The organism is Pseudomonas sp. RA_35y_Pfl2_P32, assembly GCF_963970735.1.
In the GTDB taxonomy this organism is placed as follows: domain Bacteria; phylum Pseudomonadota; class Gammaproteobacteria; order Pseudomonadales; family Pseudomonadaceae; genus Aquipseudomonas.
The window spans coordinates 1-44,730 of sequence record NZ_CAXAQF010000033.1 but is presented as its reverse complement, the minus strand read 5'-3'; the positions used below and the strand labels follow the sequence as shown (position 1 = coordinate 44,730).

General features: G+C 61.6%; 41 protein-coding genes and 2 pseudogenes. 25 read left to right on the top strand and 18 right to left on the bottom strand.

Annotation, left to right across the window (positions count from 1 at the left end):
• The coding region (locus AACY45_RS25365; RefSeq protein ID WP_339548119.1) for a DUF2931 family protein at positions 1–428 on the bottom strand (428 nt) is incomplete at its 3' end.
• A complete protein-coding gene (tssI, locus tag AACY45_RS25360) occupies positions 421–3,903 on the bottom strand; it encodes a type VI secretion system tip protein TssI/VgrG (protein WP_339548118.1) in 3,483 nt (1,160 codons plus the stop codon). The genes AACY45_RS25365 and tssI, both read right to left, overlap by 8 nt.
• Positions 3,904–4,220: 317 nt before the next feature.
• Here tssI and AACY45_RS25355 point away from each other — a divergent pair.
• From AACY45_RS25355 to AACY45_RS25330, 6 genes and pseudogenes are all read left to right on the top strand, one after another.
• Positions 4,221–4,298 (top strand): annotated as a pseudogene (locus AACY45_RS25355) (glutathione S-transferase); the annotation flags it as partial.
• A gap of 97 nt (positions 4,299–4,395) precedes the next feature.
• Positions 4,396–5,016, top strand: a complete 621-nt coding sequence (locus tag AACY45_RS25350; RefSeq protein WP_339548117.1) for a LysE family translocator — start codon at positions 4,396–4,398, stop codon at positions 5,014–5,016.
• A gap of 9 nt (positions 5,017–5,025) precedes the next feature.
• On the top strand, positions 5,026–5,760 hold the full coding sequence (locus AACY45_RS25345; RefSeq protein WP_339548115.1) for an SGNH/GDSL hydrolase family protein: 735 nt from the start codon (positions 5,026–5,028) through the stop codon (positions 5,758–5,760).
• Positions 5,753–6,181: a nuclear transport factor 2 family protein gene (locus tag AACY45_RS25340; protein WP_339548114.1), complete on the top strand. Its 429-nt coding sequence runs from the start codon at positions 5,753–5,755 to the stop codon at positions 6,179–6,181. The genes AACY45_RS25345 and AACY45_RS25340 overlap by 8 nt, the downstream gene beginning before the upstream one ends.
• Positions 6,182–6,277: 96 nt before the next feature.
• Positions 6,278–6,889 carry a DNA-3-methyladenine glycosylase family protein gene (locus AACY45_RS25335; RefSeq protein WP_339548113.1) on the top strand — a complete coding sequence of 204 codons (612 nt, stop codon included), beginning with the start codon at positions 6,278–6,280 and terminating at the stop codon, positions 6,887–6,889.
• Entirely contained in the window at positions 6,886–7,155 is a 270-nt protein-coding gene (locus AACY45_RS25330) for an Ada metal-binding domain-containing protein (RefSeq protein ID WP_339548112.1), read from the top strand. Before AACY45_RS25335 ends, AACY45_RS25330 begins: the two co-directional genes overlap by 4 nt.
• 103 nt (positions 7,156–7,258) lie before the next feature.
• Here AACY45_RS25330 and AACY45_RS25325 read toward each other — a convergent pair whose 3' ends face one another.
• The 3 genes from AACY45_RS25325 to AACY45_RS25315 form a co-directional block, all read right to left on the bottom strand.
• On the bottom strand, positions 7,259–8,503 hold the full coding sequence (locus tag AACY45_RS25325; protein ID WP_339548111.1) for a saccharopine dehydrogenase family protein: 1,245 nt from the start codon (positions 8,501–8,503) through the stop codon (positions 7,259–7,261).
• Between the two features lie 27 nt (positions 8,504–8,530).
• The gene (locus AACY45_RS25320) at positions 8,531–9,628 is read right to left on the bottom strand and encodes a carboxynorspermidine decarboxylase (protein WP_095170755.1); all 1,098 of its coding nucleotides are present in this window, start codon (positions 9,626–9,628) and stop codon (positions 8,531–8,533) included.
• Between the two features lie 367 nt (positions 9,629–9,995).
• A complete protein-coding gene (locus tag AACY45_RS25315) occupies positions 9,996–11,033 on the bottom strand; it encodes an Ldh family oxidoreductase (RefSeq protein WP_339548110.1) in 1,038 nt (345 codons plus the stop codon).
• Positions 11,034–11,163: 130 nt separating this feature from the next.
• On the opposite strand from AACY45_RS25315, the gene AACY45_RS25310 reads away from it, so the two are divergent.
• From AACY45_RS25310 to AACY45_RS25280, 7 genes are all read left to right on the top strand, one after another.
• On the top strand, positions 11,164–12,039 hold the full coding sequence (locus AACY45_RS25310; RefSeq protein WP_339548108.1) for a MurR/RpiR family transcriptional regulator: 876 nt from the start codon (positions 11,164–11,166) through the stop codon (positions 12,037–12,039).
• A 13-nt stretch (positions 12,040–12,052) separates the two neighbouring features.
• Positions 12,053–12,808 carry a transporter substrate-binding domain-containing protein gene (locus tag AACY45_RS25305; RefSeq protein WP_339548107.1) on the top strand — a complete coding sequence of 252 codons (756 nt, stop codon included), beginning with the start codon at positions 12,053–12,055 and terminating at the stop codon, positions 12,806–12,808.
• A 111-nt stretch (positions 12,809–12,919) separates the two neighbouring features.
• Positions 12,920–13,639: an ABC transporter permease gene (locus AACY45_RS25300; protein ID WP_339548106.1), complete on the top strand. Its 720-nt coding sequence runs from the start codon at positions 12,920–12,922 to the stop codon at positions 13,637–13,639.
• Complete coding sequence (locus AACY45_RS25295) at positions 13,636–14,346, top strand: ABC transporter permease (protein WP_339548105.1); 711 nt, start codon at positions 13,636–13,638, stop codon at positions 14,344–14,346. Before AACY45_RS25300 ends, AACY45_RS25295 begins: the two co-directional genes overlap by 4 nt.
• Before the next feature lie 51 nt (positions 14,347–14,397).
• A complete protein-coding gene (locus AACY45_RS25290; RefSeq protein WP_339548103.1) occupies positions 14,398–15,639 on the top strand; it encodes an FAD-binding oxidoreductase in 1,242 nt (413 codons plus the stop codon).
• A gap of 17 nt (positions 15,640–15,656) precedes the next feature.
• The gene (locus AACY45_RS25285) at positions 15,657–16,445 is read left to right on the top strand and encodes an amino acid ABC transporter ATP-binding protein (protein ID WP_445261222.1); all 789 of its coding nucleotides are present in this window, start codon (positions 15,657–15,659) and stop codon (positions 16,443–16,445) included.
• Between the two features lie 109 nt (positions 16,446–16,554).
• The gene (locus AACY45_RS25280; RefSeq protein ID WP_339548102.1) at positions 16,555–17,007 is read left to right on the top strand and encodes a hypothetical protein; all 453 of its coding nucleotides are present in this window, start codon (positions 16,555–16,557) and stop codon (positions 17,005–17,007) included.
• Positions 17,008–17,018: 11 nt separating this feature from the next.
• Here AACY45_RS25280 and AACY45_RS25275 read toward each other — a convergent pair whose 3' ends face one another.
• Complete coding sequence (locus AACY45_RS25275) at positions 17,019–17,180, bottom strand: DUF2986 domain-containing protein (protein ID WP_339548101.1); 162 nt, start codon at positions 17,178–17,180, stop codon at positions 17,019–17,021.
• Positions 17,181–17,468: 288 nt separating this feature from the next.
• Between AACY45_RS25275 and AACY45_RS25270 the strand changes: the two genes are divergently transcribed.
• The 8 genes from AACY45_RS25270 (at position 17,469) to proC (ending at position 26,957) form a co-directional block, all read left to right on the top strand.
• Entirely contained in the window at positions 17,469–18,893 is a 1,425-nt protein-coding gene (locus AACY45_RS25270) for an FAD-binding oxidoreductase (protein WP_339548100.1), read from the top strand.
• Between the two features lie 67 nt (positions 18,894–18,960).
• Positions 18,961–20,043: an ABC transporter substrate-binding protein gene (locus AACY45_RS25265; RefSeq protein ID WP_095170782.1), complete on the top strand. Its 1,083-nt coding sequence runs from the start codon at positions 18,961–18,963 to the stop codon at positions 20,041–20,043.
• Positions 20,044–20,163: 120 nt separating this feature from the next.
• Positions 20,164–21,219 carry an ABC transporter ATP-binding protein gene (locus AACY45_RS25260; RefSeq protein ID WP_339548099.1) on the top strand — a complete coding sequence of 352 codons (1,056 nt, stop codon included), beginning with the start codon at positions 20,164–20,166 and terminating at the stop codon, positions 21,217–21,219.
• Positions 21,216–22,985, top strand: a complete 1,770-nt coding sequence (locus tag AACY45_RS25255; RefSeq protein ID WP_320332519.1) for an ABC transporter permease subunit — start codon at positions 21,216–21,218, stop codon at positions 22,983–22,985. The genes AACY45_RS25260 and AACY45_RS25255 overlap by 4 nt, the downstream gene beginning before the upstream one ends.
• 32 nt (positions 22,986–23,017) lie before the next feature.
• Positions 23,018–23,935 carry a 4-hydroxy-tetrahydrodipicolinate synthase gene (gene dapA, locus AACY45_RS25250; protein ID WP_339548098.1) on the top strand — a complete coding sequence of 306 codons (918 nt, stop codon included), beginning with the start codon at positions 23,018–23,020 and terminating at the stop codon, positions 23,933–23,935.
• A 98-nt stretch (positions 23,936–24,033) separates the two neighbouring features.
• The gene (locus AACY45_RS25245) at positions 24,034–24,864 is read left to right on the top strand and encodes an IclR family transcriptional regulator (protein WP_320332520.1); all 831 of its coding nucleotides are present in this window, start codon (positions 24,034–24,036) and stop codon (positions 24,862–24,864) included.
• Positions 24,865–24,966: 102 nt separating this feature from the next.
• Positions 24,967–26,172 carry an alpha-hydroxy acid oxidase gene (locus AACY45_RS25240; protein ID WP_339548097.1) on the top strand — a complete coding sequence of 402 codons (1,206 nt, stop codon included), beginning with the start codon at positions 24,967–24,969 and terminating at the stop codon, positions 26,170–26,172.
• Positions 26,169–26,957 (top strand): pyrroline-5-carboxylate reductase, encoded by a 789-nt coding sequence (gene proC / locus AACY45_RS25235; RefSeq protein ID WP_339548096.1) that lies wholly within the window; start codon positions 26,169–26,171, stop codon positions 26,955–26,957. Before AACY45_RS25240 ends, proC begins: the two co-directional genes overlap by 4 nt.
• Positions 26,958–27,235: 278 nt before the next feature.
• Here proC and AACY45_RS25230 read toward each other — a convergent pair whose 3' ends face one another.
• The 7 genes from AACY45_RS25230 to AACY45_RS25200 all read right to left on the bottom strand — a co-directional run bounded on the left by AACY45_RS25230 (position 27,236) and on the right by AACY45_RS25200 (position 35,168).
• The gene (locus AACY45_RS25230) at positions 27,236–28,039 is read right to left on the bottom strand and encodes an IclR family transcriptional regulator (RefSeq protein ID WP_256585534.1); all 804 of its coding nucleotides are present in this window, start codon (positions 28,037–28,039) and stop codon (positions 27,236–27,238) included.
• Between the two features lie 124 nt (positions 28,040–28,163).
• Positions 28,164–29,717 (bottom strand): AMP-binding protein, encoded by a 1,554-nt coding sequence (locus AACY45_RS25225; RefSeq protein ID WP_339548094.1) that lies wholly within the window; start codon positions 29,715–29,717, stop codon positions 28,164–28,166.
• Positions 29,718–29,720: 3 nt separating this feature from the next.
• On the bottom strand, positions 29,721–31,424 hold the full coding sequence (locus AACY45_RS25220) for an ABC transporter permease subunit (RefSeq protein ID WP_339548093.1): 1,704 nt from the start codon (positions 31,422–31,424) through the stop codon (positions 29,721–29,723).
• Positions 31,421–32,491: an ABC transporter ATP-binding protein gene (locus AACY45_RS25215; RefSeq protein ID WP_339548091.1), complete on the bottom strand. Its 1,071-nt coding sequence runs from the start codon at positions 32,489–32,491 to the stop codon at positions 31,421–31,423. Before AACY45_RS25215 ends, AACY45_RS25220 begins: the two co-directional genes overlap by 4 nt.
• 12 nt (positions 32,492–32,503) lie before the next feature.
• The gene (locus tag AACY45_RS25210; RefSeq protein ID WP_339548090.1) at positions 32,504–33,565 is read right to left on the bottom strand and encodes an ABC transporter substrate-binding protein; all 1,062 of its coding nucleotides are present in this window, start codon (positions 33,563–33,565) and stop codon (positions 32,504–32,506) included.
• Between the two features lie 156 nt (positions 33,566–33,721).
• The gene (locus AACY45_RS25205; RefSeq protein ID WP_339548089.1) at positions 33,722–34,486 is read right to left on the bottom strand and encodes an enoyl-CoA hydratase/isomerase family protein; all 765 of its coding nucleotides are present in this window, start codon (positions 34,484–34,486) and stop codon (positions 33,722–33,724) included.
• Between the two features lie 202 nt (positions 34,487–34,688).
• Positions 34,689–35,168, bottom strand: coding sequence for a VOC family protein (locus tag AACY45_RS25200; RefSeq protein ID WP_339548088.1), 480 nt, complete (start codon positions 35,166–35,168; stop codon positions 34,689–34,691).
• 95 nt (positions 35,169–35,263) lie between these two features.
• On the opposite strand from AACY45_RS25200, the gene AACY45_RS25195 reads away from it, so the two are divergent.
• Entirely contained in the window at positions 35,264–35,749 is a 486-nt protein-coding gene (locus tag AACY45_RS25195) for a GNAT family N-acetyltransferase (protein WP_339548087.1), read from the top strand.
• A 98-nt stretch (positions 35,750–35,847) separates the two neighbouring features.
• Positions 35,848–37,980 carry a TonB-dependent receptor family protein gene (locus AACY45_RS25190; protein ID WP_339548086.1) on the top strand — a complete coding sequence of 711 codons (2,133 nt, stop codon included), beginning with the start codon at positions 35,848–35,850 and terminating at the stop codon, positions 37,978–37,980.
• Positions 37,981–39,113: 1,133 nt separating this feature from the next.
• On the opposite strand, the gene AACY45_RS25185 is transcribed toward AACY45_RS25190, so the two are convergent.
• Both AACY45_RS25185 and AACY45_RS25180 read right to left on the bottom strand, forming a co-directional pair.
• Positions 39,114–39,863: a 3-oxoacyl-ACP reductase family protein gene (locus AACY45_RS25185; protein ID WP_339548084.1), complete on the bottom strand. Its 750-nt coding sequence runs from the start codon at positions 39,861–39,863 to the stop codon at positions 39,114–39,116.
• A gap of 151 nt (positions 39,864–40,014) precedes the next feature.
• The gene (locus tag AACY45_RS25180) at positions 40,015–40,182 is read right to left on the bottom strand and encodes a hypothetical protein (RefSeq protein WP_339548122.1); all 168 of its coding nucleotides are present in this window, start codon (positions 40,180–40,182) and stop codon (positions 40,015–40,017) included.
• Between the two features lie 94 nt (positions 40,183–40,276).
• On the opposite strand from AACY45_RS25180, the pseudogene AACY45_RS25175 reads away from it, so the two are divergent.
• Positions 40,277–40,555, top strand: a pseudogene (locus AACY45_RS25175) (LysR family transcriptional regulator); the annotation flags it as partial.
• A gap of 214 nt (positions 40,556–40,769) precedes the next feature.
• Here the strand turns inward: AACY45_RS25175 and AACY45_RS25170 are convergent.
• From AACY45_RS25170 to AACY45_RS25160, 3 genes are read right to left on the bottom strand one after another with little or no spacing between them, the layout of a single operon-like run.
• Entirely contained in the window at positions 40,770–41,216 is a 447-nt protein-coding gene (locus tag AACY45_RS25170) for a cyclophilin-like fold protein (RefSeq protein WP_339548083.1), read from the bottom strand.
• A gap of 16 nt (positions 41,217–41,232) precedes the next feature.
• Complete coding sequence (locus AACY45_RS25165; protein ID WP_339548082.1) at positions 41,233–42,444, bottom strand: MFS transporter; 1,212 nt, start codon at positions 42,442–42,444, stop codon at positions 41,233–41,235.
• Positions 42,445–42,461: 17 nt separating this feature from the next.
• Complete coding sequence (locus tag AACY45_RS25160) at positions 42,462–43,490, bottom strand: alpha/beta hydrolase (RefSeq protein WP_339548081.1); 1,029 nt, start codon at positions 43,488–43,490, stop codon at positions 42,462–42,464.
• Between the two features lie 183 nt (positions 43,491–43,673).
• On the opposite strand from AACY45_RS25160, the gene AACY45_RS25155 reads away from it, so the two are divergent.
• Entirely contained in the window at positions 43,674–44,567 is an 894-nt protein-coding gene (locus AACY45_RS25155) for a LysR family transcriptional regulator (RefSeq protein WP_339548080.1), read from the top strand.
• The last annotated feature ends 163 nt before the right edge of the window (positions 44,568–44,730 follow it).

Here is a 44,730-nt window from a genome sequence, read left to right as displayed (position 1 = left end):
ATCCATTTCCCATCGGCCGCGCAGAACACGTTCTCCCCCTTGCGCATGACCTCTCGAGTGGCTTCGGGGATTTTTATCACCATCAGGTAGGTTTGCGGTTCGACCAGCGATTGCCAGCGGACATAGATCTGTTGGGGCAAGTCTGCCCCTGTCACTCGTTTTCCGCCTCCGGCAGGCCCTCTTTTCGGCCACCCACGGGGATTGCCGGCGTTGGTGGGAGGCGCTTGCATTGACGCGATGCCACTTGCCGCACGTTGAAACACATGGTCCTGAATGTCGACCACATCGGCTGTTTCGATCCAGACTTCCATGTAGTCAGGAGCCGAGAACCCCAGGTACCAGGATTTGTAAGGCATTGACTGGCTGCTGGCGAATGTGCAGCCACTGAGCAGAAAGGCGGTAAGAGCGATACGGATAAAATTACTCATTAGGATGCACCGTGCGCACAGAGTTTTCGTCTGGTCGATTAATGAAGACGATGTTCAGGTCGCTATTGTTGCGGTTTTTTGCGGCGTTCCAGTTATCGGAGATATGAACATAACGCTGGAACAGCAGTGCCTCCTCCTGCGGAGTCAGCCCTGTTGTTTTGCTTTTCCCCTGAGCGTAGGCCATCAGTTTTTTGCAGATGGGAACGAGGTCCGCAGGTAGCGCGAGTCTCGGCTCGCCTTCGTCAATCTCGCCAAACGGCACTCCATTTTCCACGGCCAGTTCGCGCATGATCCGAAAGTAGATCAAGGACAAATCACTGCGGACTTCGCGCTGGCTGCTGACTGCTGCATACACGTATTTCATGTTTCTGCGGTTGTCTTTGTCGGCGCGACGAAACGGCACCTCCCACGTCCGGATCTCCAACGAAAGATGATAGTGGGCCAGTTGATCTTGAAGCCGTCTCAAGTCCTGCTGGGCCGCCTTGTAACTGTTGGCCTCAACGAAAGAGGTCCTTTCTTCGACCAGGCTTTTACGCGGTTTGCTGAGCAGGATGCGCTCCATCGCCTTGGGTAAATAGCCGCCGCCCAGATCCGAATGCGCACCCGGAAGGACAATATCGGCCGACCCAAGACTGTTGAGGGCAAAGTTATAACGGCGTTCATTTCGAGCGACCAATTGGACGACTTTCTTAGCCGCGTCTGGCGCCAGATGGATATTGATTCCTGGGTTATAAGCGTTATTACCCGTCCAGTCCCCTACCAGTGGATTGGCAATGGCTGCGACGGTGTCGTAAACGCCAATGAAATTGATAGAGACATCAGTATGCGGCGTCCATGAAAAACTATCCGACAATATCGGGGCCCCCATCGGCAACGCTTTGGCGAGGATACTTTGGTTCCCCTTTAATGCCTCATTGGCAAAATCCCTTGCCGCTGCGGAGCCACGGCTGAACCCGAAGATATCGAACTCGATTTTCGCCACCCGCTTATCGGGATTGTTGTCTTGAAAGTTTTGGATAGCCCTAAGAACAAGCATCGGAGTTTCTTCAACTCGCGCCCGTACGCCCCGGGCACCTATGCCTGTACCTTGCGAAAAGATGGAGTCAGCTCCGGTACTGCTGGTACCGATGCCATCCACGTAAACTCGCAGGCTGGCTGTCCTAGCATCAATCGGCAGCGTTATGTCCCTTTGGTCTAAGTAAAGGTCATACAGCCGGGCGACGTTGCTGAGGTCATTGCCATAACTGTTATCCGGGCTACTTCCCTTGCCGTCATAACCATGAGCCGCACAGAACTGGCGAATGTCTTCAGCTGCTTCCTCCAGGTTCACGTCCGCCGCAAAGCAGCCAAACACCCGCTCACTGTTGTTGCGGTTATTGCCAGTCCCATCGAAGAACACCCCAACACGTAAGGTGATGTCATCCAGCTCGACTTCTTCTTCCTCTTCCTCAAGCTCTTCTTCCACCGCAGGTGGTGCCGAGTCAGGGACGGTACTGAGTTTCCCAACCGGTGGCGCACTCAACTGCTGCCCCGCAGTGGCAGCGACGGCGGCACCAGAGGCTAATGGAGTGAGAATCTTGATTCCGGTGCCGACGCCAGGAGCGCCCCCAGAATTGACCTTCACCTCAGCGCCACTGATCGTCACGCCACCGGCGTCCAGCTTGACGAAGCTCCCGCCAGCCTTGGCGGTCAGTTCCATCCCGCCCTCAATCACCACCTTGTCGCCTGCGTAGTAGTGAATCTCCTGGCCCGACTCGACAAACTGTGCCGTCCCCAGCTTCACATGTTGGGTCACACCCACCGTCAGGTGATCATCCGCCCGCACTTGAGTCTTGCGATCCAAGTGGGTGATCCGATGCTCTTCAGCCTTGAACTCGCTGAACACATTGGCCTCAACCGTGTCATGCCGTTCGTTGCCGATGTGGATTTTCTGGTCATGCTCGATGCTTTGTTCCCAGTCGCGCTGAGCGTGCAGGTAGATCTGTTCCGCGCCTTTTTTGTCTTCGATACGAAACTCGTTGTAACCCTCGCCTCCTGGCGAGCTGAGCGTCTTGAACGTGCTGCGGGTCTTGTTCGCCGGCAGGTCGTAGGGGACGACATTTTCTTGGTGAAACAGGCAACCGGTGATCAGCGGCTGGTCGGGATCACCTTCGAGGAAGGTGACGAGCACTTCCATGCCGACGCGTGGAATGGCGATGCCACCGTAGGCATTACCGGCCCAGCCGGTGGCGACGCGCACCCAGCAGCTGGAGTTATCGTTAGTCTGCCCGTCCCGGTCCCAGCGAAATTGGACTTTCACACGACCGTATGGGTCGCAATGGATCTCTTCGCCCGGAGGCCCGGTGACGATGGCGGTCTGGCTACCCAGCGCCTTGGGTTTGGGATGTTCCAGGGCCGGCCGGTAATGCGCCTCCCACGGCGTGGCGAGGAAGCAGTTGCGGTAGCCCTGATGAAAACCGTCTTTGTTCTGGGTGACATCACTGGAGATGTTCTCTCCGAGCACTTGCGGTTGCTTGCCTTCGTGAATCACTTCCAGCAGCAACCAGAGGTCGTTCCACTCAGCACGTGGGTGCTCACTCAGCGCCAGGAAGTGGCCGCTGACCAGCGTCGGCTCATCGCCTTTGCCTTCAGCGAGTTGGTAGTCGCTACGATGGCGTTCCAGGGCGCGGGTGGCCCGTTGTTTGCCGCGCGCACGGCTGGTGAAACGGCCTGGGTAGTCGTAGTCCTCCAGGTCCGGAGCAAAGGTGCTTTTAGCGGCGCCTTCGGGCAGGGTACTCGGCTTTTCGAAATCGTAGTCGCGGCGGCTGACACGGGTGGCGCGGGTTTCCAGGCGCAGGTTGAAACGCTTGATCACCGGCGTTTCGGCGGCCATGCCGGAGTCTTGTTGGTAGCTCACTGGCGCCAGTTTGCGGAACACCGTCTGATCATCGCCGAACACCAGCTTATGACCGCTGGCACTGTGCTGGAAGTGGAAGTGGATGCCTTCTTCTTCGCACAGGCGCTGGATGAAATGCAGGTCGGATTCGTCGTACTGCACGCAGTAATCGCGTTCCGGGTAGATCGCACCAAGTTGGAAGCTGTAGGCGTCGGCCAGGATGCCACGCGCTTCCAACACCTTTGCGATGATCTTCGGCACGCTCAGGCGCTGGAAGATTTGCTGATCGTAGTTATGCCGCAGGTAGGCTAGTTGCGGGCAGAGGCTGATGCTGTAGCGGGTCAGGCTTTTACCGGAATCGCCTTGCTCAATGCGATAGACCAGGCCGTGGATGATGCCTTTACCAGTGGCGCCGAAAGTTAGACAGCCAGGTTTGTACAGGATCTCTTCGAGTGTCAGGTCAGGATGGGGACTGACCAGTTCAATGTCGAAGCAGAATGGCTGATTGAGGGCTTCACGACCAACAAAACCAAGTACTTGAAGGTCAACGGATATACCCTCCAGCGAGAGGGAAATATGAGTTGCGTTTGCGTCCAGCATGCCTTGAATTCCATCCTTTGAAACATTTCAGGAATAAAGGATGGTGCGGGATTCGTTTTCCTAGCTCAATGAGAGATAGGTGTGTGGAGTTGCTACGCAATGAAAATCAGATTTTCCCTACAACACTTTACTCATTGGACACTCATGTTTTTGAAGGCCTCCTATGGATAAAACAATGAATACAACAGCAAAAAGCATTAGTTACCATGGACTCTTGGTGCTATACCGCTTTAGGGCCAGCGTTTAACTTCACCCACTGTAATGACAAAAACCACAGGATTCATTCAGCTCAACAGCCCGAACGACAAGGGCATGGAATGCTGCATATTCTGGGTCCAGCATCGTCGATCAATGTGCGAAAGGTACTCTGGGGATGTGCTGGAATCGGAATCCCCCTCTACGCCCTACACGTACATAGACAAACTGTAGGAGCAAACGGAGTGCGCCCCGCTGCTCCTACAATGCTTAACCCCATTACGGACGGAATCGCCCATGGACCTCGCCACCCTCACCCTGTTCCTCCCCGCCTGCTTCGCCCTGAACATGGCGCCGGGGCCGAATAATCTGTTGTCGGTCAGCAACGCCACCCGCTATGGCTACCGTACCGCGTGCCTGGCCGGGGTCGGGCGGTTGCTGGCGTTCGCCGGCATGATCGCCCTCGCCTCCGCCGGCCTGGCGGTGGTGCTGCAGACGTCGGAGTGGCTGTTCTACGGGATCAAAATCGTCGGCGCGGCGTACCTGCTGTACCTGGCCTGGCAGCTGTGGACTGCCGATACGCAGGTTCAGACCACGGTCAAACGCCCTGAAGCGGGGTTGCTGGCGTTGGCCCGGCAGGAGTTTCTGGTGGCAGCCGGCAACCCCAAAGCGATCCTGATATTCACCGCCTTCCTGCCGCAGTTCGTCGAGCCCAGCCAGCCGGTGACCCCGCAGTTTGCCTTGCTCGGCGCGCTGTTCCTGGTCCTGGAGTGGGTTGCCATCGCCTCATACGCCTACATGGGGCTGCACATGCGCCGCTGGTTCAGCCAGCCCCGTGGCAAGCGGATGTTCAACCGCTGCTGCGCCGGGCTGCTGTCGGCGGCGGCGAGCGTGCTGTTGATGGCGCGTCGGGCCTGAGGCCGGGGTATGCCTGAACGTTTGAGCACACTGCTGCTGGGGCCCCTGCTCTTGCTGCAGGGCATTTACACCCGGCGGGTCACCCCGCGGTTGCCGGAAGCCAGCGGTGCACGCCAGGGCCAGGCCGGCAACGGCGCACGCCTGCGCTTGCTGATTGTCGGGGATTCAGCCGTCGCCGGGGTGGGCGCCGCGACCCAGGATCAGGCCTTGAGCGGGCAATTGGTCGCCCGGCTGGCCGAGGATTTCCAGGTGAGCTGGCAGCTCTGGGCGCAGACGGGGCTCGATTCCCAGGACCTGCTGGAGCTGCTCGAAGGCAAGGACGCGCAGCCCTTTGATGTGGCGGTGCTGGGCATTGGAGTCAACGATGTCACCAGCCGCCTTGGCGTCGATCAATGGCTGGCACGACAACAGCGCCTGTTGGGGTTGTTGAGGGGCAAGTTCGCGGTGCAACAGCTGGTGATTTCCCCGCTGCCGCCGATGCACCTGTTCCCCGCGCTGCCCCAGCCCTTGCGCTGGTACCTGGGGAACCGGGCCAGGCGTTTCAACCAACAACTGGCTACGCTGACCGCAGCCCAACCCTCTTGTACCCTCTTGACCCTGAGCCTGACCCCTGAGGCTGGCCTGATGGCCGCCGACGGTTTCCATCCTGGCCCTGTGATCTACAGTCTCTGGGCAGAGCACGCCGCCCAGGCCATCACTGGGCGACAGCACAACAATAACAACCCAGGAGTCGAACATGTCTGAACTCAACCTACTCCCCAACGTCGCCACCGCCCTGGCACAATGGCACGCCATGCTCGATACGCGCGACTTGCGCGCACTGCCCCAGTTGCTCGCTGCCGAGGCGGTGTTCCGCTCGCCCATGGCCCACACGCCCTACCCCGGCGCACCGGTGGTGGCGATGATCCTCAACACGGTGTTCCAGGTGTTCGAGGACTTTACCTACCACCGCGAACTGGCAAGTGCCGACGGGCTGAATGTGGTGCTGGAGTTCAGTGCCCGGGTCGGCGACAAGCAACTCAAAGGCATCGACATGATTCGCTTCAACGAGGAGGGGGAAATCGTCGAGTTTGAAGTGATGGTGCGGCCGATGAGTGCCTTGCAGGCCCTGGGTGACGAGATGGGCCGACGCCTTGCTGCGTACCTGGCGGCGAGCAAGGCCTGAGCGCCACGCCGAATGTGAACGCAAGACACCGGGTGCAGAGTGGCGGACGGACGACTAGTCTGTCCGCCAGACCCTCACTCCTGCCCCGGATGCCCCATGCCCTATGACCTCGCCCGCCAGTTCCTCGCCGCCCTGGACGACGACTGGGCGCGGCATGTCGCGGCCATCGGCCCCTGCCTGCATCAACCCCAGCCAACCCGCGACCCCTATGAAGCCCTGGTGCGCGCCATCGCTTATCAGCAACTGCACGTGCGAGCCGGCGACGCGATTGTCGGGCGCTTGCTCGCGCTGTTCCCCGGACAGCCCTTCCCCAGTGCTGCGCAGTTGCTGGCCAGTGAATTTGACGACCTGCGCCGCTGCGGTTTTTCCGCGAGCAAGATTGCGACGATCCAGGGCATCGCTGGCGCCACCTTGAGTGGCGTCGTCCCGGATTACCCCACGGCACACGCCATGGACGACGAGACGCTGATCGCGCGCCTGACGCCGTTGCGTGGGGTCGGTCGCTGGACCGTGGAGATGTTGCTGATCTACACCCTCGAACGCCCGGACATCCTGCCCGCCGACGACTTTGGCGTGCGTGACGGTTACCGCCGCCTCAAGGGCCTGGAGCAAACGCCCACGCGCAAGCAAATGCTCGACCTGAGCCAGGCCTGGAGCCCCTACCGGACGGTTGCCGCGTGGTATTTGTGGCGAGTACCCAGGGGATGACAACCTACTGGCTGCTCAACGAGCAACGGCAAAAGATCGCCAGCCCGGTGCCCGGCCTGTTGGGCGGCCACCGGCGCTCGAAGATCTACGGTCGCCTGGATTGCCCAGGCGCCTTGCGTGCCATCGCTCGGGGCGGCTACGTGGCTCATCGGGTGTTTTTTGCCGATGAAGCCGCCGCCCTGGCGGCCGGTTTCAGGCCGTGTGCAGTGTGTTTGCCCGAGGCCTATGGGCGGTGGCACAAGGCGCAACAGCCGTGCCCCGGGTAACGCTTTTCAGGCGATGCTGGGAATCGGCCGGGTACACAAAACAAAACGCCGCTCAATGAGCGGCGTTCTTGTGCGCGGGGCGACTACCAGGACCTGGAAGGTCTCAGGCCTCGCTGTCCCATGGACGATCGCCACGCTCATCCTTGATGCGGGTTGGCAGGCCCATCACGTCCAGCGCCTTGAGGAACGGCTCGGCTGGCAGCTCCTCGACGTTGACCATGCGCTGCACGTCCCACTCGCCACGGGCGACCAGCAAGGCGGCGGCTACCGGTGGCACGCCAGCGGTGTAGGAAATGCCCTGGCTGTCGGTTTCGGCATAGGCTTCCTCGTGATCAGCCACGTTGTAGATGAACACTTCGCGCGGCTGGCCATCCTTGGTGCCCTTGACCAGGTCACCGATGCAAGTCTTGCCGGTGTAGCCCGGCGCCAGCGAACTTGGGTCTGGCAGCACGGCCTTGACCAGTTTCAACGGCACCACTTCCAGGCCTTCGGCGGTCTTGACCGGTTGCTCGGAGAGCAGGCCAAGGTTCTTGAGCACGGTGAACACATTGATGTAGTGCTCGCCGAAGCTCATCCAGAAACGCACGTTGGCCACGCCGAGGTTCTTCGACAGGGAGTGCACTTCATCGTGGCCGGTGAGGTAGAGGTTCTGCGCGCCGACTACGGGCAGGTCGTCGGTGCGTTTGACTTCGAACATGGTGTTGCTGGTCCACTGGCTGTCCTGCCAGCTCCACACCTGTCCGGTGAATTCACGGAAGTTGATTTCCGGGTCGAAATTGGTGGCGAAATATTTGCCGTGGGAACCGGCATTGACGTCGAGAATGTCGATCGAATCAATGCGGTCGAAATACTGTTGTTGCGCCAGGGCTGCATAGGCATTGACCACACCCGGGTCGAAGCCCACGCCGAGAATGGCGGTGACGTTCTTCTGCTGGCATTCCTCGAGGTGCTTCCACTCGTAGTTGCCATACCAGGGCGGCGTTTCACAGATCTTGCCCGGCTCTTCGTGAATGGCGGTGTCCAGGTAGGCGACACCGGTATCGATGCAGGCACGCAGCACCGACATGTTGAGGAACGCGGAACCGACGTTGATGACGATCTGCGATTCGGTTTCGCGGATCAGCGTCTTGGTCGCTTCGACATCCATGGCGTCCAGGGCAAACGCCTGGATATCGGCGGGCACTTTGAGGCTGCCCTTGGCCTTGACGCTGTCGATGATGGCCTGGCATTTGGAGATGTTGCGCGACGCGATAGCAATACGACCGAGTTCATCGTTGTGCTGCGCGCACTTGTGGGCCACCACCTTGGCGACACCTCCTGCACCAATGATAAGTACGTTCTTCTTCAATTTTTCTCTCTCTCCTTCTGCGCCAGCTTACGAAAGGCTGGACAAGTAATCGTCGAAACCAAACTCACGAACCAGCTCGACACTACCATCGAGTTGTTTCACTACGATGGACGGCATTTTCAAGCCGTTGAACCAGTTTTTCTTGACCATGGTGTAACCCGCGGCATCGACAAACGACAGGCGGTCACCAATGGCCAACGGTGCAGCAAACTGATACTCACCAAAGATATCCCCGGCCAGGCAGGACTTACCGCACACCATGTAGGTGTGTTCACCCTCGCTCGGCGCCAGCTTGGCGTTCAGGCGGTAGATCAGCAGATCGAGCATGTGCGCTTCGATGGAGCTGTCCACGACGGCCAGGTGCTTGCCGTTGTAGAGGGTGTCGAGCACGGTAACTTCCAGCGAGGCGCTCTGGGTGATGGCGGCTTCGCCCGGCTCCAGGTAGACCTGCACGCCGTACTTCTGCGAAAAGGCCTTGAGGCGCGCGCAGAACTGGTCGAGGGCATAGTCTTCGCCGGTGAAGTGAATACCGCCGCCCAGGCTGACCCACTCGACCTTGTGCAGCAGGTGACCGAAGCGCTCTTCGATGGTGCACAGCATCTGGTCGAACAGGCCGAAGTCGCCGTTCTCGCAGTTGTTGTGGAACATGAAGCCGGAGATCTGCTCGATGACCGCCTCGACCTTGACCGGGTCCCACTCGCCCAGGCGGCTGTAGGGACGCGCCGGGTCTGCCAGCAGGTAGTCGGAGCTGCTCACCTGCGGGTTGACCCGCAGACCGCGAACCTTGCCTTCGGACGCCTCGGCAAAGCGCTGCAGTTGGCCGATGGAGTTGAAGATGATCTTGTCGCAGTTGGCGAGCATCTCCTCGATCTCGTCGTCGGCCCAGGCCACGCTGTAGGCGTGGGTCTCGCCGGCAAACTTCTGGCGGCCGAGCTTGAGCTCGTAGAGCGAGGACGAGGTGGTGCCGTCCATGTACTGCTCCATCAGGTCGAACACCGACCAGGTGGCGAAGCACTTGAGCGCCAACAGGGCCTTGGCCCCGGACTGCTCGCGCACATAGGCGATTTTCTGCATGTTCGCCAGCAGCTTTTGTTTATCGATCAGGTAGTACGGCGTCTTAATCATTTCGAGGCCTCCGGCAAGGCTAGCCAAAAAAGGATGCGCATTGTGCCTTCACTGACTGCAGATCGAAAGAGCAGAAAGCGTTTACGCCCTGGCCAGGGCTTGGAGAAGGGTCAGTTGTAACGGGGCGGGGGCAGGCAAGGTGGCGTTTTTAACCCAGCAAACCTGTCGGGGTGTCAGGTGCCATGGATGTTGAATGCACCGGCCCCATCGCGAGCAAGCGCGCTCCCACAGTGGTGTTGGATGCTCACAAATTCTGTATACACCCACACCAAACCTGTGGGAGCGGGCTTGCCCGCGATGGCGGTGTGTCAGGCAGCATCTATGTTGACTGTGCCGGCTCGCTCCCACAGGTCATATACCGCTTTACCTAACGCGCGCCCGCCAGTTCACGCAACCGTGCCAGCTCGGCCGCAGGCAGGGTGATGCCTTCGGCCAGGGATTTGGCCCGTTCCTGATACCGTCGGTCGCCTGGCATGCGCTGCAAGCCAACACCACGCATCTGCTGCACCAGTGCTTCGCTGCGGCTGGCGAAGTGGTTGCCAGCGGTTTTGCTGGGGTCGATCACGATCAGCAACTGACCGGTCCAGGGGGTTTGTGCGCCGGGATGGTTCGACCAGTCGAACTCGAACGAGAAGTTGCCGCCCGTCAGGGCCGCCGCCAACAGCTCCACCATCATCGACAGGGCCGAGCCCTTGTGCCCGCCAAACGGCAACAGCGCGCCACCGTTGAGGATTGCCTTGGGGTCCCGGGTCGGCTGGCCCAGGCTGTCGACGCCCATGCCCTCGGGCAGCAACTGGCCCTGGCGCGCGGCGATCTGCACATCGCCATGGGCGATGGCGCTGGTTGCCAGATCGAAGACGATCGGCGCGCCACCGGCACGGGGGGCGGCAAAGGCAATCGGGTTGGTGCCGAACAGTGGCCGTTGTGCGCCATGGGGCACCACGCAGGTCATGCTGTTGACCACGCTCAAGGCCACCAGGCCCTCTTCGGCGAAGGGTTCGACGTCCGGCCAGAGCGCGGCGAAATGGTGCGAGTTGCGGATCGCCAACACCGCGATACCGGCACTGCGGGCCTTCTCGACCAGCACGCCACGGGCGGCGGCCAAGGCCGGCTGGGCAAATCCATTGGCGGCATCGACGCGGACAAACCCCGAAGCCACATCCTCCACCACCGGCACGGCCCGGCCATCCACCCAGCCGCTGGCCAGCGACGACAGGTAACCGGGAATGCGGAACACCCCGTGGCTGTGGGAACCGTCGCGCTGGGCGCTGGCACAGTTGTGCGCCAGCACCTGGGCGACGTCTGGCGAGGTGCCGTGCTGTTCAAAGATGCGCTGCAGCAACTCCGTCAGGTCGGCGAGGGCAAGGGTATCCACTTCGGGCAAGGCGGTGTTGGCGTGGGACATTGTGTAGCTCCGGGCGACTTGTTGTTATGGGCGAACTATCCAGCGGTGACAGTTATCTGTCAAATATTGACTTTATGACAGAAAACATCCATTTTCCTTCCCAAGCGCTGAATAACAACAGGAAACAGCCTTGAGCCAGCCCATCAAACAACGCCTTGAAAGCAGTCTGTCAACCGCCGCCGCCTCCGGCCGGGCGATTGCCAACTACATGCTGGCCAATCTTTATGAACTGCCGTTCCAGACCGCAGCCGACATCGCCGCGAAGTTGAACGTCAGTGAGTCCAGTGTCGGGCGCTTCTGTCGCTCCATCGGCTACAGCCACTTCAAGGACCTGAAAAACGACCTCAAGGCCGACCTGGGCGATGGCCCGTGGCTGGTGGGCGATCGTTTGCAGGAGTTCCGCCAGCAGGCGAGCCAGGGTCCGCAAGGCCTGCCCCGCAGCTTCGAGCTGGAAGTGGCGGCGCTGGTCAAGGTCTACGAATACAGCCTGACCCCTACCTGGCACGCCGTCAGCCAGCGCCTGGCCAGCCGGCGCAAGGTGTTCGTCGCCGGGTTCCAGACCGAACGGGGCATCGCCGCGTCGATGGTGCACTTGCTGCAGTACCTGCGCGATGACGTGCACTGGGTCGATGGCGCTGCCGGGCACTACGCCGATGTGCTGCTCAGCGTGCCCGCCGACAGCACCCTGGTGGTGTTCGAAGCCCGCCGCTATTCGCGCCACGCCCTGACCCTGTGCCGCAAGGCCCGCGAGGCGGGCATCCCGGTGACGCTGGTCACCGACACCTTTTGCGACTGGGCCGGGCAGAACGCCGACGAAGTGTTCCGCGTGCCCACCGAGTTCAACCTCTTCTGGGAATCGACCGCCGCAATGCTGTCGTTGGTGCACCTGCTGGTCAACGACGTCTGCAAACAGCTGGGCCCGGAAGTGGAAAAACGTCTTGCCGCCGTTGCGCGCCTGCACAACGAGTTCGTTGGATACACATCATCACCAAGCTCAAAACAATAAATCGAGGTGCTAGATGAAACACGTCATTCGCTTTGCCAGTGCATGTGCAATGGTCCTGGCCGGGGCCTCCGGCGCGCAGGCTGAAGTCCTGAAGATCGCCACCGAAGGCGCTTACCCGCCGTTCAACTATGTCGACTCGGACAACAAGCTGCACGGCTTCGATGTGGACATCGCCAACGCGCTGTGTGAACGCATGAAAGTCCAATGCAAGATCGTCGCCCAGGACTGGGAAGGGATTATCCCGGCGCTGATGGCGAAGAAATACGACGCCGTGGTCGCCTCGATGATCGCCACCGACGAGCGCAAGCAGAAGATCGATTTCACTAACCACTACTACCGCACTCCGCTGTCCGTGGCCGTGCCCAAGGACTCGGACATCTCCGACGCCCAGACCGATTTCAAAGGTCGCACCGTGGGTGCCCAGGCCTCCTCGACCCAGGCCATCTACGCCGAAGACCATTACGGCCCGGCCGGCGCCGACGTCAAGTTCTACCCGACCCTGGATGAAGCCAACAGCGACCTGGCCGCCGGTCGCGTCGACGGGGTGATTGCCGACAAGTTCCCGCTGCTGGCCTGGATCGACACCGCCGGCAAGGACTGCTGCAAGATCATCGGCGATGTCAACGGCACCACTGCCGATGCCTCCATTGCGGTGCGCAAGGGTGACGATGCGCTGCGCGAGCGTTTCAACAAAGCGCTGGATGAAATCGTGGCCGACGGCACCTACAAGAAGATCTCCAGCCGTTACTTCGCCTTCGACATCTACTGATCCCCTGCCCCTCAGGCCAGCCTGCGGGGCGTTCCTTGCCAACCTGCTGCACCGCGCGCCCACCGGCGGCGGTGAGCGCGTGCGGGCTTAATTTACCGAGAGGGTTCGAGCATGTTCGAACATCTGTCACTGCTTTCTTTCGCCAGCGGCGGCTGGGGTTCAGCCTTGCTGGCTGGCGCCCTGGTGACCATCGTCCTGGCCTTGAGCTGCCTGCCGATCGGCTTGCCGCTGGGCCTGGGCCTGGCCTTGGCCGCCCGCTCCCGGCGCCGCTGGCCGCGCGCCATGAGCACGGTGTTTGCCACCGTGTTCCGTGGCCTGCCCGAATTGCTGACCCTGCTGATCATCTACTACGGCTGCCAGATCGGCGCGCAGAAGCTGTTGTCGGCGATGGGCTACGAGGCTGAAGTGGCGATCAACCCCTTCGTCGCCGCCATGATCGCCTTCAGCCTGGTGTTCGCCGCGTTCTCCAGCCAGATCTGGCTGGGCGCCTTCAAGACCGTGCCCAAGGGCCAGTTCGAAGCCGCTGCCGCCCTGGGCCTGTCCCGGCGTACGACCTTTATCAAAGTGGTGCTGCCGCAACTGGTGCGCATTGCCTTGCCGGGCCTGTCGAACAACTGGCTGTCGCTGCTCAAGGACACCTCGCTGGTGTCGACCATCTCCCTGGTCGACCTGATGCGCCAGACCAACCTGGCGGTCAGCGTGACCAAGGAACCGATGTTGTTCTACACCGTGGCCTGCTTTGGCTACCTGTTTTTCTCGGCGATTTCCGGCCGCCTGTTCCAGTACCTGGAGCAGCATTTCAGCCGCCATCAACGGAGCGTGCGCCCATGAGCCTGGCTGAATTGCAGAGCCTGTTCCTCAGCCCTGATCTGCTGGAACGTTACGGCCCACGCTTCATCGACGGGCTGTTGGTGACCGCCAAACTGGTGGCCATTTCCTTCACCCTGGGCGCCCTGCTCGGTCTGCTGATTGCCCTGGCGCGGTTGTCGAACAACCGCTTCCTCAGCCGTTTTGCCGGTGTCTATGTGTACTTTTTCCGTGGCTCGCCGCTGCTGGCCCAACTGTTCATGCTGTATTACGGCCTGGGCTCGTTCAAAGGCTTCTGGCAGGACGTCGGCCTGTGGTGGTTCTTCCGGGATGCCTGGTTCTGCACCTTGCTGGCCTTCACCCTGAACACCGCGGCCTATCAGGCAGAGATCCTGCGGGGCAGCATCCTGGCCGTGGCCCAGGGGCAGCGCGAAGCCTGCAACGCCCTGAGCCTGTCGCGCTGGACTACCTTTCGCAAAGTCATCCTGCCGCAATCGCTGCTGGTGGCCATCGGTCCCCTGGGCAACGAACTGATCCTGATGATCAAGGCCAGCGCCATCGCCTCGCTGGTGACCATCTACGACTTGATGGGGGTAGCCAAGCTGGCCTTCTCGCGCAGTTTCGACTTCCAGATCTACCTCTGGGCCGCAGTGCTGTACCTGCTGATCGTGGAAGTGGTGCGCCGCAGCCTCAAAGCCCTGGAAGGCCGCCTCGGCCGCCACCTGCAGTAAACCGGTTTTTTCTCGGGCTGCCGTGGCCGCCCCAGCATCAAGGATCTACCCATGCATTGCCAAACCATCGTTCTGGGCGCCGGGATTGTCGGCGTCAGTACCGCCCTCCAGTTACAGGCCCGTGGCCGCCAGGTGGTGCTCATCGACCGCCAGCAGCCGGGCAAGGGCACCAGCCACGGCAACGCCGGGCTGATCGAGCGCGCCAGCGTGATTCCCTATTCGTTCCCCCGCGAGCTGTCGAGCCTGCTGCGCTACGCCCGCAACCAGCAATCGGACGTGCGCTACAGCCTCAAGCACCTGCCCAAGGCCGGTCCCTGGTTGCTGCAATACTGGCGGCACTCCGGCCCCAAGGGCCTGGCCATCGCGACCAAGGCCATGCTGCCGCTGGTGGAGCGCTGTGTCAGCGAGCATGACCTGCTCTCGACGCCCGCCGGCATGGACCATTTGATCCAGGCCGGCGGTTGGGTCGAGGCCTACAGCTCGATCCCGGCGTTCTGCAAGGCGCAACAAGACGCCGAGGCACTGCAGCGCTACGGCCTCAATTACCAGGTGCTCGACCGTGACCAATTGCGGGAGCGGCAACCCGGCCTGCACAGCAGCGTGATCGGTGGCATCCACTGGCTCGACCCCAAGACCGTCAGCGATCCCGGCGGCCTGACCCGCGGTTATGCCGAACTGTTCGTCAAGCGCGGGGGCGTGTTTGTCCTGGGTGATGCCCTCACCCTGCGCCAGAACGAGGGCAAATGGCAGGTGCAGACCGAGCAGGGCCTGGTGGTCGGCGACGAAGCCGTGGTGGCCCTCGGTCCGCAAGCCCGGGGCGTCTTCGAACCCCTGGGCTACAAGATCCCGCTGGCAATCAAGCGCGGCTATCACATGCACTATGCCGCCCTGCCAGGCAGTTGCCTGCAACAACCCTTGCTCGACCCTATCGGCGGGTATGTGCTGGCACCGATGGTGGGTGGCGTGCGCCTGACCACCGGCATCGAGTTCGCCGACAGTGACGACCCGATCAACGAAATCCAGTTGCGCCGCTGCGAAGAAATAGCGCGCACATTCTACCCCCTGGGCGAACGCCTGGACGCCGAACCCTGGCTGGGCCGCCGCCCGTGCCTGCCGGACATGTGCCCGGTGATCGGCCCGGCAGCGCGGCACCCCGGCCTGTGGTTCAACTTCGGCCACGCCCACCATGGCCTGACTCTCGGCCCGGTCTGCGGCCGCTTGCTGGCCGAAATGATGACCGGCACCCCCCCGTTCACCGACCCTGCCCCTTACAGCGCCGAGCGCTTCCATTGATTGCCGGAGACCCGACCATGCCTGCCCTCTCTGCCCGTATCGATACGCCGCTCGCCGTGCAACCCGACAACCGTAAGGTGGTGGTGGATATCGCCGCCCTGAACAAGTTCTATGGCGCCTTCCATGTCTTGCACGACATCAACCTGCAGGTGCGCGAAGGCGAACGCATTGTCCTGTGCGGGCCTTCCGGCTCCGGCAAATCGACCCTGATCCGCTGCATCAACCGCCTGGAAATCGCCGAGAAAGGCCGGATCCTGGTCAATGACACCGACCTGTCCCAGACCACCCGCGAGGCGGCCAAGGTGCGCAGCGAAGTGGGCATGGTGTTCCAGCATTTCAATCTGTTCCCGCACATGAGCGTGCTCGACAACTGCACCCTGGCGCCGATCTCGGTGCGCGGCCTGAGCCGCAAGAAGGCCGAGGAACTGGCCGAGCATTTCCTGCACAAAGTCGGCATCGCCAGCCAGGCCAGCAAATACCCCAGCCAGCTGTCCGGCGGCCAGCAACAGCGCGTGGCCATCGCCCGGGCGTTATGCATGGAACCAAAAATCATGCTGTTCGACGAGCCCACCTCGGCACTCGACCCGGAGATGGTCAGCGAAGTGCTGGACGTGATGGTGAAACTGGCCGGCAGCGGCATGACCATGCTCTGCGTGACCCACGAGATGGGGTTTGCCCGGCAAGTGGCCGAGCGCGTGCTGTTTCTCGACGGTGGCCAGATCATCGAGGACGCCCCGCCCGAGGACTTCTTCAACGCCCCGAAAAGCCCACGGGCCAAGGCCTTCCTGGCGCAGATCGTGCACTGACACAGGCGCGGCCCGCAGCGTGCTGCGGGCCTGGCTGACGAACGTTAGGCGACTATTGCGCCGTACCCGCTAATCTTCCAGGGCAGTTCTTCCACACTGGAGGTTGGTGATGAACCCCAAACATCCACTGGTCGCTCTGCTGGTCAGCGCGAGCCTGTCTGGCTGCACCACTTCAACCGAACACGGAATCAGCATTCCCCTGGCGGCTACTCGGCACAACGTCGGGCAAATCGCCAATACCACCCTGGCCAATTGGGACCAGAAGACCGGGTTCGACTTTTTCATCAGCGGCGTGCCCACCAGCACCTCCCTGCCCCTGCGCCTCTACACCTTCATCCATAAGGGCAGTTGCCAGCAGCCCGGCCCGGTGGCCTACGCAATGAACAGCCAGGTCACCACCGAACGCGCCGCCGTCGCCGGCTGGACCTTTTCCAGAACCGCCCCCATCGCCCTGCCGGAGTTGCTGGCCGGCCAGTACTCGATCGTCCTGCGATCGGCACCCGAGGACGGCAACCTCGATCTGTTCTGTGGCGATATTCCCCAGGGCGGCACAGCAAAATAGTCGAGGCGCGCTCAGCTCTCGACCGAGCTGGTGGGATCCTGGCTGGCTTCAGCCGCCAGCTTCAAGCGGTCGGCTTTGCTGATGTACTTGTCCTTGTTGACGGGGGCCAGCTTGGCGCTGGCCTTTTTCGCGTGGGCCTTTAACAGCTGCTTGATTTTCTTACGGCGATTCATGGTGCTCTACTCAGGGTGACAATGGCGCGATGGTAGCAGCTTGCGATATTCAAGCTCGTGCCCGTAGCACCGCCTGAGTGGATAAAGTTGCCCATCAGCGATCACCCTCCTCCCTTCCAGCCTGGTTCTAGCAGCGCAATCGGCGCTCTGTTGCACAGCCGTAAGCCATATCTAAAAACGACATACCTAAAAACGACACACCCCAGAATCCCTATTGCCAATGAGGGGAGAAGCACTCTACTATTTTTGCAATTACTTTAATTGCATTGAGATTACTGGAGTCAGCGAATGTCATTGGTCGACGAGCTCATCGCTCTGCTTGGTGCAAACAACCTGATTACCGACGCCGGCGAAATGGCCGCTTCCCTTGAGGACTGGCGCGGGCGCTACCGTGGCGCGGCGCTGTGTGTCGCCCGTCCGGCCAGCACCGCAGAAGTATCGGCGGTGGTGGCCTGCTGTCACCGGCACCGAGTGCCCGTGCTGCCTCAAGGTGGCAACACCGGCCTGGTCGGTGGTTCGGTGCCGCCTTCCAGCGGGCCGGCTCCGGTGATCATCAATCTGCAGCGCATGCGCCGCATCGGCCTTGTCGACCCCGTCAACAACTCCATCGAAGTGCAGGCCGGCTGCGTCCTGGCCAACGTGCAGCAAGCGGCCCGGGACGCCGGACGCCTGTACCCCGTCAGCCTGGGGGCCGAAGGTTCCTGCCAGATCGGCGGCACCATCGCCACCAACGCCGGGGGCATCTCCGTGCTGCGTTATGGCAACACCCGCGACAACGTCCTGGGCATTGAAGTGGTACTGGCCGATGGCACCATCTGCTCGGAACTGCGGGCCCTGCGCAAAGACAATACCGGCTACGACCTCAAGCATCTGTTCATCGGCTCCGAAGGCACCCTGGGGATCATCACCGCCGCCGTGCTCAAGCTGCATCCCCTGCCCACGCGCTCCGCAGTGGCCTGGGTCGGCGTCAGCAGCCCGGCCCAAGCGATCGAACTGCTGGTGCTCACCCGCCAGCTGTCGGGCTCATCGCTGTCGGCCTTCGAGCTGATGAACCAGTTGCAACTGGACCTGGTGGTGGAACACGTGCTGCAACGCCGCTCGCCACTGGATACCCGGCATCCCTGGCACGTGCTGATCGAGCTGGCGGATACCGCGGGCAGCGCCGACCCCGAGGCGGCCCTTACGGCCATCCTCGAGCAGGCGTTCGACCAGGCCATCGTCGATAACGCCAGCATCGCTTCCAGTCAAGGCCAGCAAGCCGCCATGTGGGAGCTGCGCCACAGTGTGTCGCAAGCCAACAAGAAAGGCGGCATCGGCCTGACCACCGATTGCGCTGTGCCGGTGTCCACTATTGCGACCTTCATCGAGCGGGCCAACGCCGCGGTGGCCAAGCTCGCCCCGCAAGCGCAGATCGTGATCGTCGGGCACATGGGTGACGGCAACATTCATTACATTCCATTCTTCCCGTTCGCGGTCTGGGACGGACTCGAGCAAACCGAAGCCCTTGCCCGTGAACTGCGTCGCGCGGTCAATGACGTGGCCGCCGAACTGGCCGGGACCTTCAGCGCCGAACACGGCGTCGGGCAAACCTCGCTCGATGAAATGCATAACTATAAATCCACGGCTTCGCTCGCCCTGATGCGGGCGATCAAACACGCCGTCGACCCCCTTGGCCTGTTCAACCCAGGCCGACTTATACCGCCTGAAAAATAAAACCCACAACAAACATCCCTAGTGACGATAGCGACTATCGACAATATCGCGAAGAGAGGTCAGGAGTATGGGCAACAACATTAATAACTGGTCACGCCGCAGTGTGCTCAAGGCCAGTGTGGTCGGGGCCGTCGCACTGTCGACGAGCAGCATGTGGTCGTCCTTGCGGGCGCAAACCAAACGCATCGTGGTGCGCGATGATGGCGGCGTCTACACCAAGGCCTACACCGAGGTGTTCTATCGGCCGTTCCAGGAGGCGACGGGAATCGAGGTAATCGGCGTGCAAGCCAACGCCGAGCCGACCGCGCAGATCCTGTCGATGGTCGATGCCGGTTCCTACACCTGGGACATGGCCAAGATCAGCCAGCCGGCAATCAAGATGCTCACCCAGGGCCAGAAGAAATACCTCGAGGCCCACGGCCTGGGCAACGACCCCATCGTGGCGCAGATGCCCGAACACTTCATGTCCGAATATGGGGTCGGCACCAACGTCTACACCACCGTGTTGGCCTATCGCAAGGATGCCTTCGAAGGGCGCCAGGCGCCCACTTCCTGGAAAGACTTCTACGATGTGCAGGGTTTCCCCGGTCGCCGCGCCCTGCGCCGTCACCCCTTCGACACCATCGAGCAGGCACTGCTGGCCGACGGGGTTGCCGTGGCCAACGTCTATCCGTGCGACCTGGAGCGGGCGTTCTCGGCACTCGACAGAATCAAGAATGACGTCTCGGTGTTCTGGACCAGTGGCGCGCAAGTCGAACAATTGCTGGTGTCCGGCGAAGTCGACATGGTGCCGGTCTGGGTCTCGCGTGCGCAATCGGCCCGCAGCTCCAATGCCCCGGTCGGCATCGTCTGGGACCAGAACATCTGGGGCCTGGACAGCTGGGCCATCCTGGCGGGCACGCCCAACGCCGCAGCCTGCCGCGAGTTCATCAAGTTCACCTGCGACCCCGAGCGCCAGGCTGCACTGACCAAGTACTTCCCTGCGGGCGTGACCCATCCGCGGGCCTTTGACTTCATCGACCCGGCCGTGGCTGCCGACTGCCCCTCCTACCCCGACCACATCGCCAAGGGGCTACCGATCGATGCCCAGTATTGGACAGAAAAACAGGGCACGGCGCTGGAACGCTATAACGCATGGCTCCTGAGCTGACCCCGCTGACGGGTCCGCCACGCGGCGGGCCCGATATTTCCTGCCCCTTGTTTTCAGGTCTTCGCCATGTCCTCTTCCAGCCTAACCGTAAAGAAGCTCGCTAAAAATTATGGCCAGTTCGTGGCCCTCGCACAAACTGACCTGACCGTCGCCGATGGGGAGTTCCTGACCCTGCTCGGTCCTTCCGGCTCCGGCAAAACCACCTTGCTCAGCCTGGTGGCCGGCCTCACCCATCCCGATGGCGGCGAGGTGTCCATCGGCGAAAACGATGTGACGTACCTGGCGCCCCATCATCGCGACATTGGTGTGGTGTTCCAGAACTACGCGCTATTTCCCCACATGACGATCCTGGAGAACATTGCCTTCCCGCTGAAGATGCGCAAGGTCCCGGCGACTGAAGCACGTGAACGGGCCATGGCCGCCCTGGACATGATCAAGCTGCCGCACATCGCCCAGCGTTATCCCAAGGAGCTGTCCGGCGGCCAGCAACAACGGGTCGCGCTGGCGCGCTGCATGGTCTATCGCCCCTCGATCATCCTGATGGACGAACCCCTGGGCGCGCTCGACAAGAAGCTGCGCGAACACATGCAACTGGAGATCAAGCGCATTCACCGGGAGCTGGGGACCACCATCATTTACGTGACCCACGACCAGGAAGAGGCGATGACCATGTCGGATCGCATCTGCCTGATGAATGCCGGGAAGATCGAGCAACTGGGCACCCCCGACGACCTGTACTTCCGCCCACGCACGCTGTTCGTTGCCGACTTCCTCGGTGAGTCGAACCTGTTGCCGGCGCAGATCGTCGCCTCCCAGGACGGGGTGCTCGATGTGCTGGTCGGCAGCCGTGGGATCAAGGCCAGCGCCACGCCAAACGGTGAGAACCTGCCGGGCGCGCACATCCACATCATGGTCCGCCCACAGAACATGCTGATTGCCAAGGCCACGGCCGGCGACGTGCGCCATCTGCAGGCGAGCGTCAGCGATGTGATGGTCACCGGCAGCCTGACCAAGGTCTACATGAGCACCGAGGAAGAAGGCATTCCCGCGCTGGTCTCGGCCTTCCCGACGCGGGTCAATGGCGAGAGCTTCCAGCGCGGCGACAAGGTCTCCCTGTCCTGGCATGCCTCGGACGCCGTTGCCATCACCGAACAACCCAAGGCGGCGTTCCCATGAGCCTGTTTACCTCTCGCGCAGCCTCTGCGCCGATGCCAGCCTGGGCCAAGAACAGCCTGATGATCGCGCCGTTGCTGGTGCTGCTGGCGGTGTTCCTCGCCTATCCGGTGGGCCGCCTGCTGTCGTTGAGCATCCTCGGGCCGGAGGGCTTTTCCCTCGACGCCTACCGGCACCTGTTCGCCTCGAGCCTGTACCTCAACGTGCTGTGGATCACCTTCAAGATCTCCCTGGCCACCACCGTGCTGTCGGTGGTGCTGGGCTATCCGGTGGCCTACCTGATCTCCACGGCGCCGGCCAAGCTCAAGAGCCGCCTGGTGTTCCTGGTGCTCCTGTCGTTCTGGACCAGCTTCCTGGTCCGGGCATTCGCCTGGGTGGTGATCCTGGGACGCAACGGGGTGGCCAACAACTTCCTGATGTCCCTGGGCCTGATCGACCGACCGATCAACCTGCTCTACGGCACCGGCGCCACGCTCACCGGCATGGTGCACGCGATGCTGCCGCTCGCCGTCATGACCATGCTCGCGGTGATGGAGAACATCGACCGCAGCCTGCCCCGCGCCGCTTCGACCCTGGGCGCGCGTCCGGGCACGGCCTTCTGGACGATCTACTTCCCGCTGTCGATGCCCGGAGTGGCCGCCGCCACCATCATGGTGTTCGTCACGGCCATCGGCTTCTTCATCGTTCCGGCGCTGTTGGGTGGGCGCAAGGAAACCATGATCACCCAACTGATCATCGATCAGGTGCAACAGACCCTGAACTGGGAACTGGCCGGGTCGATTTCCGTGCTGTTGCTGGTGGTGGTGCTGGTGGTCTTCGTGATCTATGACCGGATCTTCGGCTTCGCCACCCTCACCGGCGAAGACCCGTCCGCCCAAGCCCGCCGCGACACCCTGGCGCGACGTGCAGGCAGTGCGGTGCTGGCGGGCATTGGGGCGGTCAGCGACTGGCTGATCGCGCGCCTGTCGTTCAAGCGCCGGCGCAAGAGCGCTGAAGGCACGCCGCTGGTGCTCAGTGTCTTCGTCTGGACCGTGCTGGTGCTGATCAGCCTGCCGGCCCTGCTGATGATCCCGATCTCCTTCAGCAGTGCCGGCCTGCAGTGGCCACCTTCGGGCATGACGCTGCAGTGGTACGAGCAAATGCTCAATACCCCGGTCTGGACCCAGGCCCTGGTGCGCTCCCTGACGGTGGCGACCGGCGCGGGCATTCTGTCGATGCTGATCGGCGTTCCCGCAGCGTTTCTCCTGGCCCGCGGCAGGATCCGTGGCAAGGCGATCCTGCTGGCGTTCCTGCTGTCGCCGATCATCGCGCCACGAGTGATCATTGCCCTCGGCCTGTTCTACATGTTCGCCGAGCTGAAGCTGGTCGGTACGTCCATCGGCCTGATCATTGGCCACACTGTGGTGTGCGTGCCCTACGTGGTGATGACCATGATCGCGGTGCTGCGCAACTATGACCAGCGCCTGGACCTGGCCGCACAGAGCCTGGGGGCCAGCCCCCTGAGAACCCTGCGCCACGTGACCTTCCCCCTGCTGGGCGCCGGGATGTTTTCCGCGTTCCTGTTTGCCTTCGCCACCTCGTTCGACGAACTGACGATTGCGCTGTTTTCGTCGGGCGGCCTCAACGCCACCTTGCCCAAGCAGTTCTGGGACGAGGTGACCTTGCAGGTTTCACCGGTGATTGCCGCCGTCTCCACCTGCTTGCTGATTTTCATCACCCTGCTGATTTTCGGCGCCGATCGCCTGCGTCAGCGCAGCCTGGCGCGCTGAGCCCGTAACCCATGATCAAAGGAGAAACATCCATGCTCAGTTCTGCACACCTCAAAGGTATTTTCCCGGCCATTACCACGCCGGTGCAGAGTGATGACACGATTGATGTAACCGCCACCGAAGCGCTGTTCAGCTGGCTGACCGGGCAAGGCGTGGACGGCGTGGTGCCGTTGGGCGGCACCGGCGAATACGGTGCCCTGTCCAGGCATGAGCGGGTGCGCTTCGTCGAACTCTGCGCCAAGCTCGCCGACCAGCGCATGCCGGTGATTTGCGGGGTGCTGGACACCGGCTATCACGATGCGATGAACGCAGCGCAGGACTTTGCCAAGGCCGGCGCCGATGGTCTGCTGGTGATCACGCCCTACTACACCAACCCGACCCAACTGGGCATCCGCGACTACTTCCTGCGCTACGCCGATGAATCGCCGCTGCCGATCCTGATCTACGAGATTCCTTATCGCACGCGGATCTCGATCGATCCCGAGGTGCTGCACGAACTGTCCCGGCATGAACGCATCATCGGCATGAAGGCCTGCAACACCGACATGTACCACTTCCTGCGGGTGATCGCCGGCGTCGATCCTGAGTTCGCCGTACTCAGCGGCGAAGACACGTTGTTCCCGCTGCAAGTGGCGGCGGGTGCAACAGGCGGGATCGTGGTCACGGCCAACCTGCTGCCGAAAACCTGGCGCCGGGTGTTCGACCTCGCCAGCGCCGGCAAAACCGCCGAAGCACTGGCGCTGCACCGGCAATTGATTCCGCTGATGAACCTGGCGTTTTCGGAAACCAACCCCGGGCCGATGAAGTCGGTGATGGACCTGATCGGGGTCAACGCCCCTGCCCTGCTCGCGCCCCTGCGTGAGCCGAAGGAAGACTTGCGGAATGCACTGAGAGTCGAATACAGCAAACTTCTGGACATGTTCGAGAAGGCCCCGAGCGCGGCCCGCTAGTTCAAAACAACCGCTGTCATGCCAGTGCCCCTGCGCTATGCAAGGGCACAGGTGAATGCCACAATCCAATTTCATGACATTTATGGACCGTTCAACAAATGCCGAATTCTCGCCCAACCAAAACCACAAGAAAAACTGCTAAAGAAGCAGTTGGCGATCCTCGTAATTCGTCATTGTATGTCGGCTCTACTGAAAAGACCTTTCAGATACTGCATGCCTTCGACCACCCGAAACGGCAAATGCCACTCTCGGAAATAGCCACCTTGTCGGGGCTTGATCGCAGTGCCGCACAACGCCTGGTATTTACCCTGGAGGCCCTGGGATATCTGCGCCGCGTACACAACACCCGGGATTACGCACTGACTTCCAAAGTGCTGCAGTTTTCCTACAACTTTCTGTGCGCCCATGAGTTGCTGCACAAGGCCGCACCGTACCTGGTGGACCTGAGCAGTACCCTGGGCGAAACCACTAACCTGCAAGAGCTCGATGGCCACGAAGTGGTCTACGTGGGGCGCTATCCGGGCCGGCACTTGATCAACGTCGACATCATGGTCGGCAGCCGCCTGCCCGCGATATTCACGGCCTCGGGCACCGCCATCCTGTCCCACTGCAGCGCTGAAGAGCGGGAAGCGGCGATCGAGGCCACCCAACTGCGGGCACTGACCCCGCATACCGTCACCGACAAGGGTTTGTTACTCGAACGCATGCAGCGCGCGGCTGAAACCGGCTACGCGATCATCGCCAATGAAACCGTACTGGGAGATATTGCCGTGGCCTCGGCCATATTGGATGAACATGGCCATGCAATCGCGGCCATTACTATCGCGGTACCGACCACTCGCTGGACTAAAGAACGCGTCGAAGAAGAACTCGCCCAACATGTTCAGGTGGTGGCGACTTCCATTTCCGCGAAGAAGTTTTTCTCCTGAAGTCCGCATCAATTTCATAACTTAGCGCGTACATCGGCAATCAATAACAACCGGGCTTTATAAGTCTCGGTTGCGTTTGCCTGCATGTCTGGACGAGGGCTTATGTCATCCTTATTGAACTTTATTGATTACCGCGCCCGGGCCAGGCAACGGTTGCCAAAGGCACTGTTTGAATATATCGATCGCGGCAGTGAGGATGAACAGGCACTGCTACGCATCCGTTCCAGCCTGGACCAGATCACGCTGACGCCTTCCCTGCTCAATGGCGTCGATCAACCGGAGCTGCGCACCCCGTTGTTGGGGCAAGCGCTGGTCATGCCGCTGGTCATCGCGCCCACGGCATTGGCGGGACTGGTGTCGTTCCAGGGGGAAATACAACTGGCGCGCACCGCGCGTGACCTGGGCATTCCCTTCTGCGTTTCCACCCAGTCGGTGACCACGGTGGAAGAGATCCGCCAGCAGGTGCCGGATGCCAATCTGTGGTTCCAGTTGTACGTGTGGAAAGACCGCAACCTCACCCGCCAGTTGCTCAAACGCGTCCAGGCGGCCGGGGTCGATACCCTGGTGATCACCGCCGACACGCCGGTCAGTCCGAAACGCGAATACAACGTCAGGAACGGCTTCTCTATTCCCTTGAAACCCAGCCTCGCGCTGCTGCTGGATGTGCTGGGCCACCCCTCTTGGCTGGTGTCGGTCTGGTTGCGCCAATGGCTGGCGAGCGGGATGCCTTCTTATGGGCATTACCCGGAGCAGTTTCGCGGTGCGGTCACCCAACAGACAGTCCATGAGGCGGTGCGCCTGGAAAATCGCCTGACCTGGAACGACATCCGGCAGATCCGCAGTGGCTGGCACGGGCGTTTGGTCATCAAGGGCGTGTTGAGCCCCCAGGATGCGTTGCTTGCCCGGGACGAAGGCGCGGATGCCATCGTCGTCTCGGCCCATGGCGGACGTAATCTCGACATCGCGCCCGCGCCCATCCAAGTCCTTCCGGCCATCGCCGAGGCCGTCGGCGGCGACCTGCAGATCATTGCCGACAGCGGCGTGACCCGCGGCAGCGACGTGCTCAAGTACCTGGCGCTGGGAGCGGATGCGGTGATGGTCGGGCGTTTGCCGCTGTGGGGCCTGGCAGCCGCCGGCCAGCAAGGCGCCAACGACAGCCTGCGGATGCTGCGCAACGAAATGGAACTGGCCATGACCCTGCTGGGTGCGCACTCGGTGCGCGAATGCAGGAAGGCCAATGTGCTCGGGCGTCAACGCGTCCTGTTTGTCAAACCAAGCCCTGGGGCTTATCCGGAGATCACCGCATGAACGTACTTTTTATCGGTTACGGACGCATGGGCAGCGCCATGGGCGAAGCCTGGCTGGCCAACGGTCTGGTTGACGCGGTCAGCGCCGTCGACCCGCATCCACAGGCGGGCCTGCGGGCAACCTTGTACCCGGATCTACAGGCCATTGCGCCGCAAGCCTTCGACCTGATTGTGCTCGCGGTCAAGCCCGACAAAGTGTGCAGCGTCGCGGCGTCCCTGCCGGACCTGATCTGCCAGGACGCGGTGGTCATCTGCGTCGCCGCCGGCATCACCAGCGACGCCCTGGACCAGGCGCTGGCCCGGCGCTGCCCGGTGATCCGGGCGATGCCCAACACCCCGGTGCTGGTGAATGCCGGCTGCACCGGGCTGTACGCCGACGCCCGGCTGGATGCGACACGGCGCGCCCAGGTCGGCCAACTGTTCGACAGCGTCGGACGTAGCTACTGGCTTGAACAGGAAAGCCTGCTGGATGCCGTCACCGCGATCTCCGGCAGCGGCCCGGCCTACTACCACCTGTTCAGCGAAGCCCTGGCCCAGGCCGGCGTCCTGCTCGGCCTGCCACCGCAACTGGCACTCAACCTGGCCCGCCAAACCGCCCTGGGCGCCGCACGCCAGCAAACCCAGGAAGACGCAGACCTGGTCCAACTGCGCACCGCCGTCACCTCCCCCAACGGCACCACGGCAGCGGCCATCAGCGTGTTCGAACAGAACCAGGCCCTGCGCCAACTGATTCAAGCCGCAACCCAGGCAGCCCATGCAAGGTCCCAGGCGTTATCGGCGGTGTAGGAGCGAGCGCCCGCTTGCGGCTTGCTCGCGATGGGGCCAGCACAGTCAATATCGATGGTGCCTGACACACCGCCATCGCGGGCAAGCCCGCTCCCACAGGTTTGATGTGGTGTATACAGAATCTGTGGGCACCTAATATCACTGTAGGAGCGAGCTTGCTCGCGATGGTCGTCAACGATGACGTTCCAAGCCTGATTCACCGCGGCGCTCATGCGTCCTTCGCGAGCAAGCTCGCTCCTACAGGGCTAGCGGGGGTATGCAAAACCGGTGGCTGGGGCTCAGCTTTTGCGTTTCGCGGAGATCGAGGAGGCGGTGGAGATCAGTAGGTCGGCGTAGCGGCGCATGTCCCGCTCGGCGACCCAGCGCGAGCGTGACACGGCCACGTTGACTGCACCGATCCCGCGACCGGAGCCGTCGAGGATGGCCGCGGCAGTGGATACGTCGCCGTAGAAAAACTGGTCCTCGACGTGGGCAAACCGTTGCTGGCGTACCTGCTCCACGTTGGCCCAGATCTGCCCACGGTCGGTGATGGTGGCCGGGGTGTGCTGGACAAACTGGCTGCGGTCGAAGATGTCGTTGACCTCGTCATCCGGGTAGGTCGCCAGCAGCGCCAGGCCCGGCGCGGTGCACCAGGCAGGCAAGCGAGTGCCGACGATCACGTTGGCGTTGAACACATGGCGGCTGACGATCCGCTGGACAAACACAATGTCGGTGTCGTCCATCACCGTGAGGTTGGTCGCCTCCTCGGTTTCCGCGCTCAACTGCTGCAGGTACGGCGCGGCACGGTTCACCAGCTCACTGGAGCTGAGGTAATGAAAGGTGAAATCCAGCAGCTTGGGGGACAACTCATACTTCTTGCCCTGGTCCTTGTTCAGGTAGCCCAGGGTAGCCAGGGTATGGGTGAAGCGCTGCGCCGCGCTGAGGTCCATGCCTGTCAGCCCGGCAATTTCCGACAGCGACAGTTGCCGCTGGCTGCCATCGAAGGCCATGAGCACTTTCATGGCCTTCTCCACGGACTGCACGTACAGCGAGGAAGCGGTGGGATCAGTTGCCGGTTTTTTCGGCGGGCGGGGGTTGGCCATGGGTGCTTTACATCGCGTCGTGAAATGAAAGAATGCGGTTTGCTGGACACAGTCTATCGCTATTCACTGACAGCCTGTCACCTGGCACGAATTCTTAGTGAAATTCCCCCGCCTGAACCTGCCTCTACGCTCGCTGCCCCTGCCCGTCCCACGCACCGTCGAGGGTACGCGTCAGCAGGTGTTTCTTGATCCGCTCGCTGGGGGTCATCTCGAAGCTGACGATTGCCCGGAAGTAACGCGGCTGCTGGTACGACGCCAGGCGCTGACTCGCCCACTGCACGATGGCGGGCCAGTCCGCTGGCGCAGGGTCCTCGAACTGCACGTACAGGAGGATTTCCTGCTCGCCGATGTTCGATTGCACCCCCACCGCCGCACAGGCCCGCACCGCCGGGTGACTGCTGAACACCCGCTCCACTTCCCAGGCCGACACATTCTCTCCGCGTACCCGCATGCTGTCAGTCCGGCGCCCGACGAAGAACAGGTCGCCATCGGCATCCAGGCGCGCCATGTCGCCGGTGTACAAACGCCCATTGCGCAGCGCCTGGGCAGTGGCCTCGGGGTTATCCAGGTAGCCAGGCAGAAACACGCCTTCCACGCTGCTGGACAACACGATCTCACCCAACTGCCCCACGTCGACCGGCTGGTTATCGGCGTCCAGCAATTCCAGGGTCAACCAGGGCAGCGGCTGGCCCACGGAGCCCGGCTTGTTGTTGTAATTGAGGGTGGCGAAGCTGGCGCATTCGGTCATGCCGTAGCACTCGCGCAACTGGCAGCCGAAACGCTGTTCGATGGCCGCCCAGTTGTTCACGGACACCCCCGCCCCCCACAATGTGCGCAGGCTATGCGCGGCCGGCCAGGTGGCGGCATCCTGCTGCATGAGGATGTCCAGCACCCCGCCCAGGTAATGCAACTGCGTGGCCCCGACCGCCGCGCACTGGTCCCAGAAACGACTCGCGGAAAAACGCTGCACCACGTTCAACTGGACGTCGGCCAGGAATGGCAGCAACAACATTTGCGCGCCACCGATATGGCACAGAGGCTCCCACAACAGCAGGCGATCGCCCGCCTGCACATCGGCCACCAGCAACACTGCCTCGCCGGCGATGCGCATCATCCGATGGGTAAAGATCACGCCCTTGGGGGCACCGGTGGTACCCGAGGTGTAGATCAGGCACAGCGGCGCATCGCTGGCGCTGTCCAGCCATTGCAACGGCGCATCCGGATACTCCTCGGCGGCACGCTGCAAGGCCGTGATCGACCGATACGGTAAAGCAGCGGCCGCACCCTGGCGCAGCAGCGGCTCGAACTCGGCATCCGCCACCACCAGCTCGGGCCGAGCGTGTTCGAACGGATAATCCAGCCCCGGGCCGCGCAGCCGGGTATTGATTGGAATCCACACCAGCCCGGACAGGATCAACGCGTAGATCAACACGATCTGCTCGTCGCTGTTGCCCAGCATCACCGCCACCCGTTGCCCGGGGCGCAGCCCTTGCGCGGCCAACACCGCCTGCAAGGCCGCGACCCTGGCCCGCAGTTCGGCGGTTTGCAACGAGCGCCCTTCGAAGGTGATACGCACCCGGCTGTCATCGTTCATCAGGCCGGCATGAATCAGCGGCGCGGCCGTCAATGGGTCGTCGGTGATGCGCTGGGGGAAAAATTCGCTAGGAAAGTTTTGCATCGTTCAAGAGCCTTGGCGTTTGGAAAGAGAGCGGCGCGCGACCCATTGGGCGACCACCACGAACAGCACGATGAAGCCCAGCAGCGTGGTGGATACCGCCGCCAGCGTCGGCGTGAGCGCCAACTGGATGCTGTCCCACATTTGCTTGGGCAAGGTGGTGTTGATCCCGCCGCTGACGAAGATCGCGACAGTCAGGTCGTCGAACGAGGTAATGAACGCCAGCAGGAATGCCGACATCAGGCTGCCCGCCATCAACGGCAGGGTCACCGTGCGCAACCTTGTGAAGGTCCCGGCACCGAGGATCCGGGCCGCATCGTCCAGGCGCATGTCGTATTGGCGAAAGGCCGCCGCCAGGGTCACCACCACGTAGGGCAACGCCAGCACCGTATGCCCGAGCACCAGGCCCAGGTCCTTGCCGGCCAGGCCCAGGCGGGAGAACAGGTACAGCAACCCGAGGGCGATGACGATGCGCGGCACAATCAGCGGCGCGATGAACAAGGCAAACAGGCCCTTGCGCCAGCGCGCCGACATGCGGGTCATGGCCATGGTCGCGCCAAACCCCAGCACCAGCGCCAGCAACGCCGTCGCCACCCCCACGCCAAAGGAGCGCAGCAATGCCGCCTGCCATACCGGCGAGGTAAAGAACTCGATGAACCACTTGAAGCTGTAGAGCTTGGGCGGGAACGCAATGAATGGACTGCTGGTAAAGGCCAGCGGGATCACCACCAGCACCGGCAGGATCAGCAGCAACACCAACAGCACGCTGTAGCCCGGCAGCATCACCCCATCACCACCGCGCGGGCGCCCGGAACTGAAGCGTGAACAGAAATGCCCGATGGCGAACAACAGCCGCAGGCCCAGGCCGGACTGCCGGCCCTTGGGTGCTTCGCCGCCGAGGGAAGACAACCCCGCGACCCGGTCGTAGATCACGAACACCAACAACGAGCAGGTCAGCAGCACCACCGACAGCGCGCCGGCAAAGTGCATGTCGAACAGGTCGAGTACCGAGGAGATGACCAATTGGGCGACCATCATTTCCCGTGGCGAACCCAGCAGCGCCGGCACGATGAAGAAGCCCAGGCTGGTAATGAACACCAGCAGCGCAGCGGCGGCGATACCCGGCGCCGACAGGGGCAGGAAGATACTGAAGAAACTCATCGGGCCACTGGCGCCGAGGGTTTGCGCGGCGGGTGCCAGGCGCTGGTCGATGCTGCGCATGATCGGCAGCAAGGTGATGACCGCCAGCGGCAGCATCGAGTGGACCATGCCGATCAGCACGCCGGACAAGGCCGGGACCATCCCGGACGGATTGTCGATGAACTGCGCCACCAGGCTGGTGACCAGGCCCTTGCGCGACAACAACAGCATCCAGGCGTACGTCTTGACCAGGTAACTGGTCCAGAACGGCAGCATGATCCACAGCATCCAGCGCTCGCGGCCCTTGGGCGACAAGCGCGTCAGCAGGTAGGTCACCGGGTAGGCCAGCAGTACCGAGAGGATCGCAGTCAACGCCGAAATCCAGAAGGTGATACCCAGCACCCGGCCATAGACCGGCGTCGAGGCGATGCGTTCGAAGTTGCTCAGGCTCAGGTCGCCAGCGCTGTCCTGGAAGCTACCCATGAGCATTTCGGCGACCGGCAACAGAAAGAACACCGCGAGGAACAATAGGGCCGGGATCGCCGGCAACAGCCGTCTAGGCAGGCTCATGGCTGCACCTGCGCGGGCAACAAGGTGGCACGGTGGGCGTCCCAGGTGATGCCGACGGCGTCGCCGACCCGCGGGGTAATGTGGCGCGCGCAGCGCACGCTGAACCGGGCGCCCGAAGGCAGGCGAATCAGCGCTCGCGTATCGCTGCCGAGAAACACGCATTCGTCGACATTGCCCACCAGCAGACCGGCACTCGGCTCAGTCAGGCGCGCCGCTTCCGGGCGCACCAGGACGAAGTGGTCCGTGCTGTCGACCTTGGCCGACACCTCATGGCCTATGCAGCCGCTAAGTTCCAGCAGGCGCCCTTCGACGTGCAGTTGGCTGGCACTGGTGCGCTTGCCCTGCAGTACGTTGGAGTGGCCGATGAACTCGGCGGCGAACAGGCTGGCCGGGCGGTCGTAGAGCTCCTCGGGCGTCGCCAGTTGCTCAATCCGTGCCTTGTTCATCAGGCAGATGCGATCCGACAGCGTCAGCGCTTCTTCCTGGTCGTGGGTCACATAGATGAAGGTCGCGCCCAGCTCCTTGTGCATGCGGCGGATTTCCAACTGCATGTGCTCGCGCAGGTTCTTGTCCAGCGCCCCCAGGGGTTCGTCCAGCAGGATCACCGAGGGCCGATAGGCGAAGCAGCGCGCCAGGGCAATACGCTGCTGTTGGCCACCGGAAAGCTCACTGGGATAACGATGGGCGAACTCGTGCATGCGCACCATTTCCAGCGCCGCATCGACCGCGGTTTCCAGTTCGCGCTTGGGGTACTTACGCATGCGCAAACCGTAGGCGACGTTGTCGCGCACGCTCATGTGGGGAAACAGCGCATAGCTCTGGAACACCAGGCCGATTCCGCGTTTGCCGGGAGCAATGTGGGTGGCCTCCTGGCCGTCGATCAGCAACTGCCCACTGCTGGGTGGCACCAGCCCGGAGATCATTTGCAGCAGGGTCGACTTGCCTGAGCCCGAAGGCCCCAGGAGCGTCAGGAACTCCCCTTCGCGCACCTGGATATCGGTGGGCTGTAGCGCGACGAACTGGCCATAGGTTTTGCCCAGGCCACGTGTTTCGAGTTTTACGCTCATGCAACGACTCCCTTACGACAAGATCCAGGCGTTAAACCGTTCAGTCACCTGAGTGCGGTTGGCTTCCCACCATTGCGGGCTGGGCAGGCGCATGTTCTTCAGGTTCTGCGGCGCGGTGGGCAGCAGCGCGGCCCGTTCGGCGGGGATCTGCTCGAAGGATTTGCGGTTGGTCGGGCCGTAGGCCAGGTCATTGGTGAAGGCGGCCTGGCGTTTGGCGTCGGCGCAAAACCGCACGAATTGCTTGGCCATCTCAGCGCGCGGGGTGCCTTTGGGAATGGCCCAGCCTTCGATGGAGTACAGGCCCTGGTTCCACTCGATCTGCACCGGTGCGCCGTTCTCCAGCGCGGCCTGGGCGCGCCCGTTCCAGATCGAGATCAGGTCCACTTCGCCGCTCTGGATCGCTTGCATGGCCTGGGCTCCGGAGGTCCACCACAGGTCGATGTGCGGCTTGATCCGGTCCAGGCTCTTGAAGGCCCGGTCGACGTCCAGCGGATACAGCGCGTCCAGCTCGACGCCGTCTGCCAGCAGGGCCTGTTCCAGGGTGTCCAGCGGACTGCGGCGCAGGCAGCGGCGACCGGGAAATTTCTCGACGTTCCAGAAATCCGCCCAGGACCGCGGGGCGTTGTTGGCAAAGGTGTCGGTGCGATAGGCCAATACCGTGGAGTACACATCGACGCCGAGGAAGTTCGGGGTAATGGCCTCCGGCAGCAGGTCCGGAAACTCTTCGCTGCTCAAGCCAATCGGCTCGAGGAAACCCTGGCTCTCCAGGTAGGGGATGTCCGCCGAGATCGTCAGGGTGGTGACATCCCAGACGAAGTTGCGGGTCTTGACCATGGCCGCGAGCTGCGCGACCGGCTGTGCTTCGCGGGCGACGCTGATCACCTTGATCCCGGTGGCTTGTTCGAAAGGGTCGTAGAACGCGATGCGGTAGGCCTTGGTGTAGGGGCCTCCGGGGTCGGAAACAATAATTTGCCGCGCACTGGCGCGGACCACGCTCGGCAGGCTGCAGGCCAGTGCGAGGGTCATGCCGGCCTTGAGCAGATTTCGACGGTCAGGGCTTTCTGGATTGTTCATGAAGGACTCCTGCGAAAAACGAAAGCATCGATAAAAGGCGAAGACATCGGCAGTTCACAAGGTCGTGGGGGGTGCCGGTGAGGGTACGTTGCCGCCGCCGTGCGCATTGTTGTAGCCACCGACCCACTAGGCCGGCGGCGAGTTACCAGGGGTGAATCAGGCCTGTTTGGCCCGTTGCTGGAAGAACGCTTCCATCATGCGCGCCGGCTCACCGGAGTCGTACGCCTCTTTTTGCAGGCGCTGGCCGGCTTCGATGGCGCTCTTGAAATCGGGGTCGCTCATTTCGCGGAAACGCTGCTTGTCCAGGCGCATGGCCACCGGCGGTTTGGTGGCCAACTCGTTGGCCACCTGCAGGGCTTTGGCGAACACTTGCTCGGCCGGGACCATGTAGTGGATCAGGCCAATGCGGTGGCACTCCTCGGCGTCCATCAGGCGCCCGGTCAGGGTCAACTCGATGGTGCGCGACATGCCCAGCATGCTGTTCATGATCCAGGGCCCGGTGGTGCTTGGAATGCCCGAGTTGATCTCCGGCTGGCCCATGCGCACGCCCGGATGACCGACCCGGATATCGCCCAGCAGCGCAACCTGGAAGGCCGAACCCGCCGCCGTGCCGTTCAGGGCCATGACCAGTGGCTTGGACAGCCCCCGCAAGGTGGCGTAGTAGCGTTCCCACTCACCCACCCATTGCACAGCGCGTTCACCATCAAAATCATGGGCTTCGGAGAGGTCCTGCCCCGCCGAAAAAGCACGGTCCCCCGCGCCGGTCATGATCACTGCCTTGATCGACGCGTCGGCGTCATAAGCCAGCAAGGCGTCGATGATTTCGTCACGCATGGCGGTGGTCCATGCATTCAAGACTGCCGGGCGATTGAGGGTGATAACTGCCACGGAACCTTGAGTTTCTAGCACAATGTTTGACATGGTTATCTCTATGCAATAGTTGATGTCTAATTACGATATAACCATATTGATTTACCCGCAAGCGGAAAGATCGCGCTCGCGGCTGCTTGGCGCAAGGTTGGGGAATCAGGGGGATGAGTCTGGGGGGTCGGCTGTTGCAGACCGGGTGCTGCAGATGTTGGGGCCAGGACAGTCGGCCTGCCCTGCCCCCAGTTGACGCGGGTTAACCCTTGATCGCGGCCTCAATGGCGGCGACATCGATTTTGCCCATCTCCATCATTGCCGCGAAGGCGCGTTTGGCTACCGTTCGATCGGGGTGAGTGAAGGCCGCCGTGAGCACCCGCGGGGTGATCTGCCACGACAGCCCCCAGCGGTCCTTGCACCAGCCGCAGGCGCTGGCCTCGCCGCCGTTGCCGACAATCGCGTCCCACAGGCGGTCGGTTTCGGCCTGATCGTCAGTCGCGACCTGGAACGAAAACGCCTCGTTATGCTTGAACGCCGGCCCGCCGTTCAATCCCAGGCAAGGGATGCCCATCACATTGAACTCCACCGTCAACACATCACCCTGCTTGCCCGCCGGGTAGTCGCCGGGCGCGCGATGCACAGCGCCCACCGTGCTGTCCGGGAAGGTCTTGGCGTAGAAGGTCGCCGCGTCCAGGGCATCGCCGTTGAACCACAGACAGATCGTATTTTTGCTGACCATTTTGCGTCTCCAGAATTGACACAGACCGGTTCATTCTAGCTGCACCGCTCATCGCCCCATGGCAGCATGGCGATTTACCCAGGATCAGGAAGATCATGCTTATTCGACTGACGCACACCCACGACTGGAAGCTGTTGAAGCACACCCGTCTCGCTGCATTGCTAGACGCGCCCAGCGCCTTCGGCGTGAGCTACCAGAGTGCCGCCCAGTCCAGCGACGAGCAGTGGCAGGAACGCGCCGACTCCACCAGCGGCACCACGTTCTGGCTGGCCCTCGAGGACGACCGTGCGCTGGGCATGATCGGTGCCGCGCTCAGCGACCAGGGGCGCTACAACCTGATCGGCATGTGGGTGGATGCCAGCGCCCGGGGCAGTGGCATCGCCAGCCAACTGGTGGACGCGGTGAAAACCCGCGCACTGGAACAAAGCCATGGGCGGGTGTTCCTCGATGTCGCACCGGACAACCGCCGCGCGGCGAATTTCTACCTCAAGCAGGGTTTCGTCTTCATCGATGAGTGGGAACCCTTGGCCAGTCATCCGCAGATTCTGGTCCAGACCATGATCTGGCAGGCAAGCCACTGAAATTCACGGTAAAAAACCGCTTTGGCATGTGTTTCCCGGAGGCTGCATGGCGTCGCAGTTCTTTACTGCCCGCCCCCTTTTCGTCTGGAGTTCGCCCGATGCCCGCGTCCAAATCCTTGCCCACTGCATTACTGGGCCTGGGCCTGGCCCTGGTCTGTCCGGCCGTGGCCGAGGCGCAAGGCCTGGAGTTGGGCCAGGTGCTGATCGGTGCCGAGGAGCGCAGCGGCGAAGAGGCGTCGGTGGAAGAAGCCAAGGCCCGGCTGGCCGAGGTGCCCGGTGGCAGCAACGTGGTTGACATGCGCCGCCCGCTCCAGGGCCGGGTAGCCAGCAACCAGGATGTGCTGGCCTATCAGCCCGGGATCTATGCCCAGTCCGCGGGCAACGAAGGGGTCAAGATCTCGATCCGTGGCTCGGGGATCAACCGTGCTCCGGGTGCCCACGCCTCGGGACTGTACGCCATGCTCGACGGCCTGCCCCTGACCGGTCCCGGCGGTACCCCCTATGAACTGCTCGAACCGCTGTGGCTCAACCACGTGGAAGTGCTGCGCGGCGCCAACGGTTTCGACCGGGGCGCCCTGGCCCTGGGTGGCGCCATCGACTACGTCAGCCACACCGGCTATGACTCACCGCTGTTGCAGGTGCGCTACGGGATGGGCAGCCACGGCTACCAGCAGCGCCAGGTCAGCTCCGGCCGGGTGCTGGGCGACGTCGACTACTACCTGGCCGTGACCGACGCCCGCTCCGATGGCTACCAGGATCACACCGCCAGCGACAGCCAGGGGTTCATCGCCAACGTCGGCTACCGCTTCAACCCGAACCTGGAAACCCGCTTCTACCTGCGCTACCGCCAGACCGACAACGACCTGGCCGGGCGCGTCAGCAAGTACTCGATCGAGCACGACCCACGGGCCGCCAACCCCGCGTACGTGGCGCGTGACGATCGCCGCGAGCAACCGGGCAGCACCTTCATCGGCAACAAGACCACCTACTACATCAACGACGACTCGAGCATCCAGACCGGCCTGGTCTACCACGACTACCCGATGGACCTGCGCGAAGGACCGAACCGCCTGAAAGTCGCCTACAGCGATGTCAGCGGCACCTTCGACTACAAGCGCCGCGACACCCTCTGGGGCCTGGAAAGCCAGAGCACCCTGGGCCTGCGCACCACCCAACACCTGCCCAACGCCGGCGCCAGCGAAGAAGTGCGCATCCCCACCGGCAATACCTCAGGCTACGCCCCGGGCACGCCGATGCGCGACTTCACCTACCAGGGTTCGGACTCCGTGCTGCACGCCGGCAACGACCTGGAAATCGCCGACGACCTGTGGCTGACCACCGGCCTCGCCGCCCTCTACACCCGCCGGGAAAGCGCCGTCACCTACCCCGAGGAAGGCGGCAAGACCAGCCAACACGACTGGGACTACGCCGCCCGCCTGGGCCTGCGCTACCAGTTGACGCCCGGTGTGCAAGTGTTCGGCAACCTCAGCCGCTCGGTGGAAGCGCCCCACCCCTGGTCGCTGATCTACAGCTCCAACATTCGTTTTCCCCAAGGCAGCGGTCCCGCCACCGGCACCCAGCGCGACCCGATCGAACTGCACAACCAGACCGCCACCACCCTCGAACTCGGCGGGCGCGGCGATGCCGCCCTCGGACAATGGAGCCTGTCCTGGTACTACGCCCAGGTCCGCCATGAACTGCTCTCCGTCCTGCCGGACGCCAACGCCGTCACCCCCTACGAACTCAACGCCAGCCCCACCGTGCACCAAGGCGTAGAAGCCAGCCTGCAAAGCACCCTCTGGGCATCGCCAACCGGCGAGCAACTGAGCCTGCGCCAGAGCTACACCTTCAGCGACTTCCACTACCGCGACGACGATCACTTCGACGACAACCGCCTGCCCGGCCTGCCGATGCACTACTACCAGGGCGAACTGCGCTACGACTGGCCCCTGGGCTTCTTCGCCGCCCTCAACACCCAGTTGGTCTCCAAAGTCGCCGTCGACTACGCCAACAGCGAATACGCCGACCCCTACGCCCTCTTCGGCGCCACCCTGGGCTACAACGCCCCCAAGGGCGACTGGCAAACCTGGCTGGACTTGCGCAATTTGACGGATAAGCGGTATGCGGCGACGGTTACGCCGGGGTATGACGATAGGGGGCTGGATGCGGCACGGTCGACACCTGGGGAGGGGTTTGGGGTTTATGCGGGGGTTTCTTGGAGTTTGCGGTGAGGGACAGGGCTGGGAAGGACTGGTGGGTGTGCTGATTTTTTAGCAGGGGGGGTGTTGATGGGGAGGCCGCTGTCGGCCGATTGTGTTGAAAAAGTCGACTTGTGTTTCTACGGCAGAAAAGTACGCGGTCGAGATTGAAATTCATGCGTTGCGCAGAGGGGTAAAAGGCTCAGATTTGACGTAGCGGTGTGCAAAAATGGCATTTTCACCGTTCAATAAATGGGTAGCTCGGCCGGGTCGACTTTTTCAACAGAGTTGGCCAAAAGCGGTCTATCGTCCGCTGACATCTTTATGGACAACACGATGTATTTCCCATCCGCGGCTACGACCAGTTTAATGGTGCGAGCCGACACAGCGCTCAACCTGGATCGTCCTCAGGATCGAAGTCGCCGTATTTGACAGTAAGTGCCGCCCACGCCGCTAAGAGCTGCCGCTGATGCTCAACGACCTCATCCCACTCAGGGTTACATCCTTTGTTCTCCCTCAATAGCCGACGCAAAGCTTCCGTGGCTTGCTCGTAAGCACGATGGACCTCAATGGCTTCCTTTAAAAACGCTTCTCGCCGGCGCAATAAAAATCTCCAGAAAAAGAAGGTTTTTATGAGGAGGTTGCAACAATTCAGCTGACAAACGGAGCATTGCCAGAGGCTGCCCCTGATGGGAAATTTATATACGTGTCCCAGCTTTCGTAGGCATCGTGCTGCCTCTTGATTGCAGCGTCCCATTCGGGACCTGAAACACATCTGGCTGAGACCAGCATCATCATTCCCATCGTTGCAGCGTCCAGTTCTATTAAGAGTTTATGTGACTCGATTCTGAAGTCGTCGATAGATGCCATAGCCTTTGCCTTTGGCAGACCTCACCGCCATTGAGGAACTGATGTTCCTCGCACGGTCGACTGCAGCGGTAGGGGAATAGTTCACACTGGCTTGATCGCCGACAACCTGCTCGGTGATGACTGAGATCACGACAAGCAGCATCAGTTCTAACGGTCATTTCGCGCCCTCATCATGACATCCGCTTTGGGTCGGAAAATGCCTTGCTGACATGCAACAATCGGCCAAATTCATCAGGTGCGCAGAAAGATAGAGGCGACCCGAGGCAAGCCAATAGCTGACCTCGGATCGCAAAGAACTAGGCCGAGAAACCACCATCAATCGTCAGGCTGGCACCGGTGATGTAGCTTGCTTCTGGGCCTGCCAGATAGGCGACGAAGCCGGCAATTTCCTCTGCCTTGCCGTAGCGATCAAGTGCCATCAGACCTTTCAGATACTCAGCGCCCTCGCCATCGGCCGGGTTCATCTCGGTATCAACCGGGCCAGGTTGCACGTTGTTCACGGTGATGCAGCGCGGGCCTAGGTCCCGGGCCATGCCTTTGGCCAAGCCGATCAGTGCAGACTTGCTCATGGCGTACACGGCACCGCCGGCAACCGGGATGCGCTCGGCGTTGGTGCTGCCTATATTGATGATGCGCCCGCTGTCGACCATATGTTTGGCAGCTTCCTGACTGGCGACAAATACACTGCGCACGTTGACCGCCAGGGTGTGGTCAAGTTGCTCCAGGGTGAGTTCCTCAGTACTGCCCCAGGCCAACACACCGGCGTTGTTGACCAAAATATCCAGGCCACCGAAGTGCTCGACTGCCGTGCGAATGGCCTTCTGAACAGCTGTGGCATCAGCACTGTCAGCCTGGAGGGCAAGGGCCTCACCACTCGCTGCAATCACTTCACGAGTCAAAGCATTGGCCCGCTCGGCAGACGATACATAGGTGAAAGCCACTTTTGCGCCTTCACGAGCCAGACGTTTGACGATGGCTGCGCCTATGCCACGGGAGCCGCCTTGGACGAAAGCCACTTTTCCTTGCAGAGTTTGGGACGAGGTCATGGTGTATCTCCGTTGTAAGAAATTAAGTCAGTCTGACTTGTGTATCAGCACTCTATTGCCACGTGTCTGGGCTCGCTTATCCATGGCTTTTAGATCAGTAACCTAGCCCTAGTCTGCTTCAGTTCATACGGGCGTACCGAACTATTCGCCATCAACTACTCCCTGGCTGCAGCTGCGACGGCTGACTGGCATCGTAGTGACTAGGAGCAGGAAACCAAATACCACCCTTACCCGGCAACATGCCCATGGGGGCGAACTCGGTAACGCCGATGCCAAAGGCACCAATGGCGAGTGCGACAAGTGGTGGATTGATGCGCATGGAAGGCTCCTTATCTGTGCCGCTAATGCTACGATCCAGCCTTTTCAAGCGGTAGATAGCATTTCTGGTAATCACCTTTGCGCAAGGGGCACAAATGGACTTCAGCGGTAAGTCAGGTGAAATGGCCGTGTTCGCCACCGTGGCGCAGGAAGGCAGCCTGTCGGCCGCCTCGCGTGCATTGGGGCTGACACCCTCGGCGGTCAGTCGGATCATCGCGCGTACCGAACACCGTCTGGGTACCCGCCTGCTGTTGCGAACCACCTGAGCGATCACCTTCACCGCAGAGGGTGAGGCTTTCCTGCGCGGCGCCCGACGCATCCTGGCCGAGGTCGAAGAAGCCATCGCCGACCAGGGCGTACCCAGGGGCCGATTGTGTTGAAAATGTCGACCCGGCCGAGCTACCCATTTATCGAACGGTGAAAATGCCATTTTTGCACACCGCTACGTCAAATCTGAGCCTTGACCCCTCTGCGCAACGCACGAATTTCAATCTCGAACGCGTACTTTTCTGCCGTAGAAACAGAAGTCGACTTTTTCAACAGAATCGGCCAAAAGCGGACATTCACCCAGTTGGCTTCGCGCCGCTCCTAGTACACAGAGAAGTGAATAGTCACATCGCCCCGGCCTAGAGCTTCGGCTAGCTCATTGGGGCTATCGACACGACCAATTCGGGTGTAGGAGTAGGTTGACTCGAACGTCCGGTAGAAAATCACCAGCGTATCCCTGCCGTACAGCATCAGATCACCATTGCGGATCGTGCCGGGCCTTACTGCGCGGGTTGGTAGCCGCTGCGGCAGGCTTGCATGTTTCTCGTTGGCGTTGAGCTCGCTCAAGTCCAGGGTAAGGGGTAACAGCTGTGCAAGTGCCAGTGAGGTCTCGCTATCGTCCAGGGTGATTGCGAAGCGCTGTTCGCCAACGGTCATCCACATACGATCCTCCTTCAGAGTCGTCTGCGCGAATGCGCAGCCACTCAGCATTGACAGCAGGCATAGCCGGACGCCCGAGAGGCAGAAATAGTGGCTGAGCTTATTCATCTTGAAGACTCCCACCTCAACCTGGCTGCCCCGGCTGCGCATGCATGGCCAGAACGGTCAGGGCTGCGCCAAGCAGCAGAATGACTGCACTTGCAGTAAAGGTGCTCTGGTAGCCGCTGTGGTCTAACAGCCAGCCACCAAATGTTGAGCCCGATGCAATGGCAAACTGCACCACTGCCACCATCAGCCCACCACCTACCTCGGCATCATTGGGCATCGCTTGTGCAATCCAGCTCCACCAGCCAACAGGCGCTGCCGTGGCCATCAGCCCCCACAGGCCCAGTAATATCACCACCGGAACGACCCAGCTACCGGCAGGGATCAGCGTGAGGGCAATGACCGCCATCAGCACTGGAATAGTGATCAACGTGCGATACAAGCCCTTTTTTAGCAATGAGCCGATCAACAGCGTTCCACCCAAACCGGCTACGCCAATGACCAGCAGGATCAATGACAAGGTGGTGGCATGGACCAAGGTCACCGTTTCGAGAAAGGGCCGGAGGTAGGTGAACAGAGCAAACTGCCCCATGAAGAAGGCACCGCAAGCCACCATGCCTAAAGCCACAGAGCGAGTCCCGAGCAGCCTGAAAACACTGGGTGCAGCACTCTTTTGCACCTGGGCCTTCATGCTCGGCAGGCTGAGCCACTGCCAGACCAGTGCGACGACCGCCACCGGCACGAGGCAGAGAAACGCCCCACGCCAACCGATAACCGAGCCAAGGTAGCTGCCCAGCGGCGCCGCTATCACCGTGGCCAGGGCGTTGCCACCGTTGAAGATGGCCAGCGCCTTGGGCACCTGATCATCGGGCACCAGGCGCATGGCCGTGGCCGCCGACATTGACCAGAAGCCACCGATGACCACGCCTAGCAACGCTCGCCCCAGCATGTAGAAGGTAAAGCTCGGCGCGATCGCTACCACGGCGCAAGAGACCGCCATCAGGCCCGTCAGGATGAGCAGGAGCGCTTTGCGATCCATGCTCCCGGCCAGCCAACTGATCGAAAGGCTGGTCAGCACAGCGAACGCACCGGAAATGGCGATACCTTGCCCTGCAACGCCTTCGCTGACCTTGAGATCCGTTGCCAGTGGCGTTAGCAGACTGACGGGCATGAACTCCGAGGCGATCAGAGCAAAGACGCAGAGCGTCATCGCCAAGACCCCACCCCAGTGACTGGGGCGGGAAAGCGGCTGGTCGGTGGCGCGTGGGGGGGAGGAAAGTTGGGTAGTCATGGTACCTGCCTAGCCGATCACTTGAGACCGTTCTGGAAGAACTGGGTGAGCTTGTCGAAAGGAATCAGATTCACCCCGTCATACAGGTCGACGTGCCCGGCGTTGGGGACGATGTAAAGCTCCTTGGGTTCGCCCGCCAAGCGCAAGGCTTCTTCACTGAACTCGCGCGAGTGAGCGTTCTCGCCGGCGATAAAGAGCATCGGGCGCGGGGAGATCGTCTCGATATCCGCGAACGGATAGAAGTTCATGAACTTAATATTGCTGGTCAGCGTTGGGTGAGTGGTCAACTCGGGGCTGGAGCCCGCCGGGGTGAACTCGCCTCGCGGAGTGCGATAGAAATCGAAGAACTCACGCTGGATCGGGTGGGTATCGTCCGTCAGCTCATGTACGGTGCCGCCGGTGTACTGAATCTTGCCGCCGGTGAACTCCACGTAACGCTGCTCGGCTGCGGCGGCGATTGCCTGCTTGCGCTGTTCCAGCGTTTGCGAATGCTTGAGGCCGTTGCGATTGGCAGCACCCATGTCATACATGCTGACTGTTGCAATCGCCTTCATACGCGGGTCGATCTTGGCCGCACTGATGACGAAGCTGCCGCTGCCACAGATGCCCAGCACACCGATGCGCTGCCGATCCACGAAAGCTTGGGTACCGAGATAATCGACAGCCGCACTGAAGACTTCCGCATACATGTCGGGGAGAACCGCGTTGCGCGGGCTGCCCTCGCTCTCGCCCCAGAACGACAAGTCCAGCGCCAGGGTAACGAAGCCTTGCTCCGCCAGTTTCTGGGCATACATGTTGGAACTCTGCTCCTTCACCGCGCCCATGGGATGGCCAACGATGATAGCCGGGCTTCGTGCAGACTTACCTAAGCTCTTGGGGATGAACAGATTGCCCACCACCTTCATCTGGTACTGGTTGTTGAAGCTAACCTTTTCCATAGTCACCTTTTCGCTCTTGAAAAAGTTGTCTGTGCCGTTGGACATGTCGGCCCCTAAAACGGTGAATGAGCTGAGCAGAAGGCCCAGGGCTGCAAGAAATCTATTCATGAGATCGTCCTCTTCACGGGTTGAACATCAATCGCCGAGCTGTCTCTGGCGATTGCATGGGCCCGCTCGCGGGAGAAGACGCAAGGGGGACAGGAGGCATTGTCGTAAAAGAATCAGACTTTGATTAGCTAATGAATGCTTAAAGCCGCTATAACCTCTGCTACTCAATCAGAGGATGGGCACATGCCTCGGCATAACTTCAACGACCTTCAGGCCTTCGTGACAGTGGCTCGCGAAGGCAGCTTCACGCGCGCAGCAGCGCACCTGGGCGTTACCCAATCGGCAGTCAGTCAGGTGGTGTCTGGGCTGGAGGCACGGCTAAAGATTCGCCTGCTCACCCGCACCACCCGCAGTGTTTCGATGACGGCTGCTGGTGAACGGTTAATGGAGGCTATCGGCCACCGCTTCGATGAAATCGAAGCCGAACTGGATGCCTTGACCGAGCTGCGCGACAAACCGGCGGGCAAGGTGCGTATCACCTGTGGTGACAACATCATCAAGACGACCTTGCTGCCCAAGCTAATACCCGTCTTGGAGGCCTATCCAGATATCAAGCTCGAATTCGATATCAACTACGGCTTCCGTGACATCGTGGCCGAGCGTTTCGATGCTGGCGTGCGCTTCAGCGGGACGGTGGCTCAGGACATGATAGCGGTGCCCATCGGCGGCGATCTGCGCATGGCAGCAGTGGCTGCCCCCAGCTATTTCGCCGAGCACCCCATCCCCACGCACCCCAAAGATCTGGCTGCGCATCGCTGCATCGATATCCGCTTCCCAACTTATGGTGGAGTGGATGCTTGGGAGTTCGAGCGCAAAGGCAAAAAGCTTAGAGTGAGGGTCGAAGGGCAACTGGTGTTCAACACCACGACCCATATTGCGGACGCAGCCGTCGGCGGCGTGGGAATCGCCTATCTACCCGAAGACGAGTTCACCCCCCACCTTGAGGAGGGCCGGCTGATTCGTGTGCTGGAGGACTGGTGCGAGCCGTTTTCCGGCTATCACCTCTTCTATCCCAGTCGTAGACAACCTTCGCCAGCTTTCGCTCTCGTGCTCGAGGCGTTGCGAGTAACGAGGTAGGGCCAGAACGACGGATTTGTTCACACCTTGTCTTCGATGACCGTATATGGACTCCTCCTCATTGCAAGCCCCTTCGCTTTGGCCCCCGTGCCGACTGCACACGTATATTCGGCCTCTGACTTTGGCATCGATTCGATGCAGGGCCATGATGGGCTATTCGCGC

Coding starts and splice junctions, on each gene's coding strand:
- tssI (WP_339548118.1), bottom strand. CDS start 3,903: ATGCTGGACGCAAACGCAACTCATATTTCCCTCTCGCTGGAGGGTATA.
- AACY45_RS25350 (WP_339548117.1), top strand. CDS start 4,396: ATGGACCTCGCCACCCTCACCCTGTTCCTCCCCGCCTGCTTCGCCCTG.
- AACY45_RS25345 (WP_339548115.1), top strand. CDS start 5,026: ATGCCTGAACGTTTGAGCACACTGCTGCTGGGGCCCCTGCTCTTGCTG.
- AACY45_RS25340 (WP_339548114.1), top strand. CDS start 5,753: ATGTCTGAACTCAACCTACTCCCCAACGTCGCCACCGCCCTGGCACAA.
- AACY45_RS25335 (WP_339548113.1), top strand. CDS start 6,278: ATGCCCTATGACCTCGCCCGCCAGTTCCTCGCCGCCCTGGACGACGAC.
- AACY45_RS25330 (WP_339548112.1), top strand. CDS start 6,886: ATGACAACCTACTGGCTGCTCAACGAGCAACGGCAAAAGATCGCCAGC.
- AACY45_RS25320 (WP_095170755.1), bottom strand. CDS start 9,628: ATGATTAAGACGCCGTACTACCTGATCGATAAACAAAAGCTGCTGGCG.
- AACY45_RS25315 (WP_339548110.1), bottom strand. CDS start 11,033: ATGTCCCACGCCAACACCGCCTTGCCCGAAGTGGATACCCTTGCCCTC.
- AACY45_RS25305 (WP_339548107.1), top strand. CDS start 12,053: ATGAAACACGTCATTCGCTTTGCCAGTGCATGTGCAATGGTCCTGGCC.
- AACY45_RS25300 (WP_339548106.1), top strand. CDS start 12,920: ATGTTCGAACATCTGTCACTGCTTTCTTTCGCCAGCGGCGGCTGGGGT.
- AACY45_RS25295 (WP_339548105.1), top strand. CDS start 13,636: ATGAGCCTGGCTGAATTGCAGAGCCTGTTCCTCAGCCCTGATCTGCTG.
- AACY45_RS25290 (WP_339548103.1), top strand. CDS start 14,398: ATGCATTGCCAAACCATCGTTCTGGGCGCCGGGATTGTCGGCGTCAGT.
- AACY45_RS25285 (WP_445261222.1), top strand. CDS start 15,657: ATGCCTGCCCTCTCTGCCCGTATCGATACGCCGCTCGCCGTGCAACCC.
- AACY45_RS25280 (WP_339548102.1), top strand. CDS start 16,555: ATGAACCCCAAACATCCACTGGTCGCTCTGCTGGTCAGCGCGAGCCTG.
- AACY45_RS25275 (WP_339548101.1), bottom strand. CDS start 17,180: ATGAATCGCCGTAAGAAAATCAAGCAGCTGTTAAAGGCCCACGCGAAA.
- AACY45_RS25270 (WP_339548100.1), top strand. CDS start 17,469: ATGTCATTGGTCGACGAGCTCATCGCTCTGCTTGGTGCAAACAACCTG.
- AACY45_RS25265 (WP_095170782.1), top strand. CDS start 18,961: ATGGGCAACAACATTAATAACTGGTCACGCCGCAGTGTGCTCAAGGCC.
- AACY45_RS25255 (WP_320332519.1), top strand. CDS start 21,216: ATGAGCCTGTTTACCTCTCGCGCAGCCTCTGCGCCGATGCCAGCCTGG.
- dapA (WP_339548098.1), top strand. CDS start 23,018: ATGCTCAGTTCTGCACACCTCAAAGGTATTTTCCCGGCCATTACCACG.
- AACY45_RS25245 (WP_320332520.1), top strand. CDS start 24,034: ATGCCGAATTCTCGCCCAACCAAAACCACAAGAAAAACTGCTAAAGAA.
- AACY45_RS25240 (WP_339548097.1), top strand. CDS start 24,967: ATGTCATCCTTATTGAACTTTATTGATTACCGCGCCCGGGCCAGGCAA.
- proC (WP_339548096.1), top strand. CDS start 26,169: ATGAACGTACTTTTTATCGGTTACGGACGCATGGGCAGCGCCATGGGC.
- AACY45_RS25230 (WP_256585534.1), bottom strand. CDS start 28,039: ATGGCCAACCCCCGCCCGCCGAAAAAACCGGCAACTGATCCCACCGCT.
- AACY45_RS25225 (WP_339548094.1), bottom strand. CDS start 29,717: ATGCAAAACTTTCCTAGCGAATTTTTCCCCCAGCGCATCACCGACGAC.
- AACY45_RS25220 (WP_339548093.1), bottom strand. CDS start 31,424: ATGAGCCTGCCTAGACGGCTGTTGCCGGCGATCCCGGCCCTATTGTTC.
- AACY45_RS25215 (WP_339548091.1), bottom strand. CDS start 32,491: ATGAGCGTAAAACTCGAAACACGTGGCCTGGGCAAAACCTATGGCCAG.
- AACY45_RS25210 (WP_339548090.1), bottom strand. CDS start 33,565: ATGAACAATCCAGAAAGCCCTGACCGTCGAAATCTGCTCAAGGCCGGC.
- AACY45_RS25205 (WP_339548089.1), bottom strand. CDS start 34,486: ATGTCAAACATTGTGCTAGAAACTCAAGGTTCCGTGGCAGTTATCACC.
- AACY45_RS25200 (WP_339548088.1), bottom strand. CDS start 35,168: ATGGTCAGCAAAAATACGATCTGTCTGTGGTTCAACGGCGATGCCCTG.
- AACY45_RS25195 (WP_339548087.1), top strand. CDS start 35,264: ATGCTTATTCGACTGACGCACACCCACGACTGGAAGCTGTTGAAGCAC.
- AACY45_RS25190 (WP_339548086.1), top strand. CDS start 35,848: ATGCCCGCGTCCAAATCCTTGCCCACTGCATTACTGGGCCTGGGCCTG.
- AACY45_RS25185 (WP_339548084.1), bottom strand. CDS start 39,863: ATGACCTCGTCCCAAACTCTGCAAGGAAAAGTGGCTTTCGTCCAAGGC.
- AACY45_RS25180 (WP_339548122.1), bottom strand. CDS start 40,182: ATGCGCATCAATCCACCACTTGTCGCACTCGCCATTGGTGCCTTTGGC.
- AACY45_RS25170 (WP_339548083.1), bottom strand. CDS start 41,216: ATGAATAAGCTCAGCCACTATTTCTGCCTCTCGGGCGTCCGGCTATGC.
- AACY45_RS25165 (WP_339548082.1), bottom strand. CDS start 42,444: ATGACTACCCAACTTTCCTCCCCCCCACGCGCCACCGACCAGCCGCTT.
- AACY45_RS25160 (WP_339548081.1), bottom strand. CDS start 43,490: ATGAATAGATTTCTTGCAGCCCTGGGCCTTCTGCTCAGCTCATTCACC.
- AACY45_RS25155 (WP_339548080.1), top strand. CDS start 43,674: ATGCCTCGGCATAACTTCAACGACCTTCAGGCCTTCGTGACAGTGGCT.